Raw genomic sequence first — 55929 nt, 5'->3', positions numbered from 1 at the left:
GACGTGCTCACCCGCGAGGGGGACCGGGAGTTCTTCGTCGACGCGCTGCGGGACGCGGACGATCAGTTCCTGTGGGGCGATCCTGGCCGGGTCGTCGTGGTGCGCGAGACGGCCGACGACGATCTCGGCGGCACCGTCACCGTCGCCGCACGGGACGTGCGCGAGCTCGTGGGCCGCGCCCTCGACGCCTACGACGGGCCGCTCGAGCGGCTGCTGCGCCACGACGCGGAGCGCGGGACGTACTGGCTGGACCTCGCCCGTCCCTGAGCGTCCCGACCCGGCCGGGTGCCCGCGGGGACCGGGCGGGCCGGCCCGCCGGCAGGCACGGACCGCGCGGGACGACCGGTTCACTCCTCGAAGGCGGGCCACAGCCCGGTGCCCAGCCGGACCTCCAGCCGCGCGATCGTGTACCCGTCCGGCCAGACGTGACCGTCCAGGATCCGCGACAGCGCGGTGTGGTCGACGCCGGCGATCGCGCCGACCTCCCGGAGGGGACGGGATCCCACGACCGCCCGCAGGTTCACCGCGAACAGCCGCGCCCGCTCGGCCACCGGGTCGTCGCAGATCTCGTCCGGCCAGCGGACACAGTGGTCCTGCGGTTCCGGTCGTACCCTGCTGGCCATGGCGCGCAGTCTAGGCATCCGCCCTGAGCATGAACCGGGCGTCCTCAGGTGGCGGCGGGGCCGTAGCGGTGCTCGGGGCGGCCGGTGCTGCCGTAGCGCAGCTGGATCTCGACCGAGCCGTCCTCGGCCAGCGCCGAGAGGTAGCGCTGGGCCGTGGCACGGGAGATGCCGACCTTGCGGGCGATCTCCGCGGCCGGCAGCGGGACCCCCGGCTCCAGGGCCGCGAGGACCGAGGCCTCCGTCGCGGAGCGGGTGCGCTCGCCGGGGGCGGAGCTCTCCCCGGGGTGCAGCGCGTGCAGGGCCCGGTCGACCGTCTCCTGCGTCAGGGCGTCCCGGTCGGCGAGCAGCCGGCGGTACCGGGCGTAGGCCCGCAGGGTGCGCGCCAGCCGGTCGTTCGGGAACGGCTTGATCAGGTAGGCGAGGGCGCCCCGGCGGACGGCGGTGCGCACCGAGGCGGGGTCGGCCGCCGCGGTGAGCATGATGACGTCGACGTCGAGGGCCCGCAGCAGGTCCAGCCCGAGCGCGTCGGGCAGGTAGACGTCCAGCAGGACCAGGTCCGGCTGGTGTGCGTGGACGGTGCGCATCGCCTGCTCGGCGGTGCCCACGGGGGTCAGGGCCGTGAAGCCCGGCACCGCGTTGACGAACCCCGCGTGCAGCCGGCCCACGTGGAAGTCGTCGTCGACCACGAGGACGACCAGGTCGTCGCTCATCCCGCTCCTTTCGCGCCCGCGTTCCCGTGCCCGGCCGTGCCCGGAACGGCGGCACGGACCACGGTACCCGGCAGGCGTGCGCAGAACACGGCCCCGGGGCCGCCGGGCCGGCCCTGGTCGGCCACCCACACGTCTCCGCCCCGCCGCCGGGCGAGCTCCCGGCTCAGCGAGAGGCCGAAGCCCCGGCCGTGCGCCGCGCCGAGGCCTGCCGCCCCGGTGCCGTCCGGCGGCACGCCGGGCCCGCCGGCCGTGGACCAGCCCTGGGCGAAGATCGGCTCGGTCTCCGCCGTCGGGAGGCCGTCCCCGGAGTCGGCGACGACGAGGTGCAGCGTCCCCTCGCCGTCGGACCAGTCGTCGAGCAGCTCGACCTCGACCCAGCGTTCGGCTCCCGTGCCCTGGACGGCGGCGCGGACGGCGTTGTCGACGAGATTGCCGATGACGGTCGTGACGTCCTGGGGGTCGACGACCTGCCCGCGCACGAGGGTCTCGGCCCCGATCCGGAGGGTCACCCCGCGTTCGGCGGCCTCGACGCTCTTGGCGCCCAGGAAGGCCTGGAGATAGGGGTCCCGGAGCAGCTCGGCCTGTTCGGCGGGGTAGGTCAGGGGGCCGGTCTCGGTGACCTCGGCGACGTACCGGCGGGCCTCCTCGACCTCCCCGATGCCGAGCAGCCCCGAGATCGTGTGCAGCCGGTTGGCGAACTCGTGGCGCTGGGCGCGCAGGGCGGTGCTCAGGGCGCCCACGGCATCGAGCTGGCGGGTCAGGGACTGCAGCTCGGTGCGGTCCCGGAGGAGGACCACCCAGCCGAGGTCGGGCGGGCTCGTCCCGGCCGGGCGGACGGCCCGCGCGGAGAGGATGAGCACGTGCGGGCCGACGACCTGCTCCACGGCGGGGGAGGCAGGGGTCGCCTCGGCCAGGAGGGCGGGGACGGACTCGGGCAGGCCTGCCGCGTCCAGGGGCAGGCCCACCAGCCGGGCGGGGTCCGCGACGCCGAGCAGCCGCCCCGCCTCCCGGTTGACCACGGTGATGCGGCGATCGGGCGAGACACCGATGACGCCCTCGTCCACGCCGCGCAGCACCGCCTCCTGGTCCTGGGCGAGCGTGACGATCTCCTCGGGCTCGAGACCGAGGGTGAGCCGCTTGAGCCGGCGGGCGATCGCGGCCGAGGCGGCGGCCCCGAGACCGAGCGCGAGGACCGCGGTGGCGGCCACCGGGGCGATGTCCTCCTCGAGGCTGGCGAACACGTCGGCCCGGGAGAAGCCGACGTTGACCCCGCCGATCACCTCGGTGCTCGATCCCGGGGCGTAGACGGGGACCTTGGCGCGCGCGGAGCGGCCGAGCGTGCCCCGGGCCTGCCCGGTGAACTCGCGTCCGGCCAGGGGCTCGCTCGGGTCCGTGCTGACCCGTTGGCCGAGCTGGGCGGGATTGGGGTGCGCCAGGCGCAGTCCGTCCTCGTCGTAGATGACCACGAAGAGGGCCTGCGTGCGCCGCCGGACGTCCTCCGCGTCCGCCTGGAGCGGTCCGCGTGCGAGGGCCTCCGGGTCCAGGGCCTCCGGTCCGCCCGCGGCCACCTCCGCCACGGCCTCCCGGATGTCGTCGGTGCCGGCCACGGCCCTGGCGATGGCGAGCGCCTGGTCCTCCGCGTCGCGGCCCAGCCGCTCGTAGGTGAGCCACCCGTAGACGCCGCCGCACATCGCGACCACCAGGGCGACCACGGCCAGGTGCAGGAGCATCATCCGGGTCAGGAACCCGGGCCGCTGCGGCCGGGCACCGGGTGCCGTCACGGTCCCTCCTCGGGGCGGGTCGGGGGCCTCCCGTGCCGTCGCGGACGGCACGGCGGGCTCACAGGTCGGCGAAGAAGCGGACCGCGTCCAGGTTCGGGAGATTGACCTGTGCGTCGGCGGCGGCGCGCAGCGCGGGCTTGCCGTTGTAGGCGACGCCCAGGCCCGAGGCGGTGAGCATGTCGATGTCGTTGGCGCCGTCGCCGACCGCGATCACGTCCTCGAGGGCCACCTCGAGCTCCTCCGCCCACGTGCGCAGGCACCGCTCCTTCACGGTGGGGTCGACGACCTCGCCGACCACCCTGCCCGTGAGCTTCCCGTCCTCGACCTCCAGGGTGTTGGCGGTGTGCCGGGTGAGGCCCAGCTGCTCGGCGAGCGGGCTCAGCACGCCCAGGAACCCGCCCGAGACGGCCGCCACGGCGTGCCCCTCGCGCAGGAACGCCTTGACCAGCACGTCCGCCCCGGGGGAGAGGCGCACGGCGGCGGTGACCTCGTCGATGACGGTGGCGGGCAGACCGGCCAGGGTCGCCACGCGGGTGTGCAGCGACTCGGCGAAGTCCAGCTCTCCGCGCATCGCAGCCTCGGTCACGGCGGTGACCTCGGCCTCGACCCCGGCGTGGGCCGCGAGCATCTCGACGACCTCCTGCTGGATGAGGGTGGAGTCGACGTCCAGGACGAGCAGCTTCCGGCGCCCGGGGGCGAACAGGCGGGTCGGGACCACGTTGACGTCCACGCCCGGCAGCATCTGGGTGAGGGGGTCGGGGCGCAGCGCGGCGAGCAGCGCCGTCGCGTCGGAACCCTCCACGAAGGCGGTGAACGCGTTGTAGCCGGGCACTCCCGAGTCGGGGCCCGCGGACCCGGATCCGGTGACCCGCACGGCGGAGAACCGCTCGACCTCGGCACCGGTGTCCTGCACCAGGGTGAGGATGCGCTCCCGGGCCTCCGGGTCCGGATTCTGGGCGAACGCGATCACGGCGAGGTCGGTGGTCATGCGGCCAGTGTATCGGTGACCCCGGACGCACCCACCCGGCCGGGGCGCGCGGGCGGGAAGCGCCGCCGCCGGTGCCCTACAGTGGCCGGTATGAGTGCTGTGGTGGAGATGGTGGACGTCAGCGTGGTCCGGGGACAGAAGACCCTCCTGGAGTCGGTGGACTGGGTCGTCAACGAGGGCGAGCGGTGGATCGTGCTCGGCCCCAACGGCGCCGGCAAGACCACGCTGCTGTCCATCGCCGCGGCCCGGCTGCACCCCACCCGCGGCATGGTCGACATCCTGGACGAGATCCTCGGCGCCGTGGACGTCTTCGAGCTGCGCCCCCGGATCGGGCTGAGCTCCACCGTGCTCGCCGCCCAGATCCCCGAGGCGGAGACCGTGCGCAACTGCGTGGTCACGGCCGCCTACGGCGTGACCGGGCGGTGGGTCGAGAGCTACGACGACGCCGACGAGGCCCAGGCCGGTGAGCTCATGGCCGCCTGGGGCATCGACCACCTCGCCGAGCGCCGGTTCGGGTCGCTGTCCGAGGGCGAGCGCAAGCGCGTGCTCGTGGCCCGGGCGCTGATGACCGACCCGGAGCTGCTGCTGCTCGACGAGCCGGCGGCCGGTCTCGACGTGGGCGGGCGGGAGGACCTGGTGGCGCGCCTCGACGAGCTCGCCCGGGACGAGGCCGCGCCCGCCGTGGTCATGGTCACCCACCACCTGGAGGAGGTGCCCGACGCCTTCACCCACGCGCTGCTGCTGCGCGAGGGACGGGTCGTGGCCGCCGGACCCGTCCGGCAGGTCATGACGCAGAGGAACCTGTCCGAGACCTTCGGCCTGCCGCTCAAGCTCGTGCGGGTCGGCAACCGCTACGCGGCCTTCGCCCGGTCCTGAACCGCTCCGTGCTGCTCTCTGTTCCGGGGTCCGTACCGCTCTCCGTGCCGGCGGCCGTGGCCGGGGCCGGTGAACTGCTCACCGGCCTCCTCGACGGCCTGCCCTTCGAGGGCTGGCAGGTGGGGCTCATCCTCCTCGCCGGGGTGTGGGCCGGGCTCATCAACACGATCGTGGGCTCCGGCACCCTGGTGACCTTCCCCGTGCTGGTGACCATGGGCGTGCCGCCGGTGACCGCCTCGATGTCCAACGCGATGGGCCTGATCGCCGGCAACCTCACGGGTGCCTGGCACTACCGCCACGAGCTCAAGGGGGTCGAGCGGACCCTCCTGAAGCTCGTGCCGTTCTCGGTGGTCGGCGGCGTCATCGGGGCGGCCCTGCTGCTGCACGTGCCCGAGTCCGTGTTCGGCTACGCGGCGCCCGCCCTGATCGTCGTCGCCCTCCTGTTCGTGATCTTCCAGCCGCGGCTCCAGGCGGTGGTGCGCCGCCGCAAGCAGCACCAGGCCGAGGCCGCCGACGCCGCGGCGCGGGCCCGCGGGGAGGCACCCCGGCCCCTCGACCCGGACCGCGCCCCGCAGCCCGTGTCCCTGTACGCGCTGGTCCTCCTGGCCGGCGTCTACGGCGGCTACTTCGTGGCCGCCCAGGGAGTGCTCCTGCTGGGCATCCTCGGCGTGTTCCTGCTCGCCTCCCTGCAGGCGGCCAACGCCGTCAAGGTGGTGCTCGTGGCCCTGGTCAACATCGTGGCCGCGGTCTCCTACGTCCTGTTCGCCCTCGACCGGATCAACTGGTGGGTCGTGCTGCTCATCGCCGTCAGCTCCACCGTGGGCTCCTGGGCCGGGGCGAAGATCGGCCGCCGGCTCTCACCGGTCGTGCTGCGCACCGTGATCGTGGTGCTCGGCGTGGTGGCCCTCGTCAACCTGGTGTCCCGGCTGCTCTGACGAGCTCCCCCCGCCGCCCCGGGCCCTCCCGGTGGCCGGTCCGCTCCACGCCCGTGGCGCCCGCAGGACGCCGTCGCCCCGTGCCGCCGCCCGGACGTCCCCGGCCGTTGGCACGGGGCGCGGACCGCACCGGCTACGATCGGGGCGACCCCACGCCCCGACCCCGAAGAGACCCCGTGACCGACTTCCCCCACCTGATCCGTCTCGAGAGCGCCGACGACCCGCGGGTGGCCGACTACGCCCGGCTGACCGACGTCAAGCTGCGGCGCAAGCTCGAGCCCGAGCGCGGCATGTACATCGCCGAGTCCTCCAAGGTGCTCCGCCGGGCGCTCGCGGCCGGGCACGCGCCGCGGTCCTTCTTCATGGCGGACAAGTGGCTCGAGGACCTCGCGGACGTGCTGGCGGAGCACCCGGACGTGCCCCTGTACGTCGGCACGGACGAGGTGCTCGAGCAGATCACGGGCTTCCACCTGCACCGCGGGGCGATCGCGGCCATGCAGCGCCCGGAGCCCGTGGACCTGGAGGACCTCCTGGCGTCGTCGCGCCGGGTCGCGGTCCTCGAGGACATCGTCGACCACACCAACGTCGGGGCGATCTTCCGCTCGGCCGCCGCGCTCGACGTCGACGCGGTGCTCGTCACCCCGCGCTGCGCCGACCCCCTGTACCGCCGCTCCATCCGGGTCTCCATGGGCACCGTGTTCCAGGTCCCCTGGACCCGCCTGCAGCACTGGACCGCCGACCTGCAGCGGATCAAGGACGCGGGCTTCACCACGGCGGCGCTCGCCCTGAGCGAGGACTCGATCACCCTCCAGGAGCTGTCCGCGCGCCGGGACGAGCGGCTCGCCCTGGTGCTCGGCACCGAGGGGGACGGACTGAGCGCCGCCACCGTCCACCACGCCGATCTCACCGTCCGGATCCCGATGTCCCACGGGGTGGACTCCCTCAACGTCGCCGCCGCCTCGGCCGTGGCGTTCTGGGAGACCCGGCCCGGCCGGTAGTGCCCCGGCGGGAACATCACGATCCGGACGTCAACCGGACTCCGGCGCGGGGCGGCGGGGCGGCGCGGTGGATCATGGGAGCACACGGTCGTGCGCCCGCACGACGGGGAGCGAGAAGGTGCCCCATGCGGAAGCTGCTCTCGTGGGTCTCGGCCGCCGGTCTGGCCCTCGGCCCCGCCCTGCTCGCCCCGGCGACGGCCGCCGCCGCGCCCGCGTGCAGCACCGGCTGGGGGACGGAGGCGGAGTACCAGGCGCCGTCGATGCTCCCGCACGAGACGGCGCACCCGCTCAGCGTCCGCGCGGGCCGGGACGAGTGCTGGGACCGGTGGGTCGTCGAGCTGGAGGGCGAGTTCCAGGGCTACGTCGTGGGCTACGTCGACGAGCTCAGCGGCATCGGCTCGGGCCTGCCGATCCCCTCGCGCGGGGACGCGGCCCTGGCCATCAGCTTCGAGGCCCAGGCGTACGGGGAGCTCGACGGCACGGACGTCCGGATCTTCTACGGCCCGCACGACGACGACGAGGTGTGGGACGTCAGCGGCTTCCCGGCGTTCCGGCAGGTCCTGTGGCAGGGCGGCTTCGAGGGACGGACGGCCATGGGGCTCGGCGTGCGCGAGGAGCTGCCGTTCCGGGTCCTCGTGCTGGACGGGCCGGACGACTACACCCGGCTCGTCATCGACGTCGCGCACACGCCCTGACCGGCGCGGCCGGTCACAGTTCGGTCGTCGATCCCCCTCCGGCCAGCGCTGTTGGCGTCCGTGAAGACTATCCTGGAGGGGTCTGCGAGGCCCGGTCCGAGAAACCGCGGCACCAGCCGGCGTCCGGGCGCAGAGGAACAGCAGGTGTGCGATGAAGAAGCTGATCTCATGGCTGGCGGCCCTGGTGCTGGCCATGGGGCTGGGGCTGATCGTCCCCGGCAGCGCGAACGCCGCGGCCCCGTACTGCGGCATCACGTGGGGCTCCGGCCCGAAGTACTCGAAGACGTACACGGGGGATGCGATCACCGACGTGCGGTCCGGCCGGCACGCGTGCTTCGACCGCCTGGTCGTCGACCTGCACGGGAAGCGCGCGGCAGGCTACAACGTGCAGTACGTCGCCTCCGTCCACGAGGACGGCTCGGGCAGGAGGATCCCCCTGCGGGGCGCGGCCAATCTGCGGATCATCGTGCACGCACCGGCCTACAAGGACGGCAAGGCCACCTACCTCCCGAAGAACCGCAAGGAGGTCGTCGACGTGACCGGCTACCGGACCTTCCGCCAGGTGGCGTGGGCCGGCAGCTTCGAGGGCCAGACCACCATCGGCCTCGGCGTCCGCGCGAGGCTGCCGTACCGGGTCTTCGTGCTCGACGGCCCGGGGAAGCACACCCGGGTGGTGGTGGACGTCGCCCACCGCTGGTGAGCCCGTCCGACGACCGGCCACCGCCGCGCGAGGGGCCCGGCATGCCGGGCCCCTCGCGCGGCGCCACGGCGCGTGAATTCTGCCCCGGAATCCGGTACGCTGGACCGCTGGTGCCCGATGCCCCCGCCCCCTCTCGAACCGCGCGGACGGACGACGACGGCGCACCGCCCACCGAGCGAAACCGTGACTGGCAAAATCCAGGCACCGACGAAAAGGTACGAACCCCATGAAGACTGACATCCACCCGGACTACCACCCGGTCCTCTTCCGCGACCTGGCCTCCGGCAAGACCATCCTGACCCGCTCCACCGCTACCTCGCAGAAGACGGAGACGTGGGAGGACGGCAACGAGTACCCGATCATCGAGGTCGAGATCTCCTCGGAGTCCCACCCGTTCTACACCGGCAAGCAGCGCATCATGGACTCCGCCGGTCGCGTGGAGCGCTTCAACGCCCGCTTCAAGAACTTCGGCAAGTCCAGCAGCTGACGTTCGTCCCGCTCGCGGGGCCCAGCACCACCGCACCCAGGCCCGGACCGCATCGGTCCGGGCCTGCGTCGTCCCCGGGCCCGGAGCACCTTGACCCCTCGACCCGCCGCGCACCGCGTGCGGGCCCGCAGACCTCCGGCCACGCCGTGCTCCCAGCGGTCTCCGAGCGCGCTCCGAGCCACGACGGCCTAGCATGGGCGGACCCGGCCCGTGGGTCGGGCCCGCCCTCCGCCGTCCAGTGAACCGGGAGCCCCGCATGTCCGTCGACGACCGCGACCCCACCGGCGGCACCCTCCGGGGCGTCCCCCGGGAGACCGGCACCGGTCCTGCCGGCGGACGGGCGCCGCGGCGTCGCCCCGGCCGCCGGGCCCTCGTGGCGGTCCTGGCGATCCTGCTGGTCCTCGCCCTGGCGGGCGGGGCGTTCGTCTGGAACCTGGGACGGACCTTCGACGCCCGCCGGCAGGTCGTGGAGAACGCGTTCCCCGCGGAGCCGGGGCGGCCCGCGGCGGGCTCCGCGCAGGACCGGGGCACCACCGTGCTGCTCCTCGGCGCGGACAGCACGCCCGGTGGGCGGGCGGACGTGGGCGTCGTCGGGGAGCGGGCGGACACCATCATGCTGCTGCACGTGCCCGAGGACGGCGGGGAGGCCTACGTCGTGTCCATCCTGCGGGACACGTGGGTGCCGATCCCCGGGGTGGGCGAGGCCAAGATCAACGCGGCGCTGGACATCGGCGGCGTCCCGCTCATGGTCGCGACGGTCGAGGAGCTCGTGGGCACCCGGATCGACCAGGTCGCCGAGGTCGACTTCGCCGGTTTCCAGGCCCTCACCGACGCCCTCGGCGGGGTCACCATCGACGTGCCGCAGGACTTCGTCTCCAACGAGGGCATGACCTTCGTGCAGGGCCCGGAGCACATGGACGGCGAGCGCGCCCTCGAGTTCGTCAGGGAGCGCAAGGCCTTCGAGACCGGGGACTTCCAGCGGGTGGAGAACCAGCGCCGCTACGTCCGGGCGGTGCTGGACCGGCTCCTCGGGTGGCAGACGCTGCTCAACCCCGTGCGGCTGCACGCCGTGGTCAGCGACTTCTCGCCGTACCTGACGGTCAGCGAGGGTCTCGACTCGGCGTGGCTCGCCGGCCTGGCCCCCGACCTGGTCGGGCTCTCCGCCGGCGACCTCCGGATGGTCACGGCACCGCAGCGCGGGCTCGGCGTGTCCCCGGACGGGCAGTCCGTGGTGCTCCCGGACCTCGAGGCGATGGCGGGGATCGGCGCGGCCTTCGCCTCGGGTGATCCGGGCCGATCTCTTGCTACGCTGAACCCTGACGATCAGTAGTTCCCGGCAGGCCCCCGACCTGGCGGAGAGCGACTTCCCCCGCCCGCAGCACGCCCCGTGATCGACCGGGACGGCCCCTCTTGACCCCCGCGAGAAGGCCATGCCGCACACCCCCCGCCCTTTCAGCCCGGACGACGAGCCCCAGGCCTTCTGGGTGCCCGCAGCCCGGATCCTCCCTGCCGGCACGGCAGGGCCCGCCGCCCGGGCCCTGCTGCGCAGCCCCTGGCCCGAGGCCGGGGCGGCCGTGGCCCGCACGCTGGGCCCGGACGCCGGGGCGCAGCGGCGGCTCGAGGCCCGGCTCCGGCGCGCGGCCCGGGGGACCTCCACGCCGAAGGGGGCGCGCCGCCTGGCCGAGGCGGCCCTGTCCGCCGGACGGGTGGCCGAGGCGGACCGGCTCCTGGCGCTGGTGCCTCCCGGCACGAGGGACCTCGCCGGCACGAAGGCCCGCCGGCACCGCCACGTCGGCCGCATCTCGGAGGCCGTGGTCGAGCTGCGGCGGGCCGTGGCCGCCGGACGGGCCACGCCGGGGGAGCGGCGCCGTCTGCTCCACTACGAGGACGAACTGCGGCTGCTCTCCGGGTGGCGGCCGGCCCTCACCCCGGTGGTGGGCTACCAGGCCGATCCCGCCTCCGTGCTGCACGTGCTCGCCGGGACCCCGCCGCGCGTGCGGGGACGGCGCGCTCCCCGCGCCCACTCCCTGCTCTCGGCGACCGTGGCCCAGGGCTGGACCGTGACCGCGGTGACGCGGCCGGGCCCGGCGGTCGCCCACGGCAGGGGGCACGGGGCGGAGCCCGAGGTCCTGGACGGCGTCTCCTACCTGCGCCTGCTGCCCGCCCACCGGGCGCTCCTGCCCACGGCGCGGCTGCAGCAGGAGGCGCAGGCGCTCCTCGAGCTGGCGCTGCGCGCCCGGCCCGCGGTGCTGCACACCACGAGCCGGCCGGGCAACGCACTCGTGACCCGGGCGGTCGCGGAGGCCCTGGGGATCCCGTGGGTCTACGAGGTGCGGGAGCTGCCGGCCGACCGGTGGGCGGCGTCGAGGCCGGCCGAGGCCGCCACGAGTGAGCGCCACCGGCTCGACTGCGCCCGCGAGGCCGAGGTCCTGGCCGCCGCGGCCGACGTGGTGACCACGAGCCGCGCGATGCGGGACCGGGTCCGGGCGCTCACCCGCTCCCAGCCGGCCGGTCCGGTGCCGGTCCGCGTGGCGCCCCCGGCCGTGGACGGTCCGTACCTGGCCGACCCCCGCCCGCTGCGGGAGGCGCGGCGGGTCCTGGGGCTGCCGGAGACGGCCCGGGTGGTGGGCGCGGTCGCGGACCTGGTGGAGCACGAGGGACTCGACGACCTCCTGCGCGCCGCCGCCCTCGTGGCCGCCGACGTCCCGGAGCTGCTCGTGGTGCTCGTGGGCGAGGGCCCGGCGCGCTCCGCGCTCGAGGACCTGGCCGCGAGGCTCGGGCTCGGGCGCCGGGTGCGCTTCACCGGGCGGGTCCCCGACGAGCAGGTGGTGCAGTACCACCAGGCGTTCGACGTGTTCGTGGTCTCCCGCAAGGACCGTCCGGTGACCCGGGCCGCGGCCCCGACCGAGTCCGTGGAGGCCCTGGCCACCGGCACGCCCGTGGTGGCCTCCCGGCTGCCCGTGCTCGCCGAGACCGTGGCCGACGGCATCACGGGGATGCTCACCCCGCCGGAGGAGCCCGAGACCCTCGCCACGGTGCTGCGGATGATGCTCGAGAGCCCGGCGGTGCGCCGCTGCCTCGGCGGCGAGGGCCGGCGCCGCGTGCTGCCGGAGCGGACCTGGAACGGCGTGGCCTCGGCCGCCGCGCAGGCCTACGACCACCTGACCGGACGCGCCGGCTCCGAGGAGGCGTCCGCCTGACAGGGCCGGGGGCTCACAGCAGCCCGAGACGGGCGAGACGGCGCCGTGCGGCCGCCTCGCTCGGGCCCGTCTCGCCGAGGGCCTTGCCCACGACCGCCAGGGTGAGCCCGGCGGCGCCCCGGGTGGGCAGCGGCACGGGGCCCAGCCGGGGCCGGTCGAGGCCAAGCAGCTCCAGCCGGTCCGCCGGCAGCGAGTCCACGACCGCGGCGAACAGGGCCCGGTAGCCGGGCAGCAGCACCGGGTCCAGGGGCGGGCGGCGCAGGAACGCCACGACCTCCTCGACCCGGGCTCCGCCGGTGAGCCGGGGTCCGAAGCTCCGGAGACGCTCGTCCAGCTCCGCCTCGGAGCGCGGGGGCCGCGCCACGCCCATGAGCTGCCCGGCCACGGCCCACTCCCGCACGTAGGCGTCCGGCCCGCCCGGGATCGGCCCGCCCCACCGCTGGTGGCTGCGGAGGAAGGCGTCCGTGAACGCGAGGTGCACCCACTCGGCGAGGTCGGGGTCGTTCGCGCAGTAGGGCCGCCGCAGGCCGTCGGCCCCCGTGTAGGTCCCGCGCACGCTCTCGTGCAGTCGCTGCACGTGCTCGGAGGCCCGGCGCGCGGCCGTGGTGTCCCCGTAGGTGACGGTGAAGATCCAGCGGATGGTCCCGGCCAGCCGGCCCAGCGGGTCCTGCCGGTAGTCGGAGTGCTCCACGACGCCCGCCAGCGCTCCCGGGTGCAGCGCCTGGGTGAGCAGGGCGCGCACGCCGGCGGGGATGGTCGCCATCGACCCGTGCACGGCCCACACCGCCGACCCCGGCCGGAAGTGCCCGGCGTCCTCGCCCTCGGCCAGCGCCAGCTCCCACTCCGGCACGCGGTCCGCCCGGCCGGCGAACGTCGTGCGCAGCCGGTCCTGCAACGGCGCCATCAGTCCCATGTCGCGCTCCTCCCGTGCCCTGTGCTCGGTGCCTGTTCCGGGTCCCTGGACCCGGAACGTCATCGACCATCATGGCCCGCGGCTCCGACATCGGCCGGGACGGGCCACCGGGGGCGGTCCCGGGGGCCGGCGGCGGGACCTGCGCGGCGCACACGCCGGAGCGCCGGACCGGTCAGGAGCGGTCCGGCGCTTCGGCGCCGAGCAGGGCGAGGAGGGGGGCGCCCTCGAGGAACTGCACGAGCGCGGGCGAGCGGGTCACCACGGTCTCCTGGTAGCGCCCCGGCGTCTCGGGGTCCTTGCCGATGACCAGCTGCTCGACGTCGTCGTCCAGGAACATGCCCAGGGTCCCCCGCAGCAGCTCGAGCACGGCGTCCTCGCACAGCCAGTCCCGCACCGTGCCCGGCAACCGCACGGTGCGGGCGCCGTCGAGGACCAGGTCGGCGAACTCGGGGGTGTCGCTCGGCGACCAGCGGGCCGTGGAGGCCGCCGCGATCGCCCCGGTGGCCTCCACGGCCAGGGTCACGACGATGGTCGCCTCCATCAGCGCCGCCTGGACCTGCTCCGCTCGGCGCCGCGCCCGGGCGCGGCGCCAGCGGCTCGGTCTGAGCCGGTCGACCACCAGGTACTCCAGCTGCAGCTTGCCCCGGGCGTCCTCCAGGAACGAGACGGTGACGGTCTCCGCGGGCCCGCCCCGCCGGGCCGCGGCGTAGGCCCGGCGCAGCAGGTCCTGCAGGTCGGTGGAGCCGCGGCCGAGGGTGCGCGCCGAGAGGCTCACGGGGCGCCCGTGGGCGTCGAGGCAGCGCACCGTGATGGGCACGCGCGCCACCGTGGTGTCGAGGGGGGAGTCCACGCTGGGGTCGGACCTTCCTGTGAGGACGGGGAGTGCCCTCATCATAGATGCGCACGCATCGTCCGGGCCCGCGGTGCGGTGTCCTCCGTTGTGGGGACAACAACACTCCCACCTGCGGCGACGGCCGGATCCGGAGGCACGTGCGCCCCCGGACCCGGCCGCCGTCCGTGCTCGCCGCGACTCAGGGCCAGGAGCCCTCCTCGGCGTGGGCGACGAACAGCTCGCGGACCTCGCACCCCGGGGGCTGCGCGAGGGCGAAGAGGACGGCGTTCGCGACGTTCTCCGGATCGTTGAGCTGGGAGTCGTCCTGGGGCTTGTACTGCTCGTCCCGGTCGTCGAAGAAGCGCGTCTTCATGCCGCCGGGGATGAGCTGGGTGACGCCCACCTCGCCCTTGAGCTCCGCGGCCAGGGCCTGGCTGAAGCCCAGCACCCCGAACTTGGAGGCGCAGTAGGCCGTGGCGTCGGAGACGCCCTTGAGGGCCAGGGTCGAGGCGACGGTGACGACCCGTCCCCGGGACTCGCGGAGCGCGGGCAGGGCCGCGCGCACCGTGGAGACGGTGCCGAACAGGTTGACCTGCACGACCTTCTCCCACTCGGTGCTCGCCACGTCCTCGAGCCGGCCGCACCGGTCGATGCCGGCGGCGGTGACCACCGCGTCCAGGCCGCCGGCGGCCTCCACGGCCGCCCGCACGGTGCGGGTCACCGCGTCGGTGTCCGCCACGTCGACCTCGTAGGCGGTGACGCCGGTGAGGGCGCTGACGTCCCGGTCCAGGACGATGGGCGTGCCGCCGTGCTCGCGGACCGCCTCCGCCACGGCGGCGCCGAGTCCGGAGGCACCGCCGGTGATCAGCACCCGGCCGGGATTGGTGGACTGGAAACTCATGCAACTTCCTCTCTGCTGGGCGCGCCCGGCCGTGGCCGGACGCGCCGCTCCTGGTCGGATCGGGGGCAGGCCCTCGGGAGCGGGGGCCTGGGCACTGCTACCGTAGCCGGTCCCGGACCGTTCATCAGTATGCTCATCGTGACAGCCCGGGGTGTCCGCACGCGCACGCCCGCTCCACGGAGAAGGAGATCCATGACCACCGCAGCACCCGCCACCGCCCCGACGACCGAGCTCACCGTGCTGGACCCCCGGGACGGGTCCCCGGTCGGCAGCCTGGCCGTGGCCACCGAGGGCGAGGTCCGTGCCGCGGTCGCGACCGCCCGCGCCGCCGCCCGGAACTGGGCGCGCACGGCGCCGGAGGAGCGCGGGCAGGCCCTGCGCGCGGCCGCCGACCGCCTGGCCGAGCACGCCCAGGAGCTCGCCGAGCTCAACGCCTGCGAGACCGGCAAGCCGGTCGAGGAGTCGCTGGGCGGGGTCATGGCCGGGGTCGGCACGCTGCGCCAGTACGCGGAGCTCGGCCCGGTGCACCGGGGTCACAGCCTGCGCGGCGGCGTCCTCGCGGCCGACTACACCGTCGCGGAGCCGCGCGGCGTCGTCGTCGCCCTCACGCCTTGGAACGACCCCGTGGCGGTGGCCGCGGGCCTGCTCGGGGCGGCGGTCGTCACCGGCAACACCGTGGTGCACAAGCCCAGCGAGCGCTGCCCGCACGTGGGGGCGCGGCTCGGCGAGATCCTCGCCGGGGCCCTGCCTCCCGGCGTCCTCGGCACTGTCATCGGCGGATCCGCCGTGGGGGAGCTGCTGACGGCGATGCCCGACGTCGACGTCCTGGCCCACGTCGGCTCCACCGCCGCCGGGGAGGCCATCGCCCGTGCCGCGGCCGGCACCGGCGCGCACGTCCTCCGCGAGAACGGCGGCAACGACGCCCTGGTGGTCGACGACGACGTGGACCCGGTCTGGGCCGCCGGTCAGGCCGCCCTCGGCGCGTTCGCCAACTCCGGCCAGATCTGCGTGGCGGTCGAGCGGATCTACGTCCACCGCGGCGTCGCCGAGCCGTTCCTCGCGGCCCTGACCGAGGAGGCCCGGCGGCGCAACACCGACGGCACGCTCGCCCCGCTGGTCGACGAGCGGATGCGCGCGGAGGTCCATCGCCAGGTCGCCGAGAGCGTGAGCGGCGGAGCGGTCGTGCTCGAGGGCGCCCGGGTGCCCGAGGGGCCGGGCTCGTTCTACCCGGCCACCGTCCTGCGCGGGTGCACCCCGGAGATGACCGTCATGACCGAGGAGACGTTCGGGCCCGTGGCCCCGGTGCAGGTCGTGGACAGCTTCGAGGAGGGCCTGCGGCTGGCCGCGGCCGACCGGTACGGGCTGGCCGCCACCGTGCTCACGGGGCGGATCGCCCACGCCCAGCGCGCCGTGGCCGAGCTGCCGGTGGGCACGCTCAAGGTCAACAACGTCTTCGGCGGGGCCCCGGGCGGCGCCGCCCAGCCGCGCCGGGCCTCGGGCGCGGGCTTCGGCTACGGCCCCGAGCTCCTCGACGAGATGACCCAGGTCAAGGTCGTGCACATCGAGATGCCCCCGGCCGCGGACTGAGCGCCGGCGCCGGCCCGCGGGGCCGGCGCCCCGGGCCCCCGGCGCACAAGAAGGGACACGCAGGGGGACAGACGGCCGTGCGCCGCCGCCCTACGCTGGGCACAGCCCTCGGCGGCCCGGAACCGGGCCGGGGAGACGGGGGCCGGCGGCCGGGGGGTCGCCGGGGAACGCCTGGGGAGGGTCCGTGGTGACTGCGGTGGACGTGTTCGTCGACACGGTGGGGTGCTTCGACGGGGTCTGCGGGGCGGTCTCCGCCCCACGGCCGTGGTTCGTGGGGCTGGTCGTGCTGTGCCTGGTGCTGCTGTGGTCCGCGGCGCGGGCGACCACGGCCGTGGTCTCCTCCCGGTCCGTGACGCGGGCGGGGACGCAGCTGCTGGGGCCCCGGTACGGGACCCTGCTGACCGCGCTGCTCTTCGCCGGCTGGATGGCCGTGGCCTTCGGGCTGTCGGTGCCCGCGCTCGGGACGGTGCGCGACCCGTTCGCCTGGACCGTGATGGTCCCCCTGCACGCCACGCTGCTGCTGGGGGTGCCCGTGCTCGTCGCCGGTCTCACGGCCCTGGCGGGCGCGGTGCTGCGGCGCCCCGACCGGTTCCGCCCCGCCGCCCTCCCGCTCCGGGCGGCGGCGGCCGGCGCGGCCGTGGTCCTCCCGGCGGCCTGGTGGCTGGCCGGGTCCTCGCGGCCGGAGCTCGTCGCCCTTCCGGTGGCCCCGGCAGGCGCCGCGGGCGCGGTGGGCGGCCCGCTGGGCACGTCGGTCGGTGCGCTCTGGTGGGTGGCCGACCGGATGGCCGACCCGGCGGTGCTGGCGGTGCTCGCCGTGGCGGGCGCCGGCTACGTCCTGCTGCCGCGCACCGGCACGGCCGCCCTGCCGGCGGTGGCCCCCCGGCAGCCGGTCGCGGTCGTCGCCTCGGGCGCCCTGCGCCGGGGCGGGACGGCCCGTGCGGTCAGGGTTCCCGAGGCCCCGGCGGGCCCGGCCGCCGCCGCGACGCGCGGACCGGTCGCGGCCGCGGTGCGCGCGAGCACGCTGGTGACCGGCGCGGCGCTGGCGGTCTCGGGCAGCGCGGCCGTCCTGGCCGCCGTCGGGGTCCTGCTGGCGGCGGTGCCCTTCAGCGGCCTGCTCGTGGTCCTGACGGCGTCCGGCTTCGTGGCCCTCGGGCTGCTCGTGCGTGCCCGGTGAGGGCCGGGACCGGCCACCAGGGGCTCAGAAGCGCCGGCGCGCTCGCACGGTGTGCGCCAGGCGCCGCACCTTGGGCACGTTGGTGGAGAGCACCAGGTAGCCGGCGAGCGTGCCCACGGTGGTCGCGCCGCCGGCGATGAGAGGCGTGTGGAACTTCCGCCACCGCTCCGGGTCGGAGGCGAGGATGTGGGCCATGCCGTTGATCGAGGCGGCGATCACCGCGCCGGCCACCACCTGGTGGCCGATCTTCTCCCCGCGCTTGAGCAGCGGCTCGAACTCGTCGGCGCGCAGGTGGACGTCGAAGCCGCCGCGCTCCAGGACCACGATGAGCCGCCGGAGGTACTCGGGGGCCTCGACGCCCATCTGCACCGCGTCCTGCAGGATGTCGCGCAGCCGCTTGGCCAGGATCTCGGGGGAGAGCCGGTGCAGCACGAAGCGCTGCGCGTACGGGGTCAGGACCGAGACGAGGTCGAACTCCGGGTCCAGGCCGGTGCCGACGGACTCGGCCGTGACGAGCATCCGCAGGAACAGGGCGGACTCGCGCGGCAGGTGCATCCGGTAGCGGCGCAGCAGCCCGATGAGGTCGCCCATGAGGTGGCCCACCCGCACCTCGTGCAGGGGCTTGTTCGAGTAGCGGCGCAGCAGGATCGCCACGTCCCGCTCGAGCTCCTTCTTGTTGACGTCCTGCTCCTGGGAGGTCAGTCCCAGCAGCCCCGCGGCGGCCCGCCGCGGGTTCTCCTGGACCACGCCGAGCATCAGGGTCACGAGGTGGTCCCGGAACTCGTCGGTCAGCGTGCCCATCATGCCGAAGTCGATGATGCCGATCCGCCCGCCGGTCTCCACGAAGAGGTTGCCGGGGTGGGGGTCCGCGTGGAAGAAGCCGTGCTCGAAGATCATCCGGCAGATGGCCTCGGTCGAGTCCACGGCCAGCAGGTGCCGGTCGAGACCGGCGGCCTCGAGGGCGGGGTAGTCGTTGATCTTGATCCCGCGGATGCGCTCCATCGTGAGGATGCGGGAGGTCGAGGCCTCCCAGAAGATCTCGGGGACGTGCACCCGGGGGTCGCCCCTGAAGTTTTCGGCCATCCGCTGGGCGTTGCGGGCCTCCGTGAGATAGTCCAGCTCGTCCCGCAGGGACTGGGCGAACTCGTCCGCGAGGCCCTCGAGGTCGAAGTGCTCCACGGCCGGCCAGTAGGTGGAGAGCAGCTTGGCCAGTTCCGCGAGGATCTCGAGGTCCCGGTTGACCTCCTCGACGACGCCGGGGCGGCGCACCTTCACGATGACGTCCACGCCCTGGTAGACGGCCGCGTGGGCCTGCCCGATCGAGCCGGTGGCGAGGGGCACGGGGTCGATCTCGGCGAGGATCTCCTCGGCCGCGGAGTCGGGCTCCGACTCGATCATCGCGCGGATCTGCTCGGCCGGCACCGGGGGCGAGCTGTCCTGCAGCCGGGTCAGCTCCTGCACGTACCGCGGGGGCAGCAGGTCCGGGCGGGTGGAGACGACCTGGCCCAGCTTCACGAAGGTGGGGCCGAGCTCCTCGAGGGCCTGGCGCAGGTGCACGGGCTGGCTGTAGAGCTTGTCGGGGTCGATGAGCCGGACCCGGGCCAGCGGGGCGCGCCACTCCTCCTTGATCCCGCCGAGGGCGAAGCCGAAGCCGTGCTTCGAGAGCACTTCGAGGATCTGCAGGAAGCGTTCCCGGCGGCTGATCATCGGCGGGCCACTCCGGTGCTCATCCGCGCCAGGTAGAAGGACATGAAGCCCGTGGCGACGGCCACGATGAAGCACAGGGCGCTCACCAGCGGCTCCACGCCGAGGAAGAACACGCCCACCGCGCCCAGCAGCACGGTCATGGCCAGCAGCACCCACACGGCCACGTGCACCCGTCCGATCGCCCCGGGCCCGGGGCCGGCGGCGGAGCGCTGGGCGGTGACGTGGTCGTCGTGCGGGGCGCGCTCGGTCCCTCCGGTCCCGGCCGCGGACACGGCCAGGCCCTTGCGCCACTTCTTGGCGTTGCGCGAGCGGTCCGCCTCGGCGGGGACGTAGGCGTCCGGGACGGGGTAGCTCTCGGCGGCCGGCATGAGCTCGGGGACGTCGTTGGGCAGCCGCTCGTACCACTCGGCGGGGATGTCCTCCGGCCGCGCCGCCTGCAGCGTCATCGAGACCTCGAAGGCCGAGCCCCGGATGGTGCCCCACACGGCGGTGAGCTTCTCCTGCTGGAAGGCGTGGTCGATGATCGGGATGAGCTGCCGGGACATCTGGGTGGACAGCCGCCCCACCTGGCGGCGCTCGTAGAGCACGTCCACGATGTCCAGGGTCTGCCCGTGGTGGTTGCGGACCTTGTTGCTCTCCAGGGTCAGCATCACCCGTCCCTCCCCGGACGGGGGGATGACGCTGTGCAGGTACTCGGCGAACTCCTGCTCGTCCAGGACCTTGATCGACGGCCCCTGCGGCAGCACCGCCGCGTGGGTGGGGGGCGTGTTGAGCGGGAACAGCAGGTCGGGGGCGGCGATGGACAGCCGCGCGGTCGCGTCCACCTCCGCCTGCCCGTCCTGGCGCAGCACCGTGGCCTCGAGCTTCAGGGGCGCCACCGGCGTGTAGCCGGAGGCGATGACGCGGGCGAGGTAGGGCCAGTACCGCTGCGCGTCCTGCTGGGCGAGGTGGCCGATCTTGTTGGGGCCGATCCGCACCGAGACCGTGTGGGGGTCGAAGGGGTTGTCCGGTTCCGGGACCAGCGCCGCGTTGCCGGTCCAGGTGCGCAGCTTGCCGAAGGACAGCCCGCCGAAGACCCGCATGATCTCGGTGTCGTAGAAGTTCTCCGTGACGATCTCCAGAGAGCCGCGGTCGTTGAGCGCGTAGTCGGTCATGGTCTCCCTCGATGGAGCTGGGGCATCAAGTCGTCCTCAGCATCTCACGATTCCCGGCACGGCCGGTGCAGGCCCCGACCCGTACGGTGTCCGCGCTGACTGGTGCAATGATGGCCGATCAGGACACCGGGCGGGCCCCGGTGCCCGCCCGGGGCGAGAGCCGCACCGGCAACCAGGAAGGAGGCGCGCGGATGCCCCAGGGCAACGTCCCCCCGCCCGAGCCCGGTCCCCCGGGAGTGGACGCCGACGTGCTGCGCGCGCTGTTCCTCAGCCCCGCCGGATGGATCCACCGGCGCGTGGAGTCCGTGCTCATGAGCCCCGACGGCGTCACCCGCCGGAAGGTCTCCCTGGACGTCGACCTCGCCGCGCGCACGCCCTGGCCGGCCGACGACGCCGGCCGGCTGCTGGTGCCCGTGACCATCCAGGCCAAGCAGCCCCTGCGCAACTTCGACGCCGTCTGCCAGGGCGACCCCGTTCCGGTCCTGAGCACGGAGGACAACGGGGCGCTCGCCGTGCTGCTGCTGCGCGGGCTGATCCCGGAGCAGCTGCCCCCGGCGGAGGCCGCCGTCCTGGCCCGGGACCACGTGCCCGCGGTCGTGCACGCCCCCGAGCTGCTCGTGGAGGACGCCCTCGACGGGTTCTGGGCCTACTGCGAGCACCTGCGGGTGGTCGTGCAGGAGCTCGTGGACCAGGGCCTGCTGCCCGCGGAGGACGCCGAGCACTGGGACGCCGACCTCGCCCTGTTCACCACCGTGGCGGACCAGCTGGCCCGCGGCTTCCTGCTGACCTTCGCGCTGCCCGCCGAGTTCGCGGGGCGCCGGCTGGTGCTCAAGTACGCGATGGACGAGCAGTACGCCGCCGGGCGGCGGCCGCGCGTCCGGGACCGGCTGCGGCACTGCTGGATGCCGTGGGTGGGCCGGGTGGGCCTGCACGACCTCGCGTCCTGCCGCAGCTTCCACCTCGAGCTCACGGTCCCGGCGGAGGTCCGGCTGCACGAGTTCACGGTCCTCTCCCACGAGGGCGGGCGCCCCGGCGGTCCCGGGGGATCGCACCGGGCGGTGGACCGGGTGCTCGCCGAGGACCGCACGGTGCGGCGCTGGCCCGGGGCGGTGCGCGGCCACCTGGCGCTGCGGCCCACGTCCCGGTTCGACGACGCCTTCTGCGAGATGGTGATCCTCCCGGCGCGGCAGGGGATCACTGCGTTCGCCTCCGTGGCGGTCAGTCTCATCACCGCGGTCCTGCTGCTCGTGGGCTTCGTGGCGACCGTGCGGGAGCACGTCCTGGGGTCCGGCTGGCAGGTGCCCTCCGCGGCGGCGTCGATCGTGATGTCCGTGGTGGCGGTGCTGCTGTCCTGGATCAACCGCCAGCCCGAGCACGACATCTCCGTGCGCGTGATGCGCCCCCTGCGCTACGCGCTGAACCTGGAGGCCCTCGTCATGCTGATGCTCGCCGGCGCGGCGTCGGTCCCCTTCACCCCGGCGGCCGCGGCGGCCTACTGGTCGGTCCTCGTGCTGCTGCACGTGCTGTCCCTCGTGCTCGTCGCGCGCACGTGGTGGGTGCGGCGGTCCGTGGACCGCGGCTGGTACACGTCCCGGGCCCGGCGGCACGGCCGATGACCGGCGGCGCTCTGTTCAGCGGGACGGCGGCCTCCTACACTGGAGAGGTCACGGAAAGGATCCACCATGGCCTATGACGCCAGGACCGGCCCGCAGGCGCCGCAGCCGCCCCGGGAGCACCGCAACGACTCCAAGGTGAACCTGCTGCAGATGGGCAACTCGTCGATGTCGCTCGGCCAGAGCCTCGACCGGCGGGTCTTCAAGTCCAACGCGGACGCCCAGCGCGCCGTCGACCGCGTGCTGCGCCGCTCGGGCCGCCCCGCCGCCTGAGCCCGGGCCCCGCGTCCCGTCACCACCTCCCGCCGTCCCCCGGTGCCCACCGGGGGACGGCGGCCGTCCGGGGACCGGCGCACCGGTGCGGGCGGGACGGGCCTCAGGGGCGCGCCGCGGCCTGGGCGCGCAGGGCCCGCAGCAGGTGGTCCCGCTCCTCTACCAGGATCCGGCGCAGCGCCGCGGGCGCCCCGGCGTGGTTGGTCAGCCACAGCTCCGTGCGCGCGAGTACCGGGTGGTGCCCGGGGTCGTGCCCCGGCTCCAGGTCGGCCCCGGCGGGATAGAGACCCTGCACCATGCGGGTGGCCATCCCATTGGACCGGCCCGCCCAGACCTCCTCCAGCATGGTGAAGTACTGCTCGCGGTACGGCTCCAGCAGCTCCGCCGGCCCCAGCCGGAAACCCTCGATCGTGGCGCTGAGCAGGTCGTTGGACAGCTCCTCACCGGTGATCGCCGCCCACGCCTCGGCCTTGGCCCGGGGGAACGGACGGGCCGCGCGGGACCGGGCCCAGCCGGTCTGCCCCGTGCGGGTCCGGTCCCCGGCGCGCTCGCGCTCCAGGGCGGCCTCGAGCTCGGGGTCCTCGCCGTGGCCGGTGGCCGCGAGCGCCGTCCACAGGGCCCAGCGCAGCTCCGGGCCCAGCCGCAGCCCCGGCAGGGCGTCCCGGCCGGCGAGGAGGTCGCGGAGCCAGCCGGCGTGGCTGCCGTCGCGGCGGGCCGTCCGGGCGGTGAGCCGGGCCAGGGCCAGCTGCCGGTCGCTGCCCGGGTCGGCGCGGCGCAGCTCCCGGACCGCGGCGTCGAGCAGCCGCCCCCGCAGACGGTCCCGCCGGGCGGCGGGGGTGAAGCGCTCCACGGCCTCCACGGCGTGGTCCACGGCGGTCGAGAACATCCCGGTGCGCGGCTCGGCGAAACCGTGGTCCAGCACGGCGCCCACCCAGTCCCCGGGATCGAGCTCGGCGTCCCGGGTGGCGTCCCACAGCCCCGACCACAGCTGGGCGCGGGCCATGTCGTCCTCCACGGAGGACAGGGAGCTCAGGGCCGTGGTCAGCGAGAGCGGGTCCAGGCGGGTCTTCGCGTAGGTGAGGTCCTCGTCGTTGACCACCAGCAGCGGTGCGGTCGAGCCCACGAGCTCGGGGACCTCCACGGACGCCTCGGCCGGCAGGTCCACGCTGACCGTGCCGGTGCGCACCAGCACGTCCCCCGGACCGCGCTCGTAGCCGCCGAGCAGCAGCCGGTGCGGACGCAGCACCCCCGCCCCGGGGTCCTGCAGCAGCGCCGCGAAGGTCACGGCACCGTCGTCGTCCCGGGCCAGGTCGAGGGTCAGGGAGGACACGCCGGAGGTGCCCAGCCAGGACTCGGCCCAGCCGCGCACGTCCCGCCCCGAGGCCTCCTCGAGCACGGCCAGGAAGTCCTCGAGGGTGGTGGACCCGTAGGCGTGGCGGCGGAAGTAGGACCGGCACGCGTCCACGAACGGGTCGTAGCCCACGAACGCCACGAGCTGCTTGAGCACCGCCGCGCCCTTGGCGTAGGTGATGCCGTCGAAGTTCTGCCGGGCCGCCTCCAGGTCCTGGACGTCGGCGACCACGGGGTGCGTGGTCGGCAGCTGGTCCTGCCGGTAGGCCCAGGCCTTCCGGCGGTCCGCGAACGCGATCCACGCCTCCTCGAAGTCCGTGGCCTGCACGCACGCGTGGGCGCCCATGAACTCGGCGAAGGACTCCTTGAGCCACAGGTCGTCCCACCACGTCATGGTCACGAGGTTCCCGAACCACATGTGGGACATCTCGTGCATGAGGGTGTTGGCCCGCCCCTGGTACTGGGCGCGGGTGGCCCCGTCCGGGAACAGGTACTCCTCCGTGAACGTCACCAGCCCGGGGTTCTCCATGGCGCCGAGGTTGTACTCGGGCACGAACGCCTGCTCGTACTTCCCGAACGGGTAGGGGTAGCCGAACAGCTCGGTGAAGAACGTCAGGCCCTGCCGGGTGAGGTCGAACAGCTCACGGGCGCCCGTGGCCGCCTCCAGGTGCTCCGCGAGGGAGGCGCGGCAGTACAGCGCCAGCGGCACCGACATCCTGCTGCCGTCCTCGAAGGAGTGCCGCCACTCGCCCGCCACCCGGTGGTACGGGCCCGCCAGCACCGTGGTGATGTACGTGGAGATCCGCTCCGTGGGGGCGAACTCGTGGCGCACCGCCCCGGGCCGCTCCGCCTCCGGGGCGGGGAACACCCCACGGCGCACCCCGTTGGAGGAGACCTGCCAGCCGTCCGGGGCCAGGACCGTGAACCGGAAGGACGCCTTGAGGTCCGGCTGCTCGAAGTTCGCGAACACCCGGCGGGCGTCGGCCGGCTCGTACTGCGTGTACAGGTAGACCCGGCCGTCGGCCGGGTCCACGAACCGGTGCAGCCCCTCCCCGGACCGGGAGTACCGGCCCCGCCCCGTGACCGTCACCTCGTTGGCGGCCGCCAGGGAGGGCAGGCGCACCCGCGAGCCCTCGACCACGTCGTCCGGGTCCAGCTCCCGCCCGTTGACCGTCACCGCCTCCACGGAGTGGCCGACGAAGTCCAGGAACGTCTGGGCGCCCTCCTGCGCGCCGAAGCGCACCGTGGTCACGGACCGGAACGACTCCGCCTCCGGGTCCGGCGCGGTGGACAGGTCCAGCAGCACGTCGTAGCTCTCCACGGAGACGAGCTGAGAACGGTCGGCGGTCTCACGGCGGGTCAGGTTGTCGTTGCGCACCGTGCCATTGAACCACCCGGACCGCCCGCCCACCGGCCCCTGGACGGCGCACCGGACCGTCGTAGGCTGGACCGCGAGCCCACCGACCGCCCCAGGAGGACCCCATGGCCGACCAGGACCGCCGGACCCTGCTCGCCGGCGCCCTCCTCGGCGCCGGCGTCGCCGCGTCCGTGGTGGACCTCGCCGTCTTCCACCTCCTGCTGCACTGGCACCACTTCTACGACCTGTCCACCACCGGGGTCGCCCTCGCCTCGGACGGGCTCTTCCACGCCTTCGGCTGGTTCACCACCGTGGGCTCCCTCTTCCTCCTCGCGGACCTCCGCCGCCGCGGCCCCGTGTCCTGGACCCGCTGGGCCGCGGGCCTGCTCACGGGACTGGGCGCCTTCCAGCTCGTCGACGGCGTGGTCCTGCACAAGGTGCTCCGGATCCACCAGATCCGCTACGACGTCGACCTGTTCGTCTACGACCTCACCTGGACCGGAACGGCCGCGCTCGCGCTCGCGGCCGGTCTGCTGCTGGTCCGCCGCACCCGCCCCGGCCGCCCGGGGCGATGAGCCCCCACCACGGCCCCACCGGCTGGGCCCTGGTCGAGGGCGCCGCGCTGCTCCTGCTGCTCCTGGCCGCGGCCGGCTACGCCGCCGGCCTGCGCGCCGTCCGCCGGCGCGGGCCGTGGCCGGTGCACCGCACGGTGCTGTGGTGCGCAGGGCTGCTCTGCGCCGGGACGGCACTGGTGGGCCCCCTGGCCGCGGCCGCCCGCACCGGGTTCACCGCGCACATGGCCGCTCACCTGCTCCTGGGGATGGCCGCCCCGCTGCTCCTGGTCCTGGCCGCACCCGTCACCCTCGCGCTGCGCGCCCTGCCGGTGGCCCGCGCCCGGACGCTGTCCCGCCTCCTGCGCTCGCCGCCCGTCCGGGTGGTGACCCACCCTGTGGTGGCGGGGCTGCTCAACGGCGGCGGCCTGTGGCTGCTCTACACGAGCGGGCTGTACCACCGCATGCACGAGCACGTGGGCGTGCACGCGGCGGTGCAGGCCCACGTCCTCGTGGCGGGTGGCGTGTTCGCGGCGGCCGTGGCCGGGGTGGACCCGGATCCGCACCGGGGCTCCTTCGCCCTCCGGGCAGCGGTGCTGGTCGGCTTCGTCGCGGCCCACTCGGCGCTGGCCAAGCACCTGTACGGGCACCCGCCGGTGGGTGTCGGGGAGGCGGACGCCCGTGCGGGGGCGCAGCTCATGTACTACGGCGGGGACGTGCTGGACGTGGCGCTGATCGTGGTGCTCTTCGCGCAGTGGTACGGGTCGCGCCGCCCGCGCGGGCGGGCCACGCGGGCGGCGTCCTGACCGCGGCGGGTCAGTCCCCGGAGGCGGCGTCCCGGCGCGCCTCCAGCTCCGCCACGAGCTCCTCGTGACGGTCCTGGGTGACGGGGTGGGGGCCGTCGGCGTTGATCAGGTACTCCTGCTCGAGCTGGCACACCACCCTGCTGTGCAGGACCTGCAGCTCCACGAGGGCCAGCGTGCGCAGATCGGCGGGGAACTCGCAGTCCGGCCCCAGGCACGTGTCGCAGTCCCGGCTGCTCCCCGTCCCGGTGCCGGCCGGGGACCGGACGGTGTCGACGCCGCTCATGCCGCCACCCCGCCCCGCTCGGTGCCGGTCCAGGTCCCGGGGACCGCCGTGCGGGCCCGTGCCGACGGGCGCGGTCCCTCGGCGGAACCGAAGGGCACCGGCCGGGTGACGACGTGCACGGGGCCGGCGGACTCCGGGCCGAGGTCCTGGTCGAGGGACCACCGCAACAGGTCCAGCCCCTCCGGCTCCACGTGCTGGGCGCCCGTGAGGTCCACGACGACGGATGCCTCGGGGAACAGGGCGCGGGCGCGCCCGACGAGCGGTGGCAGGGTGCGGTGGTTGCGCTCGGTCAGATCACCGGTGACCACCAGGTGCACGCACCCGGTGTCCCGTTCGATCCGCACGACGACGGACAGGGAATGCTCCATGGGGGGTCCTTCCACGACTGGACGTCACGGCCGGCTGCTCGACCCGTGCTGTCGAGTGTAGGCACCCGTGACGTGCGTCACCAGCCGTGGTGCCGAGTCGTTACCGGACGTGACAGTGCCCACGCTCGGGCCTCCCGGCCACCGAGGACACCGGTGCGGCCGGTAGCGTCGGGAACATGCGCACTCTCGTGGTCGGTTGGTCCAGCGTCCTGCACGGCGAGGCGACGGCGGGCGACGTCCTCGCCATGGACGCCGTCGCCGACGCCCTCGGCACGGCGGGCGTCCCCTACGACCTCGCGTGGAGCGAGGTCATGTGCCCGCCGGGCGGTCTGCGGCTCGAGGACGCGGACCCGGCACGGTACACCCACCTGCTGTTCGTGTGCGGACCGGCGGCCGGACGCCCGGTCGCCGGGCTGCACGAACGCTTCGCGCACTGCCGCCGGATCGCCGTCGGCGTCAGCGTGCTGGATCCCGGGGACCCGGTGACCGCCGGGTTCCACCGGGTCATCGCGCGGGACCGGCCGGGCGCCGCGGGGCGCCGGGACCTCGCGGCCCGGCCCGACCCCCAGCTCGTGCCCGTCCTGGGGGTCTACCTCACCTCCGGGCAGCACGAGTACGGCGCCCGCCGCCGGCACGAGACCGTCGGGGCCGCCCTGGAGCAGTGGCTGGGGCGGCTGGATGCGGCGCGGCTGCCGCTGGACACGCGGCTGGACCCCCGGGACTGGCGGCTGCCCGCCACCGCCGCCCAGGCGGGCTCGGTCGTCGCCCGTCTCGACACCGTGGTGACCATGCGCATGCACGGCCTGGTGCTGGCGCTGCGGGCCGGCGTGCCCGCGGTCGCCGTCGACCCCGTGGAGGGCGGCGGGAAGGTCACCGCCCAGGCGCGCGCGTGGGACTGGCCGGCCGTCGTCGGCACCGGCGACCTCGGCGGCGACCGGCTGGACGAGCTGCTGCGCTGGTGCCTGTCGCCGGCCGGGCGGACAGCGGCCCGGGCCCGGGCGGAGATGGTCCCGAGCGGGTTCGAGCAGCTCGACGAGCTGCTCCGGGAGCTGCTCGGCGACCCGTCCGGGGAACCGGGCCGGGACGCGGACGGGGAGTTCGAGCGGGAGCTCGGCGCGGAGGCCCTCCAGCGGGAGGGGAGCGGGCCGGCCCCTGACCGGCCCGGCTCCTAGATCAGCCGCCTGATCATTTTGTGCCATACTCCGATCCATGAACTATCTGGGCGTCAACGCGATTTTTCATGACCCCGCGGCGGCTCTCGTCGTGGACGGCAGGGTGGTGGCCGCGGCGGAGGAGGAGCGCTTCTCCCGCCGCAAGCACGGCAAGCGCCCCGTGCCGTTCTCGGCGTGGGAGCTGCCGGAGCAGGCGATGCGCTGGTGCCTCGCCGAGGCGGGACTGACACCGGCGGACCTGGACGCCGTGGGCTACTCGTTCGATCCGTCCATCGCCGCCGAGATCCCGGACGACCCGTACGACCCGGTGCGCGTGGACTACGCCCGCCGCGCGCCGGGCTTCCTCGCCGAGGCCCTGCCGGGACTGGACCGGGAGAAGGTCCGCTTCGTGGAGCACCACGTGGCCCACGCCGCGTCCGCCGGACTGGCCGCCCCCTCCCGCACGAGCAGCGTCCTGGTGGTCGACGGCCGCGGCGAGGCGCACTCGCACCTGGCCGGGCGCTACCGGGACGGGGCGCTGGAGATCCTGCACCGCCAGGCCCTGCCCGAGTCCCTGGGCCTGCTCTACGAGTCCCTGACGGACCACCTCGGCTTCCTGCGCTCCAGCGACGAGTTCAAGGTCATGGCCCTGGCCTCCTACGGCGAGCCCCGCTTCCTGCCGGAGCTGCGCGAGATCGTCCGCGCCAAGGGTGACGGCGGCTTCTGCGCCCAGGCCCCCGACTGGTCCCGCTTCGCGCCCCGCCGCATCGACGACGGCACGTGGGGCGGTGACCACGCCGACCTGGCCGCCTCGGTCCAGGCCGTGGTCGAGGAGGTCCTGGTGGACCTCGCCACCTGGCTGCACGCGCAGACCGGGGACCGGATCCTGACGATGGCCGGCGGCACGGCGCTGAACTGCGTGGCCAACTCCCGGATCTGGCGGGAGACCCCCTTCGAGGAGGTCTGGGTGCAGCCCGCCTCCGGGGACTCCGGGACCGCGCTCGGAGCCGCCCTGCACCTGGCCCAGGAGGCCGGGGAGCTCGGCGAGCCCCAGCCCACGGCGGCCCTGGGCCGCAGCTGGTCCGCCGAGGAGCTCGCGCAGTGGCTGACCACCGCGCAGGTGCCCTTCACCACCCCCGGGGACCTCTCCGGGGAGGTCGCCGACATCCTGGCGGACAACGGGGTGGTCGCCTGGTTCGACGGCCGCAGCGAGTTCGGCCCGCGCGCCCTGGGCCGCCGCTCCCTGCTGGCGAACCCGATGCACGCCGAGAACCTCGAGCGGCTCAACGACGTCAAGGGCCGTGAGCAGTTCCGGCCCGTGGCGCCCATGGTCCTCGAGGAGCGCGCCGCGGAGATCTTCGGCGGCGGGCCGATGCCCAGCCCCTTCATGCTCTTCGTGCACGACGTGGCCCCCGAGTGGCGCGAACGGATCCCCACGGTCACCCACGTGGACGGCACCGCCCGGATCCAGACGGTCACCGACGAGGACAACGCCGGGATCGCGGGGCTGCTGCGGGCCTTCGACGCGCGCACGGGCGTGCCCGTGGTCGTCAACACGTCGCTGAACACCGCCGGGCGGCCCATGGTCGACGACCCGCGCGACGCCCTGGAGCTCTTCGGCTCCGCCCCGGTGGCCGCGCTCGTGCTGGGCCCCCACCTGGTCCGCCGGGCCGCGTTCTTCCAGGAGGCCGAATGACGGACGCACCTTCGACCTACGCCGTCGTCGTCCCCTCGGTGGGGCGGCCGACCCTCCAGTGGCTGCTGGACACCCTCTCCGCCCAGGACGTCGACGCGGACCATCCCGGCCCGCTCGAGGTCGTCGTGGTCGACGACCGGCCCGGCGACGTGGAGCCGCTCACCGTGACCGTGCCCGGCACCGTGGCCTGGACCGTGCGCACCGTCCGCGGCCACGGGCGCGGCCCGGCCGCCGCGCGCAACCGCGGCTGGCGCGCCGCGCGCCGCTCCGGCGCGGAGTGGATCGCGTTCCTCGACGACGACGTGGAGCTGCCCGCCGGCTGGGCCCGGCGCCTCGCCGAGGACCTCGCCGACTGCGGGCCCGAGGTCGGCGCGACCCAGGGCCGGATCGACGTCCCCCTGCCCGGTCACCGCCGGCCCACCGACTGGGAGCGCAACACCGCCTCGCTCGAGCACGCCGACTGGGCCACGGCGGACATGGCCTACCGTGTCGCCGCCCTCGAGGCCGTCTCCGGCTTCGACGAACGCTTCCCGCGCGCCTACCGCGAGGACGCGGACCTCGCGCTGCGCGTGCGCCGGGCCGGCTGGCGGCTCGTGCGCGGGCGGCGCCGGATCACCCACCCGGTGCGTCCCGCCGACGACCTCGTGAGCGTGCGCGTGCAGGCCGGCAACGCCGACGACGCCCTGATGCGCCGCCTGCACGGGCCCCGCTGGCGGCAGGAGGCGGCCGCCCCGCCGGGGGCGTTCCCCCGGCACGTCGCCACGGTCGCCGCCCTCGGCACCGCGGGCGCCGGCGCCGCCTTCGCCGCCGCCGCCCTGGGCCACCGGCCCGCCCGCCGCGCCGGCCTGGCCGCGGCCGGCCTCGGCGCCGGTGCGTGGGGCTGGCTGACCGGGCGCTTCGTGCTCGTGCGCACCGTCCCGGGACCGCGGCCCGGCGACCCGGAGTTCCTGTCCGAGCTCAGCCGCATGGTCCGCACCAGCGCCGCGATCCCCGTGGCCGCCGTCCGGCACAAGGTCCGCGGCTGGTGGCGGCACCGCCGGACCGGGCCGTGGCCCGTCCCCGTGCGCGCCGTGCTCTTCGACCGCGACGGCACCCTGGTCCACGACGTCCCCTACAACGGCGACCCGGACGCCGTCGCACTGGTCCCGGGCGCCCGGGAGGCGGTCGAGGCCGTGCGGGCGGCGGGACTGCGGGTCGGCGTGGTGTCCAACCAGTCCGGGATCGGCCGCGGCCTGCTCACGCGGGCGCAGGTGGACGCCGTCAACGCCCGCGTGAGCGAGCTGCTCGGCCCCTTCGACACCTGGCAGGTGTGCCCGCACGCCCCGGAGGAGGACTGCGCGTGTCGCAAGCCCCGGCCCGGCATGGTGCTCGCGGCCGCCGCCGAGCTGGGCGTGGACCCCTCCGCCTGCGTGCTGATCGGCGACATCGGCGCGGACGTCGAGGCCGCCCAGGCCGCCGGCGCCCGCAGCGTCCTGGTCCCCACCCCGGTGACCCGCCCGGAGGAGGTCGCGGCGGCGCCGAGCGTGGCCGGGACCCTGGCCGAGGCCGTCGCGGCGGTGCTGGCCCCGGGCCACGCGGCGGAGGACCGCCCGGAGGCCCGGCCGGCACCGGTCGCCACGGCCGGAAGCCGGGGCTGAGCATGGGCCGCACCCTCGCCGTCCGTCTCGACTCGGACGGGGACGTCCTGCTCACGGGTCCCGCGATCCGGGCCCTGGCCCGGATCGGGAACCCGGTGGACCTGCTCGCCTCCCCGTCCGGCGCCGCGGCCGCCCGGCTGCTGCCGGACGTCGCCGAGGTCCTGGAGCACGCGGCGCCGTGGTCGGGCTTCCGCCCCCCGCCCGTGGACCCGGACGCCACCGCGGCCCTGGTCGGGGACCTCGCCGCCCGCGGCTACGACCTCGCGGTGATCTTCACGTCGTTCCACCAGAGCCCCCTGCCCATGGCGCTGCTGGCCCGGCTCGCCGGGATCGACCGGGTGGCCGCCACGAGCGAGGACTACCCGGGCTCGCTGCTGGACGTCCGGCACCGCCGCGCGGACCCGCCCGGCGGCGGCCACGAGGTCGAGGCGGCCCTGGAGCTCGCCGTCGCGGCCGGGGCCCCCGAGCCCGCCCCCGCCGACCGGCGCCTGGCCGTCCGGCGGCCGCTGCCGGGGCTGCCGGCCGAGCTGTCCGGTTCCCCCGGCGGGTTCGTGGTGCTGCACCCCGGCGCCTCCGTCCCCTCCCGCGGGCTGACCGCGGAGCACGCCGGGGCCCTCACCGCGGAGCTCGCCGCGGCCGGGCGCACCGTCGTCCTCACGGGCGGACCGGGGGAGCGGGAGCTCACCGCCGCCGCCCGGGCCGCCGCACCGCACGGGGACGTCCTGGACCTCGGCGGCCGGACGGACCTTCCGGTCCTGGCCGCCGTCCTGGCCGCCGCCTCCTGCGTCGTGGTCGGCAACACCGGTCCGGCCCACCTGGCCGCGGCCGTGGGCACCCCTGTCGTGTCCCTCTTCTCCCCGGTGGTGCCGCCCGAGCGGTGGTCGCCGTACGGGGTGCCCGTGGTGCTCCTCGGGGACCAGGACGCGGCCTGCCGCGGCTCCCGGGCCCGCGAGTGCCCCGTCCCCGGCCACCCGTGCCTGAGCACCGTGACCCCCGCGGCCGTCCTCGCGGCCGTCCAGGAGCTCACGGCCGGCGCCGCGCGGACCCCCGTCCCTGTTCCCGCACCGCAAGGAGGTCCCGGGTGCGCATCCTGATGTGGCACGTCCACGGGTCGTGGACGACGTCGTTCGTGCACGGCCCCCACACCTACCTGCTGCCGGTGGTCGCCGGCCGGGGTCCCGACGGGCGCGGCCGCGCCGAGACCTGGGACTGGCCGGCGGCGGCCGTGGAGCGCACGCCCGAGGAACTGGCCGGCGACGAGTTCGACGTGGTCCTCCTGCAGCGCCCCCGCGAAGCGGAGCTGCTCGAGCGGTGGACCGGGCGCCGGGCAGGGACCGACGTCCCGGCGGTGTACGTGGAGCACGACACCCCGCGCGGGGCCGCCGTGACCACCCGGCACCCCCTGGCCGAGCGCTCCGACGTGCCCGTGGTGCACGTGACCCACTTCAACCGGATGATGTGGGACACCGGGCGCGCGCCCACCGAGGTCGTGGAGCACGGCGTCCTCGACCCCGGTCACCTCTACACCGGGAGCACGGCCAGCCTGGCGGCCGTGGTCAACGAGCCCGTGCGGCGGGGCCGGATCGCCGGCACCGACCTGCTCACCGCGCTGGCCGGGCAGCTGCCCGTGGACGTCTACGGCATGGGGATGGACCGCCTCGCGGAGCACGCGCCGCACATGGCCGGGCGGCTGCACGAGAACTACCCTCAGGAGCAGCTGCACGCGGCGCTCGGCGCGCACCGGGCCTACTTCCACCCCTACCGGTGGACGAGCCTGGGCCTGGCGCTGCTGGAGGCCATGACCATCGGGATGCCGGTGCTGGGGCTCTCCACCACCGAGGCGCCCCGGGCGGTGCCGCCGGAGGCGGGACTGCTCTCCAACGACCCGGACGCCCTGGCCGCGCAGGCCCGGCGCTGGCTGGACGATCCCGGCGCGGCGGCCGCCGCGGGCACCGCCGCCCGCGAGCACGCCCTGGAACACTACGGCGCGGACCGCTTCCTCGGGGAGTGGGACCGCATCCTGGAGAAGGTGACAGCATGAGAATCGCAATGGTCTCCGAGCACGCCAGCCCGCTGGCCGCCCTCGGCGGGGTCGACGCCGGCGGGCAGAACGTGTACGTGGCCGCCCTCGCCGAGGGGCTCGCCCGCCTCGGCCACGAGGTGGTCGTCTACACCCGCCGCGACGACGCCGCGCTGCCCGACGAGGTCGAGCTCGCCCCCGGGGCCCGGGTGGTCCACGTCCCCGCGGGGCCCCCGAGCCTCCTGCCCAAGGACGACCTCGCCCCGTACATGGACGAGTTCGGGCGCTGGCTCGCCCGGGACTGGGCCCGCGGCGGCGCCCCCGACCTCGTGCACGCGCACTTCTGGATGTCCGGGATCGCGGCCCGCCGGGCGGCGGAGGTCCTGCAGATCCCGGTGGTCCAGACCTTCCACGCCCTCGGGGCCGTCAAGCGCCGGCACCAGGGCGCGGCCGACACCAGCCCCACGGGCCGGCTCGCGGTCGAGAACGAGCTCGTCGCGGCGGCCGACCTGGTCCTGGCCACCTGCCGGGACGAACGCTCCGAGCTCCTCGCCCTCGGCGGGGACCCGGCGCGGATCGACGTGGTCCCGTGCGGCGTGGACCTCGACGCCTTCGTCCCGGCCCCGCCGCCGGCCGGAGCACGGGCACCCCGGATCGTGGCCCTCGGCCGCCTCGTGGAGCGCAAGGGCGTGGACGTCGTCGTGCGGGCCCTCGCCGAGCTGCCCGGCACGGAGCTCGTCGTGGCGGGCGGGCCGGACCGCGCCGACCTGGACCGCGACCCCGAGGCCCTGCGCCTGCGGGCCCTGGCCCGGGAGCTCGGCGTCGCCGACCGCGTGGAGCTGCTGGGCCGCGTGGACCACGACGACACCGCCGCGCTGCTGGCCACCGCGGACGTCGTGGCCTGCACCCCCTGGTACGAGCCGTTCGGCATGGTCCCGCTCGAGGCGATGGCGTGCGCCCGTCCGGTGGTCGGCAGCGCTGTGGGCGGGCTGCTGGACAGCATCGAGGACGGCGTGACCGGCCTGCACGTGCCCCCGCGGGACCCCTCCGCGACCGCGGCCGCCCTGCGCACCGTGCTCGAGGACCCGGAGCTGGCGGCCCGCATGGGCCGCGCCGGACGCGAGCGCGTGGAGCGGCTCTTCGGCTGGGGACATGTGGCCCGGGAGACGGAGCGCTCCTACGCCGGCGTCGTCGCCCGGCACCGCCGCGAGCACCCCCCGATGCTCGGGCGCACCGAGCGCTGGCTCGGCACGCACCTGGACGAGCTGGCGGTCGCCGCCCGGGACGCGGCGCAGCACGCCGACGTGGTGGACCGGTGGGGCGCCCGCCTCGCCGGGCTGCTGTCGGACGGCGGGCGCGTGCTCGCCGTGGGCAACGGCGGCAGCGCCGCGGAGGCCCAGCACTTCACCGCGGAGCTGGTGGGCCGTTTCGTCGACGAACGGCGGCCGCTGTCGGCCGTGTGCCTGTCGGCGGAGACCTCCAGCCTGACCGCCATCGTCAACGACTACGGCGTGGAGGAGCTCTTCGCGCGGCAGGTCCAGGCCCACGGGCGGGCCGGCGACGTGCTCGTGGTGCTCTCGACCAGCGGCCGCAGCCCCAACGTGCTGGCCGCGGCCGAGCGGGCGCGGGAGAACGGCCTGCACGTCTGGGCGCTCACCGGCCCCGGCCCCAATCCGCTGACCGAGCGGGCCGACGAGTTCCTCACCGTCGCCGCGCCCAGCACCTCGGTGATCCAGGAGGTCCACCTCATGCTGCTGCACGCCGTCTGCGCGGCCGTCGACGCCCGGCTGGCGCCGGCCGCCGGTGCCGCGGAGCCCGCCGCGACCGGGACGCCGGACAGGACGGCCCTGCGGGCGGGGGTGGCATGAGCGCCCCGCGCATCGTGGTGGTGGGCGACGCCCTCCTGGACCGCGACGTCTCCGGCACCTCCACCCGGCTGAGCCCGGACGCCCCGGTGCCCGTGGTCGACGTCGAGGCCGTGTTCTCCAGCCCCGGCGGGGCGGGCCTGGCGGCCCTGCTGTGCGCAGAGCCGCCGGCCGCCGGCGCCGTGCCCGCGGCCCGCGGCGTGACCCTCCTGGCCCCGGCCGCGGACGACGACGCCGGGCGGGAACTGGCCGGCGCACTGGCCCCGATCGCCCTGGAGCGGCTGGGCCACGAGGGCGGGACCCGCACCAAGACCCGCATCCGCAGCTCGGGCCAGACCCTCGTGCGCGTGGACGAGGGCGGGCCCGGCACCCCGGTGGGCGTCTCCGCCGCGCACGTGGCCGCCGTCCTTGCCGGGGCGGACGCCGTGCTCGTCTCCGACTACGGGGGAGGCGTCACCCGTGACCCCGCCGTGCGCGCGGCGCTCGAGGAGTACGCCCGCACCGGCGTGGTGGTCTGGGACCCCCACCCCCGCGGCGGCACCCCGGTGCCCGGGTGCGCCCTCGTCACCCCGAACGCCGCCGAGGCGGCGGCCGCCCTCGAGGGCCCCGCAGCGGGTTCCCCGCGGGACCTCGCGGGCGCGCTGCGCCGGCGCTGGGACGCCCGGGCCGTGGCCGTCACGGCCGGTGCCGACGGGGCGTACCTGGCGACGTCCGCCGGCACGGAACGGGTCCCCGCGGCGCCGGTGCAGGACACCGACCCCTGCGGGGCCGGGGACCGGTTCGCGTCCGCCGCGGCCCTCGCGCTCGGCGGCGGCACGGACGTGACGGCCGCCGTGGAGACGGCGGTCGAGGCCGCCGGCCAGTGGGTCGCCGCCGGCGGCGCGGCCACCTACCGCACGCGGCGGTCCGCCGGCGGCCACGCCCGCCCGGACCTGCACCCGGGCGCCGAGGCGCTGCCCCGCGACGTGCAGGAGCTCCTCGCCGAGGTGCGCGGCCGCGGCGGCACCGTGGTGGCCACCGGCGGCTGCTTCGACGTCCTGCACGCCGGCCACATCGCCTCCCTCGACGCCGCACGGCGGCTCGGCGACGCGCTGGTGGTGCTCCTGAACTCGGACGACTCCGTCCGCCGGCTGAAGGGCCCGGGCCGGCCGGTGGTCGGCCAGGCGGACCGGGCCCGTGTGCTCGGCGCCCTCCGCAGCGTCGACGCGGTCGTCCTCTTCGACGAGGAGGACCCGCGCGCGGCCCTGAACCTGCTCCGCCCCGACGTGTGGGTCAAGGGCGGCGACTACACCCCGGAGCAGCTGCCGGAGGCCGGCGACGTGCGCGGCTGGGGCGGCCGCGTCACCGTGCTGCCGTACCTGTCGGGGCGCTCGACCACCGCGATCCTGCAGAGGGCCGGCCGTGAGCGCTGACCCCGTCACCGCCCCCGCCCGCGCGGCCGGTGCCGCGGGCGGCACCTCGGCCGCAGCCTCCACCGGGCCGGACCGGTGGGTCGTGGACCCCACGACCATCGGTCCCGGGGACGTGCTCGTGCTCCGGGCCCTCGGTCTCGGGGACGCCCTAACGGCGGTGGCCCCCCTGCGGGGCGTGCGCCGGATGCTGCCGGAGCACCGGATCGTGCTCGCCGCGCCCGAGGGCGTGGGGGCCTGGCTGGCCGGGCTCGGCGTGGTCGACGGCGTGCTCCCGCTGCCGGGGCTCGTGGCGCTGCCGCCGGTGACCGGCGGGCACGTGGCCGTGAACCTGCACGGGCGCGGGCCCCTGAGCCACGAGCTGCTCCAGGCCTCCCGGCCCGGCCGGCTCGTCGGCTTCGCCGCGCCGGGGGTCGGCCACCACGGTCCGCCGTGGCGGCGCGACGAGCACGAGGTGCGGCGCTGGTGCCGCCTGGTGACCGACGCCGGCGGACCGTGCGGGCCCGAGGACCTGCGCCTGCGGGCCCACCGGCCCGCGTCCCGGGACGCCCCCGTGCTGATCCACCCGGGCGCCGCGTCCGCCGCCCGGCGCTGGCCCGCCGAGCGCTGGCGGGAGGTCGCCGCGGCCCTGGCCGCGGACGGGCACCGGATCGTGGTGACCGGCTCCCCGGCCGAGGCGCGGCTCGCGGCCACCGTCGCGGCAGGGATCGACGCCGCGGAGGACCGGTGCGGCCTCCTGGACCTCGAGGGCCTGGCCCGCACCGTCGGCTCGGCGGCCCTGGTGCTCAGCGCGGACACCGGGGTGGCCCATGTGGCCACCGCCCTGGCCGTGCGCTCCGTGGTGCTCTTCGGCCCCACCCCGCCCGCCTGGTGGGGACCCGCCGTGGACCCCGGTCTGCACACCGTGCTGTGGCACGGGGACCCGGCCGCGGACGCGTGGGGCGACCCCCACGCGGACCGGCTCGACGAGCGGCTCGCCGCCGTGACCCCGGACGAGGTCCTGACCGCGGCCCGCGCGCAGCTGGCCGCCGGCACCTGAGCCCGGCGGGCGCCCCGGCACGGTCCGCCGGGAGCCGCCCTCCCGTCCGCCGACCCCTTCTTCTCCGACACCCGTCCTCTACTGTCCGTCCGTCCGCCCCAGTCCGTCCGTCCACCCCAGTCCTGCGACCCCGAGGAGCACCGTGAACGCCACCCCGACCGCGCCCCCCGCTGCGGGCGCCGCCCGCCCGATCCGCCGCGCCGTCGTGACCGGCGGGACCGGCTTCCTCGGCAGCCACCTCTGCACCGAGCTGCGCCGCCGTGAGGTGGAGGTCGTGTGCCTGGACAACTTCCTCACCGGCTCCGCCGCCAACATCGAGCACCTCGTGGGCGATCCCGGCTTCCGGCTCGTCCAGTGCGACGTCACCGACTACGTGCACGTGCCGGGGGACGTGGACCTCGTGCTGCACTTCGCGTCCCCGGCGTCCCCGATCGACTACCTCAAGCTGCCCATCCACACCCTGAAGGTCGGCTCGATCGGCACCCACCACGCCCTGGGCCTGGCCAAGGACAAGGGTGCGCGCTTCGTGCTGGCGTCCACGTCCGAGGTCTACGGCGACCCGCAGGTGCACCCGCAGCCCGAGAGCTACTGGGGCCACGTCAACCCGGTGGGTCCCCGGGGGGTCTACGACGAGGCCAAGCGCTTCGCCGAGGCGCTCACCGTGGCCTACCGCGCCGAGCACGGGGTGGACACGGCCGTCGTGCGGATCTTCAACACCTTCGGCCCCCGGATGCGTCCCTTCGACGGGCGGGCGATCCCCACGTTCATCCGTCAGGCCCTGGCGGGGGAGCCCCTCACGGTGGCCGGGGACGGCACCCAGACCCGCTCCGTGTGCTACGTCTCCGACCTCGTCCGCGGCATCCTCGCCCTGGTGGACAGCGGCCACGGCGGCCCCATGAACATCGGCAACCCGCACGAGCTGTCCGTGCTGCAGATCGCCCGGGACGTCATCGCGGCGACCGGCTCCGCATCGGAGCTGGAGTTCGTCGAGCGACCCGTCGACGACCCCATGGTCCGCCGGCCCGACACCTCGCTCGCGACCGAGGTCCTGGGCTGGGCCCCGCAGGTCCCGTGGACGGAGGGGCTGGAGCGCACCGTCGAGTGGTTCCGGGACAGCGCAGGTCTCCCGCAGCCCGCCCAGCGCGCCCGCTGACCGCCCCGGCCGGTTCCGCGGGCCGGTCGCTCAGCTGACGTAGCGGCGCGCGGCGCTGCCGCGCTGTGACTCCTCCAGCGCGAGGAACCGGCGCTCGACGTGCTGGGGCAGGGTCCGCCGCTCGCGCAGCACCCAGGGGGCGCCGCGCAGGGCGTCGACCAGGGCCAGGGCCGTGACCCGGTCCCGCGGGGCGGCGCCGACCACGTCGCGGGTCCGGCGCAGGGCCGCGCGCAGGGGCCGGCGCAGCCAGATGAACCACAGGGTGTTGCGCAGTCCGTGGCGGCGCCGCAGGTGCGGATCCCGCACCGTGGAGGCCTGGTGGTGGACCACGACGTCGGGCAGGTGCACGAGCTCCCAGCCGGCGGTGGCCAGGTCCGCGGCCAGCAGCTCCTCCTCGCCGCCGAGCCACAGCCGCTCGCTGAACCCGCCCACCTCGAGGAACGCCGTGCGCCGGACCACGGAGGCCCCCGCCAGGAAGCTGCCCAGGGCGGGGCCGGGCAGCCACGCGGGGCCCTCGACGGGCGAGTGCAGCAGCTCCTGGTTGATCGGGTCCTCCCGGGAGCCCGGCTCCACCAGGATGCGGCCCGTGACCACGCCCAGCCGCGGGTGGGCCTCCAGCGCGTCCGAGGCCCGGCGCAGGGCGCCCGGCTGCCACCAGGTGTCGTCGTCGCAGAAGGCCACGAACGGCGAGTGCACGCGCTCGAGCGCCACGTTGCGGCCCACGGCGCCGAGGTTGACGGGGCTCGCCACGAGCTCCGCCCAGGGGTGCTGCGCGCGGATGGCGTCCGCGGTGCCGTCCTCGGAGCCGTTGTCGACGACCACCACGTGCGGTCGTTCGGGGAGCTCCCGCAGCCGGGACAGGGCCAGGAGGGCCTCGTCACGGCGGTTGTGGGTGATCATCACGACCGCCACGCGGTCGTCGGGACGGGCGTCGGGGTCGGGAACGGGTTCGGTCACGGGTTCTCCTCGGGTGGGACGGGGTGGCCGGGGCCGTGCAGCAGGGCGAGCGCGGCCTCCGTGGTCGGGGACACCCGGCGCCGGGCGCGCAGCGCGGCCGGCACGCGCGGCAGGGCGCCGAGCAGCCCACGGCGTCCCGGGCGGCCGCCGCACGCGGCGGCCAGGGCCTCGCGGGCCACGACCCGCAGGGGCCGGCGCAGGAGCGCGGTGAGCAGGTGGCTGCGGACCAGACCCGCCTGCCGGTGGTCGTCCGTACCCCGCCGCGGCGAGGGGTGGTGGTGGGCGTGGACCTCCGGGACGTAGGACAGGCGCCAGCCGGCGTCGAAGAGGTCCAGGGCCAGGCGTTCCTCCTCGCCGGGGAAGCGGACGACGTCGTCGAACGCGCCCGCCGCCAGGAACGCCGAACGGCGCACGATCGCCCCGCAGGCCACGAAGCCGAGGAGCGCGGGGCCGGGGGACCCCGGGAGGATGCCGAGAGGGGAGGCGGCCAGCACGGCGTTGAGCGGGTCCGGGCGCTCCTCGGGGCCCACGGCGATGGACCCGGCGATCAGGCCGAGCCGGGGATGGGCGTCGAGGACGGCCGCGGCGCGCGCGAGCGCGCCGGGCGCCCACCACGAGTCGTCGTCGGCGAAGGCCACGTACGGGGTGCGGGCGAGCCGCACGCCGACCGTCCGGGCCACGGCGCCCACGTTGCGGGGCAGCTCCACCACCTGCGCACGGGGGTGGGCGGCGCGCACCGCGTCCGCGGAGCCGTCCGTGGAGGCGTTGTCCACGACGACGACGGGCCCCTCGTGCCGGTCCAGGTTGGCCAGGAGCTCCTCCCGGCGGTTGCGGGTGGCCACGACCACCGTGACACGGCGCTGCGGGTCCGGGGAGTCCATCGTGTCCTTTCGTCGGGTCGGCCGCGCCGGGGGCGCGGCGGCGGGCCCGCCTCGGGGCGGACACGCCCTCCCATCGTAGGGGCACGTCCTCCCCGGGCCCGGCGCACGGCCCGTGGCACAATCGGGAGGGACCTCGGCACCCGGGTTACCGCTGCGAAATACGGCGCGCCCATACTGCACGTACTGCCCGCCACGACCCCGAAAGGCACGTGATCGCCCGACATGTCCGACCTGTTCGAGAACTACGCCAGCGACATGGCCGTGGCGGCGGCCTACGACGAGATGTTCACGGCCGACCAGCGGGTGAGGCCCGGCTACGACCAGGTCGGCGGGGTCCTGGACGATCTGTCCCTCAGCGACGTCAACACCCGCGCCGACTCCATGGCCCGGTCCTTCCTGGACCGGGGGGTGACCTTCGACTTCGCGGGGGAGGAGCGGCCCTTCCCGCTGGACATCGTCCCGCGCGTGATCACCGCCGGCGAGTGGGACGTCATCGAGCGCGGCGTCAAGCAGCGGGTGCGCGCCCTGGAGTGCTTCCTCGACGACGTCTACGGGGAGCAGCGGGTGGTGGCCGACGGGATCGTGCCGAAGGCGCTCATCACCTCCTCCGCCCACTTCCACCGCGCCGTGTGGGGCTTCCGGCCGGCGGGGGGCGTGCGGATCCACGTGGCCGGCATCGACGTGATCCGCGACCAGGAGGGCGTGTTCCGGGTCCTGGAGGACAACGTGCGGGTGCCCTCCGGGGTCTCCTACGTGATCGAGAACCGGCGGGCCATGACCAAGGGCCTGCCGGAGGCGTTCATGTCCCAGCCGATCCGCGCCGTCGAGGCCTATCCCCGGCACCTCTACAAGGCGCTGCGGGCCACGGCCCCCGAGGCGGCGGAGGACCCCACAGTGGTGGTCCTGACCCCGGGGGTGTTCAACTCCGCCTACTTCGAGCACACCCTGCTGGCCGGGCTCATGGGGGTGGAGCTCGTGGAGGGCCGGGACCTCGTGGTCCGCGGCGACAAGGTCTACATGCGGACCACCGACGGCGAGCAGCGCGTGGACGTGATCTACAAGCGGATCGACGACGAGTTCGTGGACCCGCTGCACTTCCGCTCGGACTCCGCGCTGGGCTGCTCGGGGCTGGTCAACGCGGCCCGGGCCGGGAACGTGACCATCGCCAACGCGATCGGCAACGGCGTGGCCGACGACAAGCTCACCTACTCCTACGTGCCGGACCTCATCCGGTACTACCTCGACGAGGAACCGGTGCTGCCCAACGTGGACACCTACCGGCTGGAGGAGGACGAGGCCCGGGCCTACGTCCTGGAGCACCTGGACGAGCTGGTGGTCAAGCCGGTGGACGGCTCCGGGGGCAAGGGACTGGTGATCGGGCCCCAGGCCACCGCCGAGGAGCTGGAGGAGCTGCGGCAGAAGGTGCGCGCCGATCCGCGCGGGTGGATCGCCCAGCCGGTGCTCCAGCTCTCCACCGTGCCCACGTTCGCGGACGGGGAGTTCAGCCCCCGGCACGTGGACCTGCGGCCCTTCGCGGTCAACAGCGGCGACGAGGTCTACGTGCTGCCCGGAGGCCTGACCCGCGTGGCCATGCAGAAGGGCTCCCTGATCGTCAACTCCTCGCAGGGCGGCGGCTCGAAGGACACCTGGGTGCTCGGCCAGCCGCAGACCCAGGACCTCGACCCCGGTCAGGCCCCGGCGCCCGACGTCGACTCCTCGGTGCACACCTGGCCGGTCTCCTCGTCCTGGCAGGACGAGAACGACACCGGGCAGCAGCAACAACAGCAGCAGGCCGCCGCGCGGCCGGGCGCCGCCGGAGCGGCCACCGCACCCACGACCGAGACCACCCCGGCGTCCGCCACCGCGACGCCCCGCACCGGAGAGGGCCCCACATGCTGAGCCGTATTGCCGAGTCCCTGTTCTGGATCGGCCGCTACGTGGAACGGGCCGACGGCGTGGCCCGGATCCTCGACGTCCACCTGGAGCGCATCACCCAGCTGCCCGTCGGCGAGCAGGAGGCCGAGGTGCGCCGCATCATGGCCGTCATGGGGGTGGACCCGGAGGACGGCGACTACAGCGTCCGCTCGATGATCCACGAGCTCGCCTGGAACAAGGACTGCCTGACGTCCATCTCGGGCTCCCTGCACGCCGCCCGCGAGAACGCCCGCCGGGCCCGGGAGACCGTCTCCTCGGCCATGTGGGAGTCCCTCAACTCCACCTACTACGGTCTGGGCCAGCACCGCCGCGACGTCGTCGGCACCTTCCGGGTCTGCCACTGGACGATCGAGCGCATGGCGACCGTGCGCGGGCAGATCCAGATGACGATGTCCCACGACGAGTCCTGGATGTTCCTGTCCCTGGGGGCGGCGATCGAGCGTGCCGACATGACGTCCCGGCTGCTGTGGACCCGCTCGACGTCCACCTCCGGCATGTCCTGGGTCTCCATCCTGCACTGCGCCGGCGGCTACGAGGCCTTCCTGCGCACCCGCTACGGCACGTTCAGCGACGAGTCCGCCACCGAGTTCCTGCTCCTCGACCGGCTCTTCCCGCGCTCCATCCTGCACGCCCTCACCACGGCCGAGGAGATCCTCGTGGGCCTGGAGCCCGGGCTGCAGCGGGTGGGGTTCAAGGACGACGCCCGCCGCATCATCGGCGAGGCCCGCACATCCCTGGAGTTCCACCACGCCCTGGACCTCATCGCGGTGCTTCCCGAGCACCTGAACAACGTCCAGGCCGCCTGCGCCGAGGCGTCCGAGGCCGTGAGCTCCAAGTACTTCTCGCACGCCGTGGAGGCGTCCTGGTTCGGAGGCATGCTGTGACCCGGCTCAAGATCGATCACGTCACCCGCTACGACTACAACGACAACGTCTCGAAGTCCTACAACGAGGCCCGCATGACGCCCCTGTCCGACGACGAGCAGATCGTGCTCGAGGCGGAGCTCACGCTGAGCCCGGGGATCGCGACGGTCAGCAACTACCGGGACTACTGGGGCACCCGGGTCGCGGCCTTCGACATCCAGGGCCGGCACCGGCACCTGGAGGTGCGCTCCTCCGCCACCGTGGAGGTGCACCGGAACCCGGGGGACGAGGTCGCGGACGGACTCAGCTGGGAGGAGCTGGCGACCCCCGAGGTGCTGGACGCGGTCTCCGACTTCGTGCCGCAGACCCCGCTCACCCGGCTCGGGCCCGAGCTCGAGGGAGTCGCCGACGGGATCCGCCGCGACTCCGCCGACCCGGCCGCCGCGGCCGCGGCGATCTTCGCCCGCATCGCGGGCCACATGCAGTACGTGCCGGGGGTCACGGGCGTCCACACCGATGCGGAGGCCGCCTGGCGGGAGGCCAAGGGCGTGTGCCAGGACCTCGCGCACGTGGCCCTGGGCATGATGCGGCACATCGGCATCCCCGCCCGCTACGTCTCGGGGTACCTGCACCCGGACTACGAGGCGGGGATCGGCACGACCGTGCCGGGGGAGTCCCACGCGTGGGTCGAGTGGTGGAACGACCGCTGGTACGCCTACGACCCGACCAACCACACGCAGCTCACCGACTTCCACGTCACCGTGGCCCGCGGTCGCGACTACACCGACGTCACCCCGTTGAAGGGCATGGTCACCGGCGGCGGGGGCACCTCGGGGCTGGAGGTCACGGTGGAGGTCACCCAGACCGCCTGACGCGGCGACCGACGAGCGCCCCTCAGCCCCGGCCCCCGGCCACCGCCGCGGCGATCTCGGCCGGAGGGCCGGCCGACGCCGGGCGCCAGGACGTCAGCTCGGCGCGGCCGACGAAACGCTCGGTGGCTCCCCAGCGCGGGTGGCACGTGGTGAGCGTGAGGATCCGGCTCCCGGCGCCGGCAGCGGGGGCCAGGACGCGTGTCTCGTCCGGGGCCACCACCTCGCCGCTCCGGTAGGAGTACGTGTAGTAGGCCTCGGCCGTGCGCACGTGGATGCGGTCGCCCGGCCGGAGGGTGTGCACCAGGTCGAGCGCCTTCCCGTTGGACTGCCGGTGGCCGGCGATCGCGAAGTTGCCGGGTTCGCCCGGCATCGCGGTGGACGGGTAGTGCCCCAGTCCCAGGGTGTCGAGCACGCCGGGGTCCGTTCCCTCCGCCACGGGCCGGGCGTAGTCGTCGCCGAACCGCGGGACGTAGACGAGGCCGATCAGCTGCCCGTGCGGTGGCCGTGCCGTCACCGGGGGCGTCCCTGCGCCGGCGCCGCCGGGCTCCGTCCGGGGGGCGGGGCCCGCCTGCTCGAGCCGGTCGCTCATCCGGACCACCGCCCGTTCCTGGGCCCGTGCCGCCACGAGGTCCGTCCCCCACAGGTGCCACACGGGGACGAGCAGCAGCGCCAGCCCCAGGGCCATCAGCACGACCGGCCCTGCGGTGCGGCGACGTCCTCCCGCTGCCCGGAGGCGTGGGGGCCGGACGCGTGCGTCCGGACCGTGGAGGGCGGTGTCCGAGCTCGACGGCACGGTGCCGCCTCAGGCCCGCCTGCGGCGCAGGGCCGCGCCCAGCACGAGGAGCAGCGCGCCGAGCCCACCCGCCGGCAGCGCGCTGCCGGGGACGCCCGTGTAGGCCAGGGAGCCCGGCATCGCCGCGGCCGTCCCGACGGGGTCGGAGGCGGACAGCGCGGGATCGGTCGCCGGTGAGCTCGTGGAGGCGGTGGCCGCGGCCGGGACGCCCGGGGCGGCCGAGGGCCGGCCCTCGGTGGTCTCCTGGTGCTCCGGCAGGACCACGTGGGCACTGACGGAGCCGGCCGGCAGCAGGTTCGCGTCCGCCGGGACGACCGGGTGCACCGGCCTCTGCACCCGGGGGGCGGAGCCCTCGAGGCCGGGAGACGCGGGGGCCGGCGCCGGGACGACGGGGGCCGGTGCAGGGTCGGCATCCCGGTCCGGCGGGAGGGGCGCAGACACCGGCACGTCGGTGCCGCTGCCGGGCGTGGCACCTTCTGAACCATGCCCGCCGGTGCCGTGGTCGTCGGTGCCCGGTCCGTCGGAGCCCTCGTGGCCGTTGCCGGGGGTGGTGCCGTCGGAGCCTTGGCCGCCGTTGCCGTTGTGGCCGTTGCCGGGGGTGGTGCCGTCGGAGCCTTGGCCGCCGTTGCCCTGGGTGCCGTTGCCGTTGTGGCCGTTGCCGGGGGTGGTGCCGTCGGAGCCTTGGCCGCCGTTGCCCTGGGTGCCGCTGCCGGGGATGGCGCTGTCGTTGCTGTTCCCGTCGGGGCCCTGGCCGTTGGAGCCCTGGCCGGCGCTGCCCTGGGTGCCGTTGCCCTGGCCACTGTTCCCGTGTCCGGCGTTGCCGGCAGCCGTCGTCGTCCACGGGGCCGGTGCTGCGGTGACGGAGGCCGGTGCGATCTGCTGTCCGGGCTCGGGGCCCGGACCGGTGGCAAGAGCACCGGTGAAGCCGCAGAACGTCAGGGCGGAGGCGGTCGGGGCGACGAGCAGGGCTCGGCGGAGGGAAGTGTTCACGGTGATCTCCGAGGGGTGAGAGACGGTGTTCTGGATCAGTTCTCACCGTAGGGAAATCACATGAGATTGCATGTAGGCAGATGTGCCCCGGATCCGCGCTGTCCCCCGTGCTGTCGATGGAGGATACAGAGCCCCTGACCTGGGGCGACATCGTTCCGGTGGATCCGGGCACCCGGGCGGGGGTCGATTCCTGTCCCTCCTTCTGCCTCGGAGGCGCGGGCCGCGTCCCCGGAAGTGTGCGGCCCCGGTGTTCTCGGCCCCCCGGATGTGACGTGGTCAGGGCCAGACGGCGTCGCCGCACCACGGCGGACGTGGTGCGGCGACGCCGCCGGAGGCCGTCGGAGGCCGGAGCGGTCAGCTCTCGAAGCGGAAGTTCTTCGGGGCGACCGTCAGGCCGGACGGGGTCACGGTCAGGCCCCGGGCCCGGTCCTGCTCCGGATCCACGCCGACCTTCACTCCGGGCGGCACCACCACGTTCTTGTCGAGGATGCACCGCTCCACCACCGCGCCCTCGCCCACCTCCACGTTGGGCAGCAGGATGGACTGATTGACGGTGGAGTCGTTGTGCACCAGGACCTTCGGCGAGAGGATCGACTCGGAGACCCGCCCGCCGGTGACGAGGACGCCGCGGGAGAGGATGGAGTCGGTGGCGATGCCGCCCTCGCCCCGGGGGCCGCGGACCAGCTTGGCCGGCGGCGCCTGGATCTCGTGCGTGTAGAGCGGCCACGCGTAGTTGTACAGGTTGAAGACCGGCAGGGGCCGGATCAGGTCCATGTGGGAGTCGTAGTACGAGTCCAGCGTGCCGACGTCCCGCCAGTACTGCCGGTCGCGGTCCGTGGAGCCGGGGACGTCGTTGTGCGTGAAGTCGTAGACGGCCGCCTCTCCGCGGTCGGCGAACCAGGGCATGATGTCGCCGCCCATGTCGTGGCTCGTGCCCTCCTTCGTCTCGTCGGCCCGCAGCGCCTCGACCAGTGCGTCGGTGTCGAAGACGTAGTTGCCCATCGAGGCGAGGAAGGCGTTGGGGTCGTCCGGGAGGGGGGCGGTGCTCTGGGGCTTCTCCACGAAGCGGGTGATCTTCGAGACGTCCGCGGGGTCCGTCTCGATCACGCCGAAGGACGTCACCATCTCCATCGGCTGGCGCACACCGGCCACGGTGGCCCGGGCGCCCGACTCGATGTGGAAGTCCACCATCGCCGAGAAGTCCATCCGATACACGTGGTCGGCCCCGACCACCACGACGATGTCCGGCTTCGCGTCGTCGATGAGGTTCATCGACTGGAAGATCGCGTTGGCCGAGCCCAGGAACCACTCCTTGCCCCGGCGCTGCTGCGCGGGGACGGTGGCCACGTAGTTGCCGAGCTGGGTGGACAGGCGCCAGGTCTGGGACACGTGCTGGTCGAGGGAGTGCGACTTGTACTGGGTGAGCACCACGACCTGGAGATAGCCCGAGTTCACGATGTTGGACAGCGCGAAGTCGATCAGCCGGTAGCCGCCGGCGAACGGCACCGCGGGCTTGGCACGGTCCTCGGTGAGCGGCATCAGGCGCTTGCCCTCGCCTCCGGCCAGGACGATCGCGAGTACCTTCTTACGGTGGGGCATGGGAACCTCTCTGACATCTTCGGCAATCGGGCGCAACAACTCCGCCTCGCGGTGCGGAACCACTCGACAGGCGCCTTCATTGTGTCTTAACAGCCGCGAAGGGGAGTGACCCGCCGCACAGGAGTCTCGATGTGTCACCCGGGGCGACCCGACAGGTCCGCGGCGGCGGAATTCCCGTGGCTGGGGACCGATCCTGCAGTACGCTCGGAACCGTGCGAGTCGATATCTTGTCCAAGGAGTTCCCGCCCGAGATCTACGGCGGCGCCGGAGTCCACGTGTCCGAGCTCTCGCGGGTCCTGGCCCCGCTGGTCGACCTGAGGGTGCGGTGCTTCGGTGCGCCGCGCGAGCCGCGGGTCAACGGGGTCGAGGTGCAGGCCTATCCCGTGCCCGCGGAACTGGCCGGTGCGAACGCCGCGATCCAGACGCTGGGGGTGGACCTGGCCATGGTCGGCGACATCGCCGGCGCGGACGTGGTGCACTCCCACACCTGGTACGCCAACATGGCCGGGCACCTCGCGTCGCTGATGCACGGGATCCCGCACGTGCTCTCCGCGCACTCCCTCGAGCCCCTGCGCCCGTGGAAGGCCGAGCAGCTCGGCGGCGGGTACGCGGTGTCCTCCTTCGTGGAGAAGACCGCCTACGAGGCGGCGGCGGCGATCATCGCCGTGTCCGACGGCATGCGCCAGGACATCCTGCGGTCCTACCCGGAGGTCGACCCCGACCGGGTCCGGACCGTGCACAACGGCATCGACGTCAGCCAGTGGGTCCGCGACGAGGGGACCGACGTACTCGAGTCCTACGGCATCGACCCCGCCAAGCCCTCCGTGGCCTTCGTCGGCCGCGTCACCCGGCAGAAGGGCGTGCCGTTCCTGCTGCGGGCGGCGGCCCGTCTGCCCGAGGACGTGCAGCTCGTGCTGTGCGCCGGTGCCGCCGACACCCCGGAACTCGGCGCCGAGGTCAACGCCCTCATCGACGAGCTGAGGGCCACCCGGTCCGGGGTGGTGCTCATCGAGAAGATGCTGCCGCGCCGCGAGATCGTGCAGATCCTCTCCGGCGCCACAGCGTTCGCCTGCCCGTCCGTCTACGAGCCGCTCGGGATCGTCAACCTGGAGGCCATGGCCTGCGGCACCGCTGTGGTGGCCTCCGCCACGGGCGGGATCCCCGAGGTCGTCGTCGACGGCGAGACCGGGCGGCTGGTCCCCATCGAGCAGACCCAGGACGGCACGGGGACGCCCCTGGACCCCGAGAGGTTCGTGACCGACTTCGCGGACGCTCTGACCGAGGTGGTCTCCGATCCGCGGCGTGCCCGGGAGATGGGCGCCGCCGGTCGCCGGCGCGCCGAGGAGCACTTCGCGTGGGAGTCCATCGCCGAGCGCACGGTGGAGGTCTACCGCTCCGTGCAGTGACACGGGGGAACGGCCGGCGGCGGAGGCGGCGGCCACCGTGGACCCGCGGGGCAGGGGGCGGTGGTGGCCGCCGCCGGCGCAGGTGAGGGGGGTCCCCGGCCGCCTCGAGAGCACGCGTCGCCGACGGGGGCGGGGGCGTCCCGGCAGCCCGGACCCGGCTCTCGAGCGAGCATCGTCCCAGGTCAGCTGGAGAATCCGGGGGACGCTCAGCAACCATTGAACCGCATGACGGCGTCCGGCGGAAGTCGGCGACGCCCTTACCGACGGGTTTTCATGGATTCGGCTCGCGGCGACCGGGGGCGCTCCGGCGCGGGGGCGGATGTGAACCGCGGGCGCGCATGTGGTAACTTATTTTCTGTTGCGTTCAGGGAGAGCGGCCGGAAACGGTGCGGTGATCGACCTGGATCCACCGGCGCGGGTGGCGGAATAGGCAGACGCGCTAGCTTGAGGTGCTAGTCCTCGTATTAGAGGGTGGGGGTTCAAGTCCCCCCTCGCGCACAGTGGCGGCCGGACACGGGCCGCGGACGGAAGCCCCGTCGCCGACAGGAGTCGAGAGACCAGCCTGTCGGCGGCGGGGCTTCCGTCGTTCCGGGGTCACGTCCGAGGTCAGCGGACGAACGGCCCGTGGGCCTTCATCCAGCCGTTCAGCCACCGCTCCAGCTCGTCGGCGTGCCAGTGCGGGGCCTCGACCTGCAGTGCGTCCGGACCGCGTCGGTGGACCGAGACGACCCCGCGCTGGCCGGCGAGCTGCTGGGCCATGAGGTCGACCAGGGCGGAACTGCGGTCGGCGATGACCGCGTGCACGCCGACGTCGAAGGACGCGGGCTCGGCGACGACCACCACGGGCGAGTCCCGGGGGGCGAGCAGCGCCTCCGGGCCTGTGCGCAGATCGGCGACGACCCCCTGCGCGTACTGCTCCAGCTCGGTCTCGTGCAACGACTTCTCCCCGCGCTTGAGGCGCAGCACCCCGCCCATCGGCAGGGTCGGGACGAAGACCTGGTGACCCCGGCCGGTGAGGACCGGGTGGTGGTGGAGGTGGTGCTGAGGGTCCTCCGGCGAGCCCAGGCCCCACTGGGCGGTCGGGGCGCCGGTGATGACGACCACGGCGAGGTAGGACACGAGACCGTCCACCAGGACGAGCATCGTCGGCGACGGGACGCGGGCACCGGTCACGGCGTGCCGGGCCCAGGACGGCCAGTGCTCGCGGGGCACGGCGGGTGCGGTCTCCGCGGAGGCGCCCGTGAGCTCCGCGCGCCGGCCGGCGATCCAGCGCCACAGCCGGGTCAGGGACTCCGGGGTGCCGTCGAACATCGGCTCCAGGTCCACCCCGTGGGCGGTGAGCTCCGCGTGCAGACGGGTCAGGGCGGCAGGGCGTTCGGCGAGGAACTCCTCGAGGGCGGCGGCGGCCTCCCGGGTGGTCATCCGGCGGTAGTGGGTGAACGGCATGGCAGGGTCCTGTGGGTACGGCACGGGGCGGCCCCGGCGCCCGTGGGCTCCGGGGGCGGAGCGATGTCTCCACCTTAGGCGGGACGCGAGCGGTGGACGAGGCCGCCGCGGAGAGGTCTCAGCGCGGGAGGTGCCGCTGCAGCCACAGGGTGCACCACAGCTTCAGGCGCAGCTCGTCCCAGCCGTGGACGTCGACGACCAGGGCGGCGGGCCCGTAGCGGTGGACCGACTCGACGCCGTCGCGGTCGCACAGCGCGTCGATCAGCTCCTCGACCACCGCCGGATGCCGGACCGGGATGTCCTCGCGCAGGCCGACGTCGAAGCAGTCGATCTCGGCGACCACGGTCACCAGCGGTTCCTCGATGGCGGCGGTCTCCGGGCCCCGTCCGTGCAGCGCCTCGATGGTCCTGCGGGTGTGGGCCAGCATCTCGGTCCCGGTCATCGGCGCCCGGCCGTGGGCGGACTGGTAGACGCTGTAGAGCGGGATGGCCGGCGGGAAGAGGTGGTGGTGCTCGGTGGCGAGCACCGGGTAGTTGAGCAGCGGGTGGTCGGCGATGACGTGCTCGCCGACCTGCCAGACCGCCTCCGGGGCGGCGGTCGAGAGGATCACGCCGAGGTAGGAGGCGAAGCCGTCGACCAGGGCCAGGGTCTCGGCCGGCGGGTGCGGATCCACCAGCTTGCCGTGCCGTGCCCAGCTGGGCCAGGAACCGCGGGTCGGGTCCTCGGCGAGCGTGTGCGGTGAGACGCCGAGCTCGGCCGCCCGGGCGCTGATCCACGCCCAGAGCGGGGACACGGAGTAGACGGAACCGTCGAGCATCTCCGTCGGGTCCACCCCGTGGTCGGACAGGATGGTGCGCAGTCGGAGCAGGGCGGCCTCGCGCTCGGCCAGGTAGTCGTCGAGCGCGTCCCCGGCCTGGCCGGCGGTCATCCACTCGTAGAGCACGTCCCCCATGGTTCCGACTCTACTGTGCGGCGCGACCGCCCGGGGGAGCGTGTCCGGCTCCGCCGGCGGACGGTCGAGGAGCCGGTGCGAGCCCCGGCCTCAGCCGAGGCCCAGCTGCTGGGCCAGGCCCAGCATGTCCAGGTAGCGGTGCTCCACCTCGGTGGTGCCGTTCCCGCCCTGACGGCTGACCACGGCCATGGGGACGGACACCCGGCGACCGGTCGGGGGGACCTCCCCGGACGGCAGGGACAGCGGTCCGGTGTGGGTGCCGACGAAGAGCAGCCGCGCCACCGCCGTGCTGCCGTCGACCAGCACCTCCTCGACCTCCATGGTCATGTCGGGCATGGCCGTGATCCACTGCCGGGTGTCCCGCTCGACGGCGTCCCGGCCGCGCAGCGGTTCCGGGGAGGCCGGGGTGTGGACGACGGCGTCCGCGCTGTAGGTGGCGGCGAACTCTGCGGGGTCGTGGGCATTGAGGGCGGCGACCGCCCGGTGTACCTGTGCCCGGCGGTCGCCGTCGCCGGCCACGGGTCCGACGACCGAGGTGTGCTGCTCGCTCATGATGGCCTCCCTGGATCTGCGTGCCTCCCGGCTAGTTAGTCCGCGGCCGGGCCGGCACCTGACCGTAAGCACCGGTCGGGCGGGCGGCCAAGGGGTGGTGCCGGATCGTCGCCGGCTCGTGTCCGGCTCGTGATCCGGGGCGTTCCGTGATGACGGCACCGCCCTGCTGGAACCGGCGCGGACGATCCTCGCGGACGCCGATCACGTGCGCGACGTGGTGGTCGCCGCGGAGGCGGGGACCGGGGGCGGGAGGATTTCGTGCTCGCCGTTCCGGCCACGCACCCCCTGGCCCGGGCGGGACGGCTGAGCCGTCCCGGGAGTAGGCTCAGGGCCGGCCCGCCTGCGCCGGCGGGCCGGCCACGAGCTGCTGCCCGCCGGAACCGGGCGCCGGCGTGTTCTGCCGGAGGGAGAGCCGAGGTGCCCGACCCGCTCGACGACCGTCACCGCCGCACCCCGGAGGGGGCCGCTGACGAGCTGCAGGAGGACCGCTTCCTGGGGGACCGGGACCTCACCCGCTGGCCGTCGGCCCTGGGGCGGTGGCTGGTCGACCTGGTCCACCGGATCAGCCGCGCGCTGGGCCCCTACCTTGCCCTCGTCCTGGTCCTGACCGGGGGCGCGGCGGTCGCCGCCACCACCACCTGGTTGGCCTCGGAGACCTACGAGGCCGTCACGGAGGCCGACGGGGTCGCCCGGCTGGACCGTCCGCTGCTGCAGGCCATGGCGAGCCTGCGGTCGCCGTGGCTGGACACCGCGGCCACCGCCTGGACCGACGTCGGCGGGGTGATCGGCATGCCCGTGCTGGCCGTCACGATCATGGTGGTCCTGGCCGTGCGGCGGCGGTCGTGGACCCCGGTCATCCTCATCACCGCCGCGGGGGCGGGGTCCCTGCTGATGACCGTCGCGGGCAAGGACCTGACCGGGCGGGCCCGCCCGCCCCTGGCGGAGGCGGTCCCGCCCTATGAGTACTCCCCGTCCTTCCCGTCCGGGCACACCCTCAACGCCCTCGTGATCGCCGGGGTCGTGGCCTACCTGCTGATGCTGCGCGGGCACTCCGGACGCACCCGGGCCCTGGTCGTGGCCGCGGCCGCGACGTTCGCCCTGACCATCGGGCTCAGCAGGGTCTTCCTGGGCCACCACTGGTTCACCGACGTCCTGGCCGCCTGGTTCCTGGGAGCGGGATGGCTGGCCGTCGTCGTCACCGCCCACCGGCTCTACCTCACCGTGGTGCGCCGCTCCGTCGAGCGCCCTGCCGGGGAGCAGGCGGGCGCGAACCGCTGAGCCGGCCCCCGTTCCGGCGGGCGGACGCGGAGAGGGCGGACGAGGACCGATTCCCCGTCCGGCCTCTCCACGTCCGGGGTCCGTCAGCTCCAGTCGAAGAAGCCCTGGCCGGTCTTGCGGCCGAGCTCGCCGCGGGTGACCTTCTCGCGCAGGACCCGCGGCGGCGCGAAGCGCTCGCCCAGGGTCTCGTGCAGGTACTCGGCGATGCGCAGGCGCACGTCCAGGCCCACGATGTCGGTGGTCCGCAGCGGGCCGGTGGGGTGCTTGTAGCCCAGGACCATGGCGTTGTCGATGTCCTCGGCGCTCGCCACACCCTCCTCGACCATGCGCATGGCCTCGAGCGCGATGCCCACGCCCAGCCGGGAGCTGGCGAAGCCGGGGGCGTCGTTGACGACGACGGCGGTCTTGCCCAGCCCCTCGACCCAGGTCCTCGCCTGCTCGACGAGCTCGGGGCGGGTCCGGCGGCCGATGACGACCTCGATCAGGGTCGAGGCCGGGATCGGGTTGAAGAAGTGCAGCCCGAGGAAGTCCTCGGGCCGCGCCAGCTCGTCGGCCAACCCGGACACGGACAGCGAGGACGTGTTCGAGGCCAGCACGGCACCGGGCGCCAGCCGCTCCTCGACCCCGCGCAGCGAGGCGACCTTCAGGTCCCGGTCCTCCGGCACGGCCTCCACCACCAGCCGGCGGTCGCCGAGGTCCGCGTGGTCCACCGAGACGGTCAGGCGGGAGACGATCTCGTCGAGGTCGCCCTCGGCCGCGCCGCGCTCGATGGACGTCGCGGCGGAGGATTCGGCCCGCTCGCGGGCCGCCTGTGCGGAGGCGTCGTCGCGCTCGACGACCACGACGTCGGAGCCGTTGACCAGGAACGCGTGGGCGATGCCCGCGCCCATCCGGCCTCCGCCGAGGACGCCGACCTTCGCGGGGAGCCCTGTGGGCAGCACGGAGCTGCTCATCACGTCTTCTTCCCGTCGAGGAAGGCCTGCCCGCGGTCGACCTCGGCCGGGAACTCGACGAGCACGGCCTGGGCGAGCTCGTCGATGTGCGGGTGTGCGGCCGGCCGGGCGGTCCAGGACCACGTGCAGGCGGTCCTCGCGCTCCACCGGCCGCAGTGCGGTGAACTGTCCACCGAGGACGGCGTCGCCGGGGTCTCGGCGGGGCCGGTCATCAGAGTCCCTCCACGAGCATCGCGGTGCCCTGGCCCACGCCCACGCACATGGTGGCCAGCCCGAGCCGGCGGCCGGAGGCGGCCTCGCGCTCGAGGCGTCCGAGCAGGGTGACCACCAGGCGGGAGCCGGAGGAGCCCAGCGGGTGGCCCAGGGCGATGGCCCCGCCGTCGTTGTTCACGATCTCGGGGTCGAGCCCCAGCTCGCGCACGCAGGCCAGCGACTGGCTGGCGAAGGCCTCGTTGAGCTCCACGGAGGCGAGGTCGCCGACCGTCAGGCCCGTGCGCTCGAGGACCTTGCGGGTGGCCGGGATCGGGCCGATGCCCATGATCTCCTGGGCGACACCGGCCGTGGCGCCGTCGAGGATGCGGGCCCGGGGTGCCAGCCCGTACTTCTCCACCGCGGCTTCGGAGGCGACGACGATCGCCGAGGCGCCGTCGTTGAGGGTCGAGGCGTTGCCGGCCGTGACCACGGACCCGCCCCGGACGACCGGGCGCAGACCCGCCAGGGCGTCCAGGGAGGTGCCGGGGCGGGGGCCCTCGTCGGTGTCCACGACTGTCGTGGCGCCCTTGCGGCCCGTGACCGTGACGGGCACGATCTCCGGGGCGAAGCGCCCGGCGTCGATCGCGGCGATCGCCTTCTCGTGGGAGGCCACGGCGAAGGCGTCGCAGTCCTCCCGGGAGGTGCCGTAGACGCGGGCGACCTCCTCGGCGGTCTCGGGCATGGAGTAGGTGGCCTTGCCCTCGCGGGAGAGCTCCCCGGAAAGGAAGGCAGGGTTGGTGAAGCGCCAGCCGATGGAGGTGTCGAAGACCTCCCCGGGCTTCGCGTAGGCCTTGGCCGGCTTCTCCATGACCCAGGGGGCCCGGGACATGGACTCCACCCCGCCGGCGACGACGATGTCGGCGGCGCCGGCCTTGATCATGTGGGAGGCCATGATGATGGCCGACAGCCCGGAGGCGCAGAGCCGGTTGACGGTGATGCCCGGGACGGTGTCGGTGAAGCCGGCCAGCAGCCAGGCCATGCGGGCGACGTTGCGGTTGTCCTCGCCGGCGCCATTGGCGTTGCCGAGGATCACCTCGTCGACCTCGGCCGGGTCGATGCCGGCCCGCTCGACGGCGGCCTTGACGGCGAGGGCGGCCAGGTCGTCCGGGCGGACGGAGCTCAGGGCGCCGCCGTAGCGCCCGACAGGGGTGCGGGCCCCGCCGATGAGGAATGCTTCGGGCATGGAGAGAACTCCTTCGTTCTGGTGAGAAGTGGTCGTGCCGAGGTCAGGCACCGGAATCAGCGGAAGGCGGAGATCCCGGTGATGTCCCGGCCCACGAGCAGGGCCTGGATGGAATCGGTGCCCTCGTAGGTGGAGACGACCTCCATGTCGGTCAGGTGCCGGGCGATGTGGTGCTCCAGCAGCAG

General features: G+C 75.0%; 52 protein-coding genes, 1 tRNA gene and 1 pseudogene (1 of these 54 only partly in view). 30 read left to right on the top strand and 24 right to left on the bottom strand.

The genetic code is table 11. From position 1 onward, the window contains the following. A protein-coding gene (locus QYM41_RS05530) for a Clp protease/crotonase-like domain-containing protein (RefSeq protein WP_368798752.1) crosses the window boundary here: on the top strand, positions 1-267 show its 3' portion. 144 nt of this gene lie to the left of the window's left edge; 267 of the gene's 411 nt are visible here — the last part of the coding sequence; its start codon lies off the left edge, out of view; its stop codon occupies positions 265-267. A gap of 80 nt (positions 268-347) precedes the next feature. Here QYM41_RS05530 and QYM41_RS05525 read toward each other — a convergent pair whose 3' ends face one another. The 4 genes from QYM41_RS05525 to serB all read right to left on the bottom strand — a co-directional run bounded on the left by QYM41_RS05525 (position 348) and on the right by serB (position 4102). Then, complete coding sequence (locus tag QYM41_RS05525; protein WP_368798751.1) at positions 348-623, bottom strand: hypothetical protein; 276 nt, start codon at positions 621-623, stop codon at positions 348-350. A gap of 44 nt (positions 624-667) precedes the next feature. Continuing rightward, positions 668-1333, bottom strand: coding sequence for a response regulator (locus QYM41_RS05520; protein WP_368798750.1), 666 nt, complete (start codon positions 1331-1333; stop codon positions 668-670). Continuing rightward, positions 1330-3066: a sensor histidine kinase gene (locus tag QYM41_RS05515; protein ID WP_368798924.1), complete on the bottom strand. Its 1737-nt coding sequence runs from the start codon at positions 3064-3066 to the stop codon at positions 1330-1332. Before QYM41_RS05515 ends, QYM41_RS05520 begins: the two co-directional genes overlap by 4 nt. 106 nt (positions 3067-3172) lie before the next feature. Further along, positions 3173-4102, bottom strand: coding sequence for a phosphoserine phosphatase SerB (gene serB, locus QYM41_RS05510; protein WP_368798749.1), 930 nt, complete (start codon positions 4100-4102; stop codon positions 3173-3175). 90 nt (positions 4103-4192) lie between these two features. Between serB and QYM41_RS05505 the strand changes: the two genes are divergently transcribed. From QYM41_RS05505 to QYM41_RS05470, 8 genes are all read left to right on the top strand, one after another. Continuing rightward, entirely contained in the window at positions 4193-4978 is a 786-nt protein-coding gene (locus QYM41_RS05505) for an ABC transporter ATP-binding protein (RefSeq protein WP_368798748.1), read from the top strand. Positions 4979-5076: 98 nt separating this feature from the next. Further along, entirely contained in the window at positions 5077-5913 is an 837-nt protein-coding gene (locus QYM41_RS05500) for a sulfite exporter TauE/SafE family protein (protein ID WP_368798923.1), read from the top strand. 176 nt (positions 5914-6089) lie between these two features. Beyond that, positions 6090-6911: a TrmH family RNA methyltransferase gene (locus QYM41_RS05495; protein ID WP_368798747.1), complete on the top strand. Its 822-nt coding sequence runs from the start codon at positions 6090-6092 to the stop codon at positions 6909-6911. Between the two features lie 125 nt (positions 6912-7036). Further along, on the top strand, positions 7037-7606 hold the full coding sequence (locus QYM41_RS05490) for an AMIN-like domain-containing (lipo)protein (RefSeq protein WP_368798746.1): 570 nt from the start codon (positions 7037-7039) through the stop codon (positions 7604-7606). Positions 7607-7757: 151 nt separating this feature from the next. Further along, entirely contained in the window at positions 7758-8306 is a 549-nt protein-coding gene (locus tag QYM41_RS05485; RefSeq protein WP_368798745.1) for an AMIN-like domain-containing (lipo)protein, read from the top strand. 226 nt (positions 8307-8532) lie between these two features. Beyond that, a complete protein-coding gene (locus tag QYM41_RS05480; protein ID WP_058875018.1) occupies positions 8533-8793 on the top strand; it encodes a type B 50S ribosomal protein L31 in 261 nt (86 codons plus the stop codon). 256 nt (positions 8794-9049) lie between these two features. Then, the gene (locus tag QYM41_RS05475; protein WP_368798744.1) at positions 9050-10123 is read left to right on the top strand and encodes an LCP family protein; all 1074 of its coding nucleotides are present in this window, start codon (positions 9050-9052) and stop codon (positions 10121-10123) included. A gap of 100 nt (positions 10124-10223) precedes the next feature. Beyond that, the gene (locus QYM41_RS05470; RefSeq protein ID WP_368798743.1) at positions 10224-11993 is read left to right on the top strand and encodes a glycosyltransferase family 4 protein; all 1770 of its coding nucleotides are present in this window, start codon (positions 10224-10226) and stop codon (positions 11991-11993) included. A gap of 13 nt (positions 11994-12006) precedes the next feature. Here QYM41_RS05470 and QYM41_RS05465 read toward each other — a convergent pair whose 3' ends face one another. From QYM41_RS05465 to QYM41_RS05455, 3 genes are all read right to left on the bottom strand, one after another. Beyond that, positions 12007-12906: an oxygenase MpaB family protein gene (locus QYM41_RS05465; RefSeq protein ID WP_368798742.1), complete on the bottom strand. Its 900-nt coding sequence runs from the start codon at positions 12904-12906 to the stop codon at positions 12007-12009. Positions 12907-13078: 172 nt separating this feature from the next. Beyond that, on the bottom strand, positions 13079-13756 hold the full coding sequence (locus QYM41_RS05460) for a hypothetical protein (protein ID WP_368798741.1): 678 nt from the start codon (positions 13754-13756) through the stop codon (positions 13079-13081). Between the two features lie 181 nt (positions 13757-13937). Continuing rightward, positions 13938-14639, bottom strand: coding sequence for an SDR family oxidoreductase (locus QYM41_RS05455; protein ID WP_368798740.1), 702 nt, complete (start codon positions 14637-14639; stop codon positions 13938-13940). A 192-nt stretch (positions 14640-14831) separates the two neighbouring features. Here QYM41_RS05455 and QYM41_RS05450 point away from each other — a divergent pair, with 192 nt between their 5' ends. Both QYM41_RS05450 and QYM41_RS05445 read left to right on the top strand, forming a co-directional pair. Then, positions 14832-16226: an aldehyde dehydrogenase family protein gene (locus QYM41_RS05450; RefSeq protein ID WP_368798739.1), complete on the top strand. Its 1395-nt coding sequence runs from the start codon at positions 14832-14834 to the stop codon at positions 16224-16226. 184 nt (positions 16227-16410) lie between these two features. Beyond that, entirely contained in the window at positions 16411-17400 is a 990-nt protein-coding gene (locus QYM41_RS05445) for a hypothetical protein (RefSeq protein WP_368798738.1), read from the top strand. A gap of 24 nt (positions 17401-17424) precedes the next feature. Here the strand turns inward: QYM41_RS05445 and QYM41_RS05440 are convergent, their stop codons facing one another. Continuing rightward, positions 17425-19107, bottom strand: coding sequence for an ABC1 kinase family protein (locus QYM41_RS05440; protein ID WP_368798737.1), 1683 nt, complete (start codon positions 19105-19107; stop codon positions 17425-17427). Further along, the gene (locus QYM41_RS05435) at positions 19104-20261 is read right to left on the bottom strand and encodes a hypothetical protein (protein WP_368798736.1); all 1158 of its coding nucleotides are present in this window, start codon (positions 20259-20261) and stop codon (positions 19104-19106) included. Before QYM41_RS05435 ends, QYM41_RS05440 begins: the two co-directional genes overlap by 4 nt. 110 nt (positions 20262-20371) lie before the next feature. Here QYM41_RS05435 and QYM41_RS05430 point away from each other — a divergent pair, with 110 nt between their 5' ends. Beyond that, positions 20372-21877, top strand: a complete 1506-nt coding sequence (locus tag QYM41_RS05430; protein ID WP_368798735.1) for a hypothetical protein — start codon at positions 20372-20374, stop codon at positions 21875-21877. Between the two features lie 66 nt (positions 21878-21943). Beyond that, the gene (locus QYM41_RS05425) at positions 21944-22147 is read left to right on the top strand and encodes a hypothetical protein (protein ID WP_368798734.1); all 204 of its coding nucleotides are present in this window, start codon (positions 21944-21946) and stop codon (positions 22145-22147) included. Between the two features lie 103 nt (positions 22148-22250). Here the strand turns inward: QYM41_RS05425 and pepN are convergent, their stop codons facing one another. After that, entirely contained in the window at positions 22251-24875 is a 2625-nt protein-coding gene (gene pepN / locus QYM41_RS05420) for an aminopeptidase N (RefSeq protein WP_368798733.1), read from the bottom strand. 104 nt (positions 24876-24979) lie between these two features. Here pepN and QYM41_RS05415 point away from each other — a divergent pair, with 104 nt between their 5' ends. Beyond that, positions 24980-25429: a DUF2243 domain-containing protein gene (locus tag QYM41_RS05415; RefSeq protein ID WP_368798732.1), complete on the top strand. Its 450-nt coding sequence runs from the start codon at positions 24980-24982 to the stop codon at positions 25427-25429. Further along, positions 25426-26211 carry a cytochrome c oxidase assembly protein gene (locus tag QYM41_RS05410; RefSeq protein WP_368798731.1) on the top strand — a complete coding sequence of 262 codons (786 nt, stop codon included), beginning with the start codon at positions 25426-25428 and terminating at the stop codon, positions 26209-26211. Before QYM41_RS05415 ends, QYM41_RS05410 begins: the two co-directional genes overlap by 4 nt. A gap of 10 nt (positions 26212-26221) precedes the next feature. Here the strand turns inward: QYM41_RS05410 and QYM41_RS05405 are convergent, their stop codons facing one another. Together QYM41_RS05405 and QYM41_RS05400 are read right to left on the bottom strand one after the other, a co-directional pair. After that, positions 26222-26494: a hypothetical protein gene (locus QYM41_RS05405; RefSeq protein ID WP_368798730.1), complete on the bottom strand. Its 273-nt coding sequence runs from the start codon at positions 26492-26494 to the stop codon at positions 26222-26224. Continuing rightward, positions 26491-26862 (bottom strand): hypothetical protein, encoded by a 372-nt coding sequence (locus tag QYM41_RS05400; RefSeq protein ID WP_368798729.1) that lies wholly within the window; start codon positions 26860-26862, stop codon positions 26491-26493. The genes QYM41_RS05405 and QYM41_RS05400 overlap by 4 nt, the downstream gene beginning before the upstream one ends. 176 nt (positions 26863-27038) lie before the next feature. Between QYM41_RS05400 and QYM41_RS05395 the strand changes: the two genes are divergently transcribed. The 9 genes from QYM41_RS05395 to QYM41_RS05355 all read left to right on the top strand — a co-directional run bounded on the left by QYM41_RS05395 (position 27039) and on the right by QYM41_RS05355 (position 38832). Further along, entirely contained in the window at positions 27039-28034 is a 996-nt protein-coding gene (locus QYM41_RS05395; RefSeq protein ID WP_368798728.1) for a polysaccharide pyruvyl transferase family protein, read from the top strand. Positions 28035-28071: 37 nt separating this feature from the next. Further along, entirely contained in the window at positions 28072-29709 is a 1638-nt protein-coding gene (locus tag QYM41_RS05390) for a carbamoyltransferase family protein (RefSeq protein ID WP_368798727.1), read from the top strand. Next, positions 29706-31346, top strand: coding sequence for an HAD-IIIA family hydrolase (locus QYM41_RS05385; RefSeq protein ID WP_368798726.1), 1641 nt, complete (start codon positions 29706-29708; stop codon positions 31344-31346). The genes QYM41_RS05390 and QYM41_RS05385 overlap by 4 nt, the downstream gene beginning before the upstream one ends. 2 nt (positions 31347-31348) lie before the next feature. Beyond that, on the top strand, positions 31349-32440 hold the full coding sequence (locus tag QYM41_RS05380; RefSeq protein ID WP_368798725.1) for a glycosyltransferase family 9 protein: 1092 nt from the start codon (positions 31349-31351) through the stop codon (positions 32438-32440). After that, positions 32428-33387: a glycosyltransferase gene (locus tag QYM41_RS05375; RefSeq protein ID WP_368798724.1), complete on the top strand. Its 960-nt coding sequence runs from the start codon at positions 32428-32430 to the stop codon at positions 33385-33387. The genes QYM41_RS05380 and QYM41_RS05375 overlap by 13 nt, the downstream gene beginning before the upstream one ends. Then, the gene (locus QYM41_RS05370; RefSeq protein WP_368798723.1) at positions 33384-35234 is read left to right on the top strand and encodes a glycosyltransferase; all 1851 of its coding nucleotides are present in this window, start codon (positions 33384-33386) and stop codon (positions 35232-35234) included. The genes QYM41_RS05375 and QYM41_RS05370 overlap by 4 nt, the downstream gene beginning before the upstream one ends. Further along, a complete protein-coding gene (locus tag QYM41_RS05365; protein ID WP_368798722.1) occupies positions 35231-36643 on the top strand; it encodes a PfkB family carbohydrate kinase in 1413 nt (470 codons plus the stop codon). The genes QYM41_RS05370 and QYM41_RS05365 overlap by 4 nt, the downstream gene beginning before the upstream one ends. Further along, positions 36633-37679 (top strand): glycosyltransferase family 9 protein, encoded by a 1047-nt coding sequence (locus tag QYM41_RS05360; RefSeq protein ID WP_368798721.1) that lies wholly within the window; start codon positions 36633-36635, stop codon positions 37677-37679. Before QYM41_RS05365 ends, QYM41_RS05360 begins: the two co-directional genes overlap by 11 nt. Before the next feature lie 142 nt (positions 37680-37821). After that, complete coding sequence (locus tag QYM41_RS05355; RefSeq protein WP_368798720.1) at positions 37822-38832, top strand: UDP-glucuronic acid decarboxylase family protein; 1011 nt, start codon at positions 37822-37824, stop codon at positions 38830-38832. 30 nt (positions 38833-38862) lie between these two features. On the opposite strand, the gene QYM41_RS05350 is transcribed toward QYM41_RS05355, so the two are convergent. After that, positions 38863-39789, bottom strand: coding sequence for a glycosyltransferase family 2 protein (locus tag QYM41_RS05350; RefSeq protein ID WP_368798719.1), 927 nt, complete (start codon positions 39787-39789; stop codon positions 38863-38865). Continuing rightward, the gene (locus QYM41_RS05345) at positions 39786-40670 is read right to left on the bottom strand and encodes a glycosyltransferase family 2 protein (protein ID WP_368798718.1); all 885 of its coding nucleotides are present in this window, start codon (positions 40668-40670) and stop codon (positions 39786-39788) included. The genes QYM41_RS05350 and QYM41_RS05345 overlap by 4 nt, the downstream gene beginning before the upstream one ends. Positions 40671-40892: 222 nt before the next feature. Between QYM41_RS05345 and QYM41_RS05340 the strand changes: the two genes are divergently transcribed. The 3 genes from QYM41_RS05340 to QYM41_RS05330 are packed head-to-tail and all read left to right on the top strand — an operon-like array spanning position 40893 to position 44340. Further along, positions 40893-42569 (top strand): circularly permuted type 2 ATP-grasp protein, encoded by a 1677-nt coding sequence (locus tag QYM41_RS05340; RefSeq protein ID WP_368798717.1) that lies wholly within the window; start codon positions 40893-40895, stop codon positions 42567-42569. After that, positions 42563-43489 (top strand): alpha-E domain-containing protein, encoded by a 927-nt coding sequence (locus tag QYM41_RS05335; protein WP_368798716.1) that lies wholly within the window; start codon positions 42563-42565, stop codon positions 43487-43489. Before QYM41_RS05340 ends, QYM41_RS05335 begins: the two co-directional genes overlap by 7 nt. Then, entirely contained in the window at positions 43486-44340 is an 855-nt protein-coding gene (locus QYM41_RS05330; RefSeq protein WP_368798715.1) for a transglutaminase family protein, read from the top strand. The genes QYM41_RS05335 and QYM41_RS05330 overlap by 4 nt, the downstream gene beginning before the upstream one ends. 22 nt (positions 44341-44362) lie before the next feature. Here the strand turns inward: QYM41_RS05330 and QYM41_RS05325 are convergent, their stop codons facing one another. The 3 genes from QYM41_RS05325 to glgC all read right to left on the bottom strand — a co-directional run bounded on the left by QYM41_RS05325 (position 44363) and on the right by glgC (position 47722). Beyond that, positions 44363-45025, bottom strand: coding sequence for a class E sortase (locus QYM41_RS05325; RefSeq protein WP_368798922.1), 663 nt, complete (start codon positions 45023-45025; stop codon positions 44363-44365). Between the two features lie 117 nt (positions 45026-45142). After that, entirely contained in the window at positions 45143-46123 is a 981-nt protein-coding gene (locus QYM41_RS05320; protein WP_368798714.1) for a hypothetical protein, read from the bottom strand. 354 nt (positions 46124-46477) lie between these two features. Then, positions 46478-47722 carry a glucose-1-phosphate adenylyltransferase gene (glgC, locus tag QYM41_RS05315; protein WP_368798713.1) on the bottom strand — a complete coding sequence of 415 codons (1245 nt, stop codon included), beginning with the start codon at positions 47720-47722 and terminating at the stop codon, positions 46478-46480. Between the two features lie 212 nt (positions 47723-47934). Here glgC and glgA point away from each other — a divergent pair, with 212 nt between their 5' ends. Together glgA and QYM41_RS05305 are read left to right on the top strand one after the other, a co-directional pair. Further along, complete coding sequence (glgA, locus tag QYM41_RS05310) at positions 47935-49128, top strand: glycogen synthase (protein WP_368798712.1); 1194 nt, start codon at positions 47935-47937, stop codon at positions 49126-49128. Between the two features lie 412 nt (positions 49129-49540). Beyond that, a tRNA-Leu gene (locus QYM41_RS05305) sits at positions 49541-49626 on the top strand. A gap of 108 nt (positions 49627-49734) precedes the next feature. Here QYM41_RS05305 and QYM41_RS05300 read toward each other — a convergent pair. From QYM41_RS05300 to QYM41_RS05290, 3 genes are all read right to left on the bottom strand, one after another. After that, complete coding sequence (locus tag QYM41_RS05300; RefSeq protein WP_368798711.1) at positions 49735-50574, bottom strand: hypothetical protein; 840 nt, start codon at positions 50572-50574, stop codon at positions 49735-49737. 118 nt (positions 50575-50692) lie between these two features. Next, the gene (locus QYM41_RS05295) at positions 50693-51526 is read right to left on the bottom strand and encodes a hypothetical protein (RefSeq protein WP_368798710.1); all 834 of its coding nucleotides are present in this window, start codon (positions 51524-51526) and stop codon (positions 50693-50695) included. Between the two features lie 90 nt (positions 51527-51616). After that, entirely contained in the window at positions 51617-52078 is a 462-nt protein-coding gene (locus QYM41_RS05290; RefSeq protein WP_368798709.1) for an ester cyclase, read from the bottom strand. 417 nt (positions 52079-52495) lie between these two features. Between QYM41_RS05290 and QYM41_RS05285 the strand changes: the two genes are divergently transcribed. Then, a complete protein-coding gene (locus QYM41_RS05285; RefSeq protein WP_368798708.1) occupies positions 52496-53356 on the top strand; it encodes a phosphatase PAP2 family protein in 861 nt (286 codons plus the stop codon). A gap of 83 nt (positions 53357-53439) precedes the next feature. On the opposite strand, the gene QYM41_RS05280 is transcribed toward QYM41_RS05285, so the two are convergent. From QYM41_RS05280 to QYM41_RS05265, 4 genes and pseudogenes are all read right to left on the bottom strand, one after another. After that, positions 53440-54309, bottom strand: a complete 870-nt coding sequence (locus QYM41_RS05280) for a 3-hydroxyacyl-CoA dehydrogenase family protein (RefSeq protein WP_368798707.1) — start codon at positions 54307-54309, stop codon at positions 53440-53442. Further along, positions 54309-54521: a hypothetical protein gene (locus QYM41_RS05275; RefSeq protein WP_368798706.1), complete on the bottom strand. Its 213-nt coding sequence runs from the start codon at positions 54519-54521 to the stop codon at positions 54309-54311. The genes QYM41_RS05280 and QYM41_RS05275 overlap by 1 nt, the downstream gene beginning before the upstream one ends. Continuing rightward, a complete protein-coding gene (locus QYM41_RS05270) occupies positions 54521-55744 on the bottom strand; it encodes an acetyl-CoA C-acyltransferase (RefSeq protein ID WP_368798705.1) in 1224 nt (407 codons plus the stop codon). The genes QYM41_RS05275 and QYM41_RS05270 overlap by 1 nt, the downstream gene beginning before the upstream one ends. 56 nt (positions 55745-55800) lie before the next feature. After that, positions 55801-55929: pseudogene (locus tag QYM41_RS05265) on the bottom strand (acyl-CoA dehydrogenase family protein); the annotation flags it as partial.

It is taken from the genome of Kocuria oxytropis, assembly GCF_040981195.1.
GTDB lineage: Bacteria > Actinomycetota > Actinomycetes > Actinomycetales > Micrococcaceae > Kocuria > Kocuria oxytropis.
This window is presented reverse-complemented; position numbering and strand designations above follow the sequence as displayed.

Coding starts and splice junctions, on each gene's coding strand:
- QYM41_RS05275 (WP_368798706.1), bottom strand. CDS start 54,521: ATGACCGGCCCCGCCGAGACCCCGGCGACGCCGTCCTCGGTGGACAGT.
- QYM41_RS05410 (WP_368798731.1), top strand. CDS start 25,426: ATGAGCCCCCACCACGGCCCCACCGGCTGGGCCCTGGTCGAGGGCGCC.
- QYM41_RS05370 (WP_368798723.1), top strand. CDS start 33,384: ATGAGAATCGCAATGGTCTCCGAGCACGCCAGCCCGCTGGCCGCCCTC.
- QYM41_RS05390 (WP_368798727.1), top strand. CDS start 28,072: ATGAACTATCTGGGCGTCAACGCGATTTTTCATGACCCCGCGGCGGCT.
- QYM41_RS05465 (WP_368798742.1), bottom strand. CDS start 12,906: ATGGGACTGATGGCGCCGTTGCAGGACCGGCTGCGCACGACGTTCGCC.
- QYM41_RS05325 (WP_368798922.1), bottom strand. CDS start 45,025: ATGGCCCTGGGGCTGGCGCTGCTGCTCGTCCCCGTGTGGCACCTGTGG.
- QYM41_RS05335 (WP_368798716.1), top strand. CDS start 42,563: ATGCTGAGCCGTATTGCCGAGTCCCTGTTCTGGATCGGCCGCTACGTG.
- QYM41_RS05270 (WP_368798705.1), bottom strand. CDS start 55,744: ATGCCCGAAGCATTCCTCATCGGCGGGGCCCGCACCCCTGTCGGGCGC.
- QYM41_RS05380 (WP_368798725.1), top strand. CDS start 31,349: ATGGGCCGCACCCTCGCCGTCCGTCTCGACTCGGACGGGGACGTCCTG.
- QYM41_RS05290 (WP_368798709.1), bottom strand. CDS start 52,078: ATGAGCGAGCAGCACACCTCGGTCGTCGGACCCGTGGCCGGCGACGGC.
- QYM41_RS05415 (WP_368798732.1), top strand. CDS start 24,980: ATGGCCGACCAGGACCGCCGGACCCTGCTCGCCGGCGCCCTCCTCGGC.
- QYM41_RS05455 (WP_368798740.1), bottom strand. CDS start 14,639: ATGAGTTTCCAGTCCACCAATCCCGGCCGGGTGCTGATCACCGGCGGT.
- QYM41_RS05485 (WP_368798745.1), top strand. CDS start 7,758: ATGAAGAAGCTGATCTCATGGCTGGCGGCCCTGGTGCTGGCCATGGGG.
- QYM41_RS05400 (WP_368798729.1), bottom strand. CDS start 26,862: ATGGAGCATTCCCTGTCCGTCGTCGTGCGGATCGAACGGGACACCGGG.
- QYM41_RS05435 (WP_368798736.1), bottom strand. CDS start 20,261: ATGACCGACTACGCGCTCAACGACCGCGGCTCTCTGGAGATCGTCACG.
- QYM41_RS05520 (WP_368798750.1), bottom strand. CDS start 1,333: ATGAGCGACGACCTGGTCGTCCTCGTGGTCGACGACGACTTCCACGTG.
- QYM41_RS05430 (WP_368798735.1), top strand. CDS start 20,372: ATGGCCGATCAGGACACCGGGCGGGCCCCGGTGCCCGCCCGGGGCGAG.
- QYM41_RS05345 (WP_368798718.1), bottom strand. CDS start 40,670: ATGGACTCCCCGGACCCGCAGCGCCGTGTCACGGTGGTCGTGGCCACC.
- QYM41_RS05340 (WP_368798717.1), top strand. CDS start 40,893: ATGTCCGACCTGTTCGAGAACTACGCCAGCGACATGGCCGTGGCGGCG.
- QYM41_RS05440 (WP_368798737.1), bottom strand. CDS start 19,107: ATGATCAGCCGCCGGGAACGCTTCCTGCAGATCCTCGAAGTGCTCTCG.
- QYM41_RS05365 (WP_368798722.1), top strand. CDS start 35,231: ATGAGCGCCCCGCGCATCGTGGTGGTGGGCGACGCCCTCCTGGACCGC.
- QYM41_RS05490 (WP_368798746.1), top strand. CDS start 7,037: ATGCGGAAGCTGCTCTCGTGGGTCTCGGCCGCCGGTCTGGCCCTCGGC.
- QYM41_RS05515 (WP_368798924.1), bottom strand. CDS start 3,066: ATGATGCTCCTGCACCTGGCCGTGGTCGCCCTGGTGGTCGCGATGTGC.
- QYM41_RS05280 (WP_368798707.1), bottom strand. CDS start 54,309: ATGAGCAGCTCCGTGCTGCCCACAGGGCTCCCCGCGAAGGTCGGCGTC.
- QYM41_RS05295 (WP_368798710.1), bottom strand. CDS start 51,526: ATGGGGGACGTGCTCTACGAGTGGATGACCGCCGGCCAGGCCGGGGAC.
- QYM41_RS05425 (WP_368798734.1), top strand. CDS start 21,944: ATGGCCTATGACGCCAGGACCGGCCCGCAGGCGCCGCAGCCGCCCCGG.
- QYM41_RS05395 (WP_368798728.1), top strand. CDS start 27,039: ATGCGCACTCTCGTGGTCGGTTGGTCCAGCGTCCTGCACGGCGAGGCG.
- QYM41_RS05525 (WP_368798751.1), bottom strand. CDS start 623: ATGGCCAGCAGGGTACGACCGGAACCGCAGGACCACTGTGTCCGCTGG.
- QYM41_RS05475 (WP_368798744.1), top strand. CDS start 9,050: ATGTCCGTCGACGACCGCGACCCCACCGGCGGCACCCTCCGGGGCGTC.
- QYM41_RS05405 (WP_368798730.1), bottom strand. CDS start 26,494: ATGAGCGGCGTCGACACCGTCCGGTCCCCGGCCGGCACCGGGACGGGG.
- glgC (WP_368798713.1), bottom strand. CDS start 47,722: ATGCCCCACCGTAAGAAGGTACTCGCGATCGTCCTGGCCGGAGGCGAG.
- QYM41_RS05450 (WP_368798739.1), top strand. CDS start 14,832: ATGACCACCGCAGCACCCGCCACCGCCCCGACGACCGAGCTCACCGTG.
- QYM41_RS05385 (WP_368798726.1), top strand. CDS start 29,706: ATGACGGACGCACCTTCGACCTACGCCGTCGTCGTCCCCTCGGTGGGG.
- QYM41_RS05470 (WP_368798743.1), top strand. CDS start 10,224: ATGCCGCACACCCCCCGCCCTTTCAGCCCGGACGACGAGCCCCAGGCC.
- serB (WP_368798749.1), bottom strand. CDS start 4,102: ATGACCACCGACCTCGCCGTGATCGCGTTCGCCCAGAATCCGGACCCG.
- QYM41_RS05480 (WP_058875018.1), top strand. CDS start 8,533: ATGAAGACTGACATCCACCCGGACTACCACCCGGTCCTCTTCCGCGAC.
- QYM41_RS05505 (WP_368798748.1), top strand. CDS start 4,193: ATGAGTGCTGTGGTGGAGATGGTGGACGTCAGCGTGGTCCGGGGACAG.
- QYM41_RS05300 (WP_368798711.1), bottom strand. CDS start 50,574: ATGCCGTTCACCCACTACCGCCGGATGACCACCCGGGAGGCCGCCGCC.